The 57,671-nt window shown below is 68.7% G+C and carries 37 protein-coding genes and 2 tRNA genes (1 of these 39 running past the window's edge); 24 read left to right on the plus strand and 15 right to left on the minus strand.

Annotated elements, in window-relative coordinates; genetic code table 11:
* The 3 genes from ACN469_RS09070 to ACN469_RS09080 form a co-directional block, all read left to right on the plus strand.
* On the plus strand, positions 1 to 1,306 hold a 1,306-nt coding region (locus ACN469_RS09070), incomplete at its 5' end, for a DUF418 domain-containing protein (RefSeq protein WP_498766185.1).
* 74 nt (positions 1,307 to 1,380) lie between these two features.
* Positions 1,381 to 2,946 carry a hypothetical protein gene (locus tag ACN469_RS09075; protein ID WP_498766187.1) on the plus strand — a complete coding sequence of 522 codons (1,566 nt, stop codon included), beginning with the start codon at positions 1,381 to 1,383 and terminating at the stop codon, positions 2,944 to 2,946.
* Positions 2,947 to 2,981: 35 nt separating this feature from the next.
* A complete protein-coding gene (locus ACN469_RS09080) occupies positions 2,982 to 3,956 on the plus strand; it encodes a hypothetical protein (RefSeq protein WP_498766189.1) in 975 nt (324 codons plus the stop codon).
* A gap of 59 nt (positions 3,957 to 4,015) precedes the next feature.
* On the opposite strand, the gene ACN469_RS09085 is transcribed toward ACN469_RS09080, so the two are convergent.
* Entirely contained in the window at positions 4,016 to 4,207 is a 192-nt protein-coding gene (locus ACN469_RS09085; RefSeq protein WP_498766191.1) for a hypothetical protein, read from the minus strand.
* Between the two features lie 197 nt (positions 4,208 to 4,404).
* Between ACN469_RS09085 and ACN469_RS09090 the strand changes: the two genes are divergently transcribed.
* From ACN469_RS09090 to ACN469_RS09110, 5 genes are all read left to right on the plus strand, one after another.
* Positions 4,405 to 4,806: a GFA family protein gene (locus ACN469_RS09090; RefSeq protein ID WP_498766193.1), complete on the plus strand. Its 402-nt coding sequence runs from the start codon at positions 4,405 to 4,407 to the stop codon at positions 4,804 to 4,806.
* A gap of 28 nt (positions 4,807 to 4,834) precedes the next feature.
* Entirely contained in the window at positions 4,835 to 5,575 is a 741-nt protein-coding gene (locus ACN469_RS09095) for a class I SAM-dependent methyltransferase (protein WP_498766195.1), read from the plus strand.
* A gap of 172 nt (positions 5,576 to 5,747) precedes the next feature.
* The gene (locus ACN469_RS09100; protein ID WP_498766197.1) at positions 5,748 to 7,508 is read left to right on the plus strand and encodes a M28 family metallopeptidase; all 1,761 of its coding nucleotides are present in this window, start codon (positions 5,748 to 5,750) and stop codon (positions 7,506 to 7,508) included.
* 101 nt (positions 7,509 to 7,609) lie between these two features.
* Positions 7,610 to 8,170, plus strand: coding sequence for a gamma-glutamylcyclotransferase (locus ACN469_RS09105; RefSeq protein WP_498766199.1), 561 nt, complete (start codon positions 7,610 to 7,612; stop codon positions 8,168 to 8,170).
* Between the two features lie 120 nt (positions 8,171 to 8,290).
* Positions 8,291 to 9,670, plus strand: coding sequence for a DNA/RNA non-specific endonuclease (locus ACN469_RS09110; protein WP_498766201.1), 1,380 nt, complete (start codon positions 8,291 to 8,293; stop codon positions 9,668 to 9,670).
* Positions 9,671 to 9,724: 54 nt separating this feature from the next.
* Here ACN469_RS09110 and ACN469_RS09115 read toward each other — a convergent pair whose 3' ends face one another.
* The 5 genes from ACN469_RS09115 to ACN469_RS09135 all read right to left on the minus strand — a co-directional run bounded on the left by ACN469_RS09115 (position 9,725) and on the right by ACN469_RS09135 (position 18,860).
* Positions 9,725 to 10,627, minus strand: coding sequence for a glycosyl hydrolase (locus tag ACN469_RS09115; RefSeq protein ID WP_498766203.1), 903 nt, complete (start codon positions 10,625 to 10,627; stop codon positions 9,725 to 9,727).
* Between the two features lie 38 nt (positions 10,628 to 10,665).
* The gene (gene uvrA, locus ACN469_RS09120) at positions 10,666 to 13,209 is read right to left on the minus strand and encodes an excinuclease ABC subunit UvrA (RefSeq protein ID WP_498766205.1); all 2,544 of its coding nucleotides are present in this window, start codon (positions 13,207 to 13,209) and stop codon (positions 10,666 to 10,668) included.
* 117 nt (positions 13,210 to 13,326) lie between these two features.
* Entirely contained in the window at positions 13,327 to 13,758 is a 432-nt protein-coding gene (locus tag ACN469_RS09125; RefSeq protein ID WP_498766207.1) for a hypothetical protein, read from the minus strand.
* 156 nt (positions 13,759 to 13,914) lie between these two features.
* Positions 13,915 to 16,950, minus strand: coding sequence for an SNF2-related protein (locus tag ACN469_RS09130; RefSeq protein WP_498766209.1), 3,036 nt, complete (start codon positions 16,948 to 16,950; stop codon positions 13,915 to 13,917).
* Between the two features lie 74 nt (positions 16,951 to 17,024).
* Entirely contained in the window at positions 17,025 to 18,860 is a 1,836-nt protein-coding gene (locus ACN469_RS09135) for a fibronectin type III domain-containing protein (protein ID WP_498766211.1), read from the minus strand.
* Positions 18,861 to 19,161: 301 nt separating this feature from the next.
* On the opposite strand from ACN469_RS09135, the gene ACN469_RS09140 reads away from it, so the two are divergent.
* The 6 genes from ACN469_RS09140 to ACN469_RS09165 all read left to right on the plus strand — a co-directional run bounded on the left by ACN469_RS09140 (position 19,162) and on the right by ACN469_RS09165 (position 31,201).
* Positions 19,162 to 19,584, plus strand: coding sequence for a YciI family protein (locus ACN469_RS09140; protein WP_498766213.1), 423 nt, complete (start codon positions 19,162 to 19,164; stop codon positions 19,582 to 19,584).
* Between the two features lie 420 nt (positions 19,585 to 20,004).
* A complete protein-coding gene (locus ACN469_RS09145; protein WP_498766215.1) occupies positions 20,005 to 21,504 on the plus strand; it encodes an SDR family oxidoreductase in 1,500 nt (499 codons plus the stop codon).
* 23 nt (positions 21,505 to 21,527) lie between these two features.
* The gene (locus ACN469_RS09150; protein ID WP_498766217.1) at positions 21,528 to 27,935 is read left to right on the plus strand and encodes an SDR family oxidoreductase; all 6,408 of its coding nucleotides are present in this window, start codon (positions 21,528 to 21,530) and stop codon (positions 27,933 to 27,935) included.
* A 25-nt stretch (positions 27,936 to 27,960) separates the two neighbouring features.
* Positions 27,961 to 29,055: a fatty acid desaturase family protein gene (locus ACN469_RS09155; protein ID WP_498766219.1), complete on the plus strand. Its 1,095-nt coding sequence runs from the start codon at positions 27,961 to 27,963 to the stop codon at positions 29,053 to 29,055.
* Between the two features lie 95 nt (positions 29,056 to 29,150).
* A complete protein-coding gene (locus ACN469_RS09160) occupies positions 29,151 to 30,227 on the plus strand; it encodes an NADH:flavin oxidoreductase (protein ID WP_498766221.1) in 1,077 nt (358 codons plus the stop codon).
* Between the two features lie 170 nt (positions 30,228 to 30,397).
* Positions 30,398 to 31,201, plus strand: a complete 804-nt coding sequence (locus tag ACN469_RS09165) for an outer membrane beta-barrel protein (protein WP_498766223.1) — start codon at positions 30,398 to 30,400, stop codon at positions 31,199 to 31,201.
* 65 nt (positions 31,202 to 31,266) lie between these two features.
* Here ACN469_RS09165 and ACN469_RS09170 read toward each other — a convergent pair whose 3' ends face one another.
* Together ACN469_RS09170 and ACN469_RS09175 are read right to left on the minus strand one after the other, a co-directional pair.
* Complete coding sequence (locus ACN469_RS09170) at positions 31,267 to 32,610, minus strand: alpha/beta hydrolase family protein (RefSeq protein ID WP_498766225.1); 1,344 nt, start codon at positions 32,608 to 32,610, stop codon at positions 31,267 to 31,269.
* 282 nt (positions 32,611 to 32,892) lie between these two features.
* The gene (locus tag ACN469_RS09175) at positions 32,893 to 33,771 is read right to left on the minus strand and encodes an alpha/beta hydrolase family protein (protein WP_498766227.1); all 879 of its coding nucleotides are present in this window, start codon (positions 33,769 to 33,771) and stop codon (positions 32,893 to 32,895) included.
* 304 nt (positions 33,772 to 34,075) lie between these two features.
* Between ACN469_RS09175 and ACN469_RS09180 the strand changes: the two genes are divergently transcribed.
* The 3 genes from ACN469_RS09180 (at position 34,076) to ACN469_RS09190 (ending at position 36,718) form a co-directional block, all read left to right on the plus strand.
* The gene (locus ACN469_RS09180) at positions 34,076 to 34,867 is read left to right on the plus strand and encodes a hypothetical protein (protein WP_498766229.1); all 792 of its coding nucleotides are present in this window, start codon (positions 34,076 to 34,078) and stop codon (positions 34,865 to 34,867) included.
* 40 nt (positions 34,868 to 34,907) lie between these two features.
* Positions 34,908 to 36,308: a hypothetical protein gene (locus ACN469_RS09185; RefSeq protein ID WP_498766231.1), complete on the plus strand. Its 1,401-nt coding sequence runs from the start codon at positions 34,908 to 34,910 to the stop codon at positions 36,306 to 36,308.
* A 164-nt stretch (positions 36,309 to 36,472) separates the two neighbouring features.
* Positions 36,473 to 36,718, plus strand: a complete 246-nt coding sequence (locus ACN469_RS09190) for a hypothetical protein (RefSeq protein WP_498766233.1) — start codon at positions 36,473 to 36,475, stop codon at positions 36,716 to 36,718.
* Positions 36,719 to 36,818: 100 nt separating this feature from the next.
* On the opposite strand, the gene ACN469_RS09195 is transcribed toward ACN469_RS09190, so the two are convergent.
* Positions 36,819 to 37,490, minus strand: coding sequence for a cell wall protein (locus ACN469_RS09195; protein ID WP_498766235.1), 672 nt, complete (start codon positions 37,488 to 37,490; stop codon positions 36,819 to 36,821).
* A 194-nt stretch (positions 37,491 to 37,684) separates the two neighbouring features.
* Here ACN469_RS09195 and ACN469_RS09200 point away from each other — a divergent pair, with 194 nt between their 5' ends.
* Positions 37,685 to 38,242, plus strand: a complete 558-nt coding sequence (locus ACN469_RS09200; protein WP_498766237.1) for a hypothetical protein — start codon at positions 37,685 to 37,687, stop codon at positions 38,240 to 38,242.
* Between the two features lie 78 nt (positions 38,243 to 38,320).
* Here the strand turns inward: ACN469_RS09200 and ACN469_RS09205 are convergent.
* The 6 genes from ACN469_RS09205 to ACN469_RS09230 form a co-directional block, all read right to left on the minus strand.
* Positions 38,321 to 38,397: transfer RNA gene (locus ACN469_RS09205), tRNA-Asp, on the minus strand.
* A 7-nt stretch (positions 38,398 to 38,404) separates the two neighbouring features.
* Positions 38,405 to 38,476, minus strand: a tRNA-Val gene (locus ACN469_RS09210).
* Between the two features lie 141 nt (positions 38,477 to 38,617).
* Entirely contained in the window at positions 38,618 to 42,712 is a 4,095-nt protein-coding gene (locus tag ACN469_RS09215; RefSeq protein WP_498766239.1) for an IPT/TIG domain-containing protein, read from the minus strand.
* Positions 42,713 to 42,751: 39 nt separating this feature from the next.
* Positions 42,752 to 43,600, minus strand: a complete 849-nt coding sequence (locus ACN469_RS09220; protein WP_498766241.1) for a sugar ABC transporter permease — start codon at positions 43,598 to 43,600, stop codon at positions 42,752 to 42,754.
* Positions 43,597 to 45,777: an extracellular solute-binding protein gene (locus ACN469_RS09225; RefSeq protein WP_498766243.1), complete on the minus strand. Its 2,181-nt coding sequence runs from the start codon at positions 45,775 to 45,777 to the stop codon at positions 43,597 to 43,599. The genes ACN469_RS09220 and ACN469_RS09225 overlap by 4 nt, the downstream gene beginning before the upstream one ends.
* Complete coding sequence (locus ACN469_RS09230) at positions 45,774 to 46,862, minus strand: ABC transporter ATP-binding protein (RefSeq protein WP_498766245.1); 1,089 nt, start codon at positions 46,860 to 46,862, stop codon at positions 45,774 to 45,776. Before ACN469_RS09230 ends, ACN469_RS09225 begins: the two co-directional genes overlap by 4 nt.
* A 221-nt stretch (positions 46,863 to 47,083) precedes the next feature.
* On the opposite strand from ACN469_RS09230, the gene ACN469_RS09235 reads away from it, so the two are divergent.
* The 6 genes from ACN469_RS09235 to fadI form a co-directional block, all read left to right on the plus strand.
* A complete protein-coding gene (locus ACN469_RS09235; RefSeq protein WP_498766247.1) occupies positions 47,084 to 49,525 on the plus strand; it encodes a glycogen debranching protein in 2,442 nt (813 codons plus the stop codon).
* 39 nt (positions 49,526 to 49,564) lie between these two features.
* Positions 49,565 to 51,064, plus strand: coding sequence for a hypothetical protein (locus tag ACN469_RS09240; protein WP_498766248.1), 1,500 nt, complete (start codon positions 49,565 to 49,567; stop codon positions 51,062 to 51,064).
* Positions 51,055 to 53,559, plus strand: coding sequence for an alpha-amylase family glycosyl hydrolase (locus tag ACN469_RS09245; protein ID WP_498766250.1), 2,505 nt, complete (start codon positions 51,055 to 51,057; stop codon positions 53,557 to 53,559). The genes ACN469_RS09240 and ACN469_RS09245 overlap by 10 nt, the downstream gene beginning before the upstream one ends.
* A gap of 13 nt (positions 53,560 to 53,572) precedes the next feature.
* Positions 53,573 to 54,619, plus strand: a complete 1,047-nt coding sequence (hemE, locus tag ACN469_RS09250; protein WP_498766252.1) for a uroporphyrinogen decarboxylase — start codon at positions 53,573 to 53,575, stop codon at positions 54,617 to 54,619.
* Between the two features lie 264 nt (positions 54,620 to 54,883).
* Entirely contained in the window at positions 54,884 to 56,383 is a 1,500-nt protein-coding gene (locus ACN469_RS09255) for a hypothetical protein (protein ID WP_498766254.1), read from the plus strand.
* A 207-nt stretch (positions 56,384 to 56,590) separates the two neighbouring features.
* Positions 56,591 to 57,671, plus strand: the 5' portion of a protein-coding gene (gene fadI, locus ACN469_RS09260) for an acetyl-CoA C-acyltransferase FadI (protein ID WP_498766256.1). 221 nt of this gene lie beyond the right edge of the window; only the first 1,081 of its 1,302 coding nucleotides appear in the window; its start codon is at positions 56,591 to 56,593; its stop codon lies off the right edge, out of view.

The raw sequence follows: 57,671 nt of genomic DNA on the forward strand, positions 1-57,671 counted from the left end.
GGACGTCGCCGATGCCCGCCCGGTGGATGCCACCGAGCGGGTGACGCTGCTGGATGCGCTGCGTGGTTTCGCGCTGTGCGGCGTCTTCGTTTCCAACAGCGTGTCCTGGTTCAGCGGCCGGGTGATGATGCCGCGAGAGCAGGCTCAGGCCCTCTCAGCGCCCCTCTTCGAGATGGTGGTCGCGGGCCTCTACCAGTTCTTCGTGAACCAGAAGTTCGTGACGCTGTTCTCGTTCCTCTTCGGGCTGGGCTTCAGCATCCAGCTCGCCCGTGCGGAGGCGCGAGGCTCCTCGATTGTCAGGCTCTACTCGCGGCGCCTGCTGGTGCTGCTGGCGATAGGGATGACCCACCAGTACGCCATCTGGTGCGGTGACATCCTCCACACCTATGCGGTGGTGGGCTTCGGGCTGCTGTTGTTCCGGAACCGCTCGAACACGACGGTGCTCATCTGGGCGGTGGTGTTGATGGCGGTGGTGCCGCTGGCGATTCCGGCCCTGGAGCGCTTCATCCCCATCTGGCTGCACGGCGCGGAGGCCGCGGGAGAGGCGGCGAAGGCGGCCCGGGCCGTGGAGACGGCGTCTCGCACGCGGCTGTTCGAGGCGCTCTCCAGCGACTCGTTCTGGACGACGCTCGTGGGGATGGCCCGCTTCAACAACGAGTCGTTCGTGCGCATCAACCGGCTCGTCTGGATGAGCCTCATCCTGGGGCGGTTCTTGTTCGGCTTGCTCGCGGGCCGCTTCCTGTTGCTCCAGGACCTCGAAGGCAACCGCCATGTGCACCAGCGGCTGCTGTTCTGGGGGTTGTTCCTGGGCGTGATTGGCAACGGGCTGGGGCTGGTCGTCTGGCGGCTGCGCGCGATGGGGATGGGGGACCTCATCGACCGTGACTGGATGATGGTGGTGACCGTGGTCCAGGAGCTGGGCTGCTTGACGCTGGGCGGGGCCTACGTCGCCCTGTTCGCGCTGCTGTCCCGGCGTGGCTGGGTGCAGCGCGTCTTCAGCGTGTTGATGCCCGTGGGCAAGATGGCGCTGTCGAACTACCTGCTGCAGTCGGTGGTGAGCGTCTGGCTCTACAACGGCTGGGGTCTGGGCCTCATCGGGAAGCTCCCTCCGTCGACGAGCATCTTCCTGGCCCTGGGTATCTTCGCGGTGCAGATCGTCCTCAGTCATCTGTGGATGGCCCGCTTCCGCTTCGGTCCCGCCGAGTGGCTGTGGCGCTCGCTTACCTATGGCAAGGCCCAACCCATGCGACTGCCGACGAGCCACGGCGAGGTCGGCGCCGCGACGTCCCCTGGCTCGCTCCCATGAGGGACGCTTACCCGCGAGGCTTTTTCCTGGTGTGGCCGAGAGCTTCCGGCGCGCCCTGACGTGGAGGTTGTTCCATGACGCTGCGAACGCGAGGCGTGGTGTTGCTGCTGTCCGCCGTGGGGCTCGGTGCATGTGGTGGCGCGGAGGAGGGGCCTTCCTCGCCACCGCCCGAGTCGCCTGGAGTCATTGCTTCCGCCGTGGTGCCGCCCTGCACGGGCACCAATGCGTGGGCGACGATGGGACATGATGGACGGCGCTCCTTCACCTCGGATGGCTGTGCGTGGCATCCGCTGCGCAAGCTCTGGGAGTTCGCGCCCACCGCGGGGGCGGGGCGCTCCGTGCAAGGCGTGGAGCGGGCGGTGGCGGACACCGACGGCGTCTATCTGGCGTGGAATTCCAATCCCAACTACGTCGGCTCTGGTGGAAGCCCCGCCCTGGAGAAAATCGCCCCGGCCACGGGCGCCAGCGTGTGGAGCGTCGACCGGCAGCTCAATGACAACCGGGGCCACTGGCCCTCGTTCTTCGCGTACGAAAAGCTCGTCGGCGGCGGTGTCTACGAGGCGCGGGACGGCGTCGTCCGCAATGACGACGGCATCCGGACGTGGAGCAAGCAGTTCGGCGCCAACTACTACTCGGGCGGCACCACGCCCTATGCCGAGTACGAGCAGGCGAACAACGACAGCTGGGGCCAGACGCTGTCGGACGGCACACGCCTGTGGGTCTACAACCAGCTCCACTATCACGGCCCCAAGCTGGGCCTGCGCTCGTTTGACAAGCGCGGCAACACGCTGCTCGAGCTGAACACCTACGGGTACTACGGTGGCACGCGAGTCTTTCCCCAGCACCAGTGGGACACCGCGGAGGACCGGCTGGGCTCCATCGCCACCGACAACGGCTTCATCTACCTGGCCGCCATCTACAACTTCCAGTGCTCCACGAACTGCTCCGCGAGCGAGCCCCGTCCCTTCGCGTCGGGCCTGTTCGGTTGGGATATCGCCACCGGGACACCGCGCTGGCCTCGCGTCGCGCTGGAGCCCGCCAGCAACCTCAGCGTGGCGGGCAATCGCATCTACCTGTTGGAGCGGGACCTGGCCACCGGCACGGTGACCTTCAACATCCGCAATGCCGGTTACAATGGCGCCAGTCTCTTCCGGTCCCCGCCGTTTCCCAGCTCGCAAGTCACGGGATATCAAGCGCCCGTGCTCGTCGCGGGCCGAGCCATCATCGCCGTACAGGAGAGCTCCGGTCCCAATGCCGGCACCGTCCTCTATTCCTTCGACGCCATCTCCGGTGGCACGCCGCTGACGGCGGCGCTTCCGGGGGTCTACGATGTCATCGTCCCGTACTACGGGAGAGACCTCCTGGATTTTTCCACCACGCCCTTCGCGGGCAAGCGCAGCACGTCCATCGCCGCTGCCTCGGGGACGAAGGACGCAGCGAGTGTGAGTGTCCCCACGCTCGTCATCACCTCGCGTACGGGGCTGCACATCGTCGCCGTCTCGACACTCGCTGAGCTGTGGAGCGCCACCAAGCTCTCGTTGGTGGGGACGTCGGAGGGCGGCTCGCTCAGGGACCCTGTCATCGTGAAGGACCGGGTCTATGTGGTGGACCGGAACAAGGTATACGCGCTGGGGCTGTAGCCGAGGCGATGTCGCCCGGCTGGATGAGAGGAAGCATGATGCGACGGTGGGTGTTGCTGGTGTTCTGTGTCTCCACTCGCGTGTGGGCGCAGGACTATCGGGCTTGCAAGGAGCTGTTCGTGTCCCCGCTGGCGGTGAAGGTCGGGACGACGAACCCCGGTGGCTCGTCCTGGGATGAGGGCTCCGCGGTCGACCCTGAACTGTCGGCGATGGCCGTCGACGTCGAAGGTGCTTCACCCATCGTCATTGGCCCGAAGCAGGAGGACACCGGCTCCCTGGTGTGGAACAGCCTCTTCCTCGAAGAGACGCGCTCGGGAGCCTGGCTCCCGGTGGGCGTGGGGGGCTCGCTGAGCCTGCTGCTCACCGACTCGGACGAAGGCATGTCGGACTTCATCGGCGCCTTCGCCGTCACGGTACCGGACTCGCTCGCCAGCACGGGCACGGCGTTCCTCACGGTGCCCTCCAGCGGCGCACAGCAGGTGCCGCTCGCGCTGCGCATCTCCGCGTCCGATGGCAAGCGACCGTGCGCGGGGCTGGAGAAGGTGGGACCGGCCCGCTACGAGTTGCCCTCGCCCTCCTTCACCGCGCGGGTGGATGCGGCCCTGCTGGAGAAACTTCGCGCGGCCCAGCGCTGCAAGGCGGGGAGCACCCAGGCCGAGTGCAAGGCCGAGAGCTACGAGGTGCTCTACACGTCGGATTTGCTCAAGGACACCTGGGTGACCGTGGTGTCTGGCGGGCCGTTCGATGGTGGCTCGGGCAAGGTCTTCGCCGTGGCGTTGGGCATCGAGCCCGCGCGGCGGCAGGTGGCTCACGTGGGACGCTGCGACGCGCTGAAGAAGGCGCCTTCGCTGGGCGATGCGCTGTTCTGTCGGCAGGGCACCAAGGGGACGCTCATCGTCGTGGAGAAGGGCAAGGCCCGGACGCGGCCCGCCACGGCTCGTGAACTGGACGCGTTGAAGGACGAGGCTCCCGCGCCTGCGGCTCCCGCGCCCGAGGCTCCCACGCCTTGAGGCTGTCGCGGCTGGACGAGACGGCCGGAGCGAGAGGCTCCGGTCGTCGTCGCCGGTCGTCAGGCTTGTGGCCTCATCGTGGCGAGCACCGCTCCGATGCCGATGAGCGCGAGGCCTGACAGTCGCTCACGCCACACCATGGCGCGCGGTGAGCTGGAGACGCGTCCTCCGGCGACACCCAGCCATGCGTAGACGGCGAGCACCGGCACTTCCACGACGATGCAGGAGATGCCGTACACGGCGAACTGCAAGCCCGCGTGAGGTCCCGGAATGACGCGGGCGCGGCGTCCGCCCCTGGGGCCACCGCGCCGCTGGAATGGCGACGTTTCGAGGAGTGTCACCCGCGTGGGCTGTGGAGCGCCAGGGCGCAAACCAGGCGTTGCATCAGTCCGCACTCGTGCTCTGCTCCGCCTCCGGATGGGGCCGGGGCTCATGAGGAGCGTCACACGTGAAGAAGACGTACGTCGGAAGCTGCCACTGCGGGGCGGTCCGCTACGAAGCGGACGTCGACCTGAGCCAGGGCACCTACAAGTGCAACTGCTCCATCTGCACCAAGGCGCGGCTGTGGCACGTCGTCATCGGTCCCGAGGACTTCCGCCTCCTGGCCGGTGAGTCCGAGCTCACCGAGTACCAGTTCCACACCAAGCAACTCCATCACCTGTTCTGCAAGCGCTGTGGCGTGCACTCCTTTGGTTGGGGTGACGACACGGACCTGGGGAAGTTCTACACCGTCAAGGTCAACTGCCTCGACGACGTGGACCTCGACGAGCTGCTGCGCTCTCCCCTCACCTACGTCAACGGGCGGGACGGCGACTCCAAGAAGCCGCCGGCCGAGGTCCGTCATCTCTGAACCCGTAGGTACGAACGGAACGATGCCCATGAAGCTCTATGACGAACTGGCCGAGTGGTGGCCCCTGGTCTCTCCCCCGAGCGACTACGCGGAGGAGGCGTCCGAGTACCGCCGCCTGCTGCGTGCGGGCGCGACGGGCCCGTTGGTGACCTTGCTGGAGCTGGGCAGCGGGGGAGGCAACAACGCCAGCTTCCTCAAGCACGACTTCCAGCTCACGCTGGTGGAGCCCTCGGAGGGCATGCGCAAGCACAGCCGCGAGCTCAATCCCGAATGCGAGCACCTGCCCGGTGACATGCGGACCGTGCGCCTGGGTCGCGAGTTCGACGCCGTGTTCATCCATGACGCCGTCGAGTACATGACCACGGAGGCGGACCTGCGCGCGGCGCTGGAGACGGCGGCCCTGCACCTGCGCCCGGGTGGCGTCGTCCTGGTGGCCCCGGATGCGACGCAAGAGAGCTTCGAGCCGGGTTCAATCACGGAAGGGGGCGACGAGCCCGAGGTGCCGGGGCAGGGCTCGCGCTCGCTGCGCTACCTCATGTGGACGTTGCCGAAGAAGCCGGGGAGCGCGACCTCGGAGACCCACTTCGCGATGTTGCTGAAGGAGCGTGACGGCAGCGTCCGCTCCGTCCACGACGTGCACCTGCATGGCCTCTTTTCGAGGGCGACGTGGCTGCGCCTCTTCGACGAGCTGGGGCTTGATGCGCGCCTGGAGACTCGCACCCTGGAGGGGACGCCGTACGACACCTTCGTCGCCGTCAAGCGTCGCTAGCCGTGCCACACCAGGGGGGCGTCCCTGACGCCGGCAGATCCACCGCCGGTGATACATCGCTGAGACAAGGCACTGAAATCACGGGGAAGTGAAACCTTCTCGCAACCTTGTACTCCCTCGGGGCGATAATCCTGAAGCGCGCCGTCCACGCTCTCCATCGGGATCCCCCACCATGGCCTCCAAGATCAGCGACCCGCCTCGTCCTCTACCTACCGCGACGACGCGAACCCCGGCCACGAAGGCTCCCCAGCCCTCGGAGACGGCGAACAAGGTCACGACGCCCGACCTGAAGTGGAACAAGGACCGGTTCGAGCCGGGCAAGGCCCAGCCGCTGCCGCTGCCCAAGCCGCCGACGTCGTCGCAGCCCCTGCCCACGGATCCGAAGCCGCTGCCGCTGCCCAAGCCGCCCTCGCAGCCGCAGCTGCCTACGAACCCGCTGCCCCTGCCGCTGCCGCAGCTCCCGACGCACCCGCAGCTGCCCACGAACCCGCTGCCCCTGCCGCTGCCGCAGCTCCCGACGCACCCCCAGCTGCCCACGAACCCGCTGCCCCTGCCGCTGCCGCAGCTCCCGACGCACCCCCAGCTGCCCACGAACCCGCTGCCCCTGCCGCTGCCGCAGCTCCCGACGGACCCTCAGGTTCCGACGAACCCGCTGCCCTTGCCGCTGCCGCAGCTCCCGACGGACCCTCAGGTCCCGACGAATCCCCTGCCCCTGCCGCTGCCCCAGCTTCCCGGGCCCGGCCCCGTGGAGCCCACCCCCGAGCCGAAGCCCGAGCCGTCCATCACCGACTCGGACCCGATGACGCACATCGCGTACCTCGCCTCGGATGAACTCCAGGGCCGCGACAGCCCGTCGGCGGGGCTCGACGCTGCCTCCGCGTACGTGCAGGCGCATGTCGAGAAGTACGGCCTCGTGGGCCCCAACAGCAACAACCCGGAGAACCCCTTCCAGCAGAAGTTCGACGTGTTCTCCTTCGCCGGCAAGCCGGAGGCCTCGGCCACGGGTGACGCCCACGCGCATGACCACGCGGAGCACAAGCAGTTCGGCCACCAGCTCTTCCAGGAGGGGTTCTACCTGGAGGATGGGATGCCCCGCGAGACGCTCGAGATGCTCAACAAGAAGTACGAGAGCACGATGAAGGCGGAGGGACAGCCCCTCACGCCCGCGCGTGGCGGTGAGCTGCGAAGCGTGGAGGAGCTGCGCGCGCTGGCCACGGAGTCCGGCCAGGCGGTGAACACGATGGCGCTGCTGCCCGGCACCGGGCCAAACAAGAACGAGGTCATCGTGGTGATGGCCCACCTGGACCACGTGGGCACGGACCGTCGCGGCAACATCCACAACGGCGCGGACGACAACGCGTCCGGCAGCGCGGTGCTGATGGCGGCGGTGCCGGAGCTGGCCGAGGCGCAGAAGCGCGGCGAGCTGGACCGTTCCATCCTCTTCATCTGGACGGGTGCCGAGGAGAAGGGCCTGGTCGGCTCGCAGTACTTCGTCGACCACCCGATTCCGGGGCTGAGCACGGAGCAGATCTCCGGCGTCGTCAACGTGGACATGGTGGGCCGCTGGGACGACCAGCGCCTGTCCGTCGTGGACACCGACCGCAGGGGCCAGGCGAACTACTTCCGTGACGTGGTGGACCAGGCCAACGCACAGCTCCCGGACCCGTTCGACCGCATCAACCGCGACATCAACGTGTACCGGGACCGCCAGGACGGCGCCGTCTTCGGCCGCAAGGGCGAGGACGTCCTCTTCCTCTTCGAGGGCCTGTCCAACCCCAAGGGCGGCGGCGACCTCATCCCCGAGTACCACGAGCCCGGAGACGACATCGACCTCATCATCCGCGACAACGGCGGCGAGAAGCCGCGCCGGGTCAAGGACCTGATGGTCAACGTCATCGAGCTGGCCGCCAACCGGACCACCGCCAAGGAGTAACGTCCGCTCGGACGTGAAGCCGCTGGCCCCCGCGTCCTCGGAGGCCAGCGCGCACCCCCAGGGGCTTGTCCCCAGGTCATCGCCCGTCGAGACTCGATGCCATGTCCGCAGGTACTCCATCGCCGCGTCCGTGGTTCGCCTTCTCCGTCGACCTGTCCCCCGCGACGGCGCGTGAGCGCCTGCCGGGCCTGCCCTCCGCGCCCACACTGCCGGAAGGGGAGCTGGCCGAGGCACTCGACGTGGACGTCGTCTACGACGTGCCCTCGCTGGCCTGGGGCGGCAAGGTGGCCCGGCTGGTGGATGCCCCGGGCAAGTCCCTCCCCGGACTGCTGCGGCGCGTGTCAGCGGAGACGTGGGACGCCGTGAGCCGGCTGGAATCGGTGCTCGCCGAGGCCACCACGTCCCGGACCGTCAAGGTGCGCACGGCCACCGGCACCGTGCTCTCCGCCCATGCCTTCACCGCGCCGGCCCGTAGTGGCCCTCCCGCCCAGGGCCCCGTCAGCGAGGCCTTCCTCGTCACCGTGGCCCTGGCGGCCGAACGGGCGGGCCTCCCGGCGGACTACGTGGAGCGCCTCCAGGCCGAGGCCCACATCGTGGGAACGCTCCAACAGGCGAAGGCGGACGCACGCTCTGTCCCAGGCTCCCCCGCGAAGAAGCCGTGATCTCCACTTTCTGGAAAAAATGCAGGGCGATGACGCAACCCGGTGTCGCTCGCGACCGACCATAGCTCTACCAGGGCCTCATTCCGTTCCTCTCCTGGGCGGCCCAAGGATGCCTTCCGCATGACGACGCTGCGACCCACTGCTCGTGCCAGCACCCCGCCCACCGCCACCACGGTGGCCACGGCGGACGCCGCGTCCACCAACGTCGTGACGCCGAAGGGGGGCAGCTGGAACCGCTCCACCGCTCGCGAGGTCCCCATCGCCGAGCTCCAGGCCAAGTTCGGTTGGACCGAGCAGAGCTGGGAGACCGGGCTGCTGAAGGCGGCGGACGCGGCGGGCACCAAGACGCGCGGGGGCAACGGCCAGGTGTCCGCGGCCGAAATCCAGGCCTACCTCTCGGCGCCCACGGACGGCCGCTACCTCACCTCCACGGCGCTCCAGCAGGGCCGAGCCGCGGTGGACGCGAAGCTCGCCAAGGGCGGCGGCGCGCCCGTGGACGTGGATGCCTTCGACTCCAAGTGGCAGGACGGGCTGGCGAAGCGCGCCGACCTCCTGGGCGGCAACAGCGACGGCAAGGTCAGCCAGGATGAGCTGGCGGCCTACATCCAGAAGTCCAAGGCCAACCAGGTGGACGACACGCGGTGGGTGCCGGACCAGCAGATGGCCACCTTCCAGAGCCGCGTCGCGGAGGCCGCTGGAGAGGCGGACCCGCTGCGTCCCACGGGCGGCGAGGGCAAGGGGATGGAGCTGGTGAAGCAGTACTCGCGACTGCTGCTGGATGAGGGGAAGAACATCCCCACCTTCGTGAGCTACCTGCTGACCGCCGCCGACATCAAGGAGACGCCGGCCGAGGTGAACCGCACGAAGAGCACCTTCGTGAGGGACCCGGTGTTGGGCGCCAACGGCGTCTCGGAGTCCGACTACAACCACACGGGCTTCGACCGTGGGCACATGAAGGCCGCCGACGACTCTCCCAACCAGGAGGCGATGAACGAGAGTCACCAGATGACCAACATCGCCCCCCAGTACGGCAACCACAACCAGCAGGTGTGGAAGACGCTGGAGCGGGCCGTGACGGACCTGGTGAAGGAGTCCGGTGGCAAGGCGCACATCCTGACCGGCAACCTGTTCCTGGGCGCGGACGGCAAGCCGCTGCCTCCGGAGTCGGTGGAGACGATGGGCGCCAAGGACCGCAAGATCGCCGTGCCCACGCACAACTTCAAGACGGTGCTGCTGGAGCTGCCCAACGGCAACGTGACGATGTTCGCGTACATGGTGCCCAACGTGAAGGACGGGCCCTCGAAGAAGGACGCCATCGTCCCGCTGCTGGAGTCCTCGCGCGTGCCGGTGGACCAGCTCGAGAAGCTGTTGGGGCAGGACCTATACGCGCAGCTCCCCAAGAGCGTGCAGGAGAAGCTGGAGAAGGACACGTCGGCCCCCGGTGCCTTCCAGCTCCAGGGCAGCAAGTACGAGTCCGTCACGCTGCTCACGAAGCGGTAGTCCCTCCCGAGCACCGGGCCCTCTCCCACGGGCCCGGTGGCGCGCTGTCCGCCCTCAGGGCGTGGGCAGCGAGATGTAGTGCTTGCCCAGCTCGTTCAGGACGCCGGGCGCGCCCAGGAGGCTCGCGAAGCACGGGTCATTGGTCCACCGTCCGGTGAACCACGCGTAGCGGAACACGTCCGCCCGGCGCTCGCAGACGGCCACCATCTCCGTCATCTGCGCCTTCGCCTTGGCGACCGAGTCGATCTGCGCGCCGTCCTGCTGCTGGTGGCAGTTGGCGAACTCGGTGACCCAGAACGGCTTGCCGTATTTGGTGAGGCGGTTGAGCTGGCCGTCGAGTCCGTAGTCGTACCAGTGGAACGCCAGGTAATCGATGCGCGGCTCGCGGTTGCCGTTCTCCGCGCGGTAGGTGGCGAAGAAGGCATCCAGCCAGACCACCGGGTCCGAGTACCCCGACACCGTGCCCCAGTTCATCGCCGGGCCCACCAGCTTCACGCCCGTGTTGGCGGCGACGCTCTCGTACCGGGGCCACAGCCGCGCGGCGGCCTGCGGCGACATGTTCGCCTGATCTCGCAGGTTCGGCTCGTTGAGCAGCAGCAGGTATTCGATGTGGGGATTGTCCCGGAGCATCGTCTCGATGCGCGCGGCGTCGAAGTCGCCGTTCCAGAGCATGGGGATGAAGTCCATGCCGTAGCGGGTGCGGAAGTCCGTCGGCACGTTGGCATGGGGACGGGGGCTCCAGTTGTACCACCAGCTCACGCCCGGAGAGACGGCCGCCAGGTCCTCGGGCGTCGCCAGGTCGAAGGCGATGCCGCGCTTGGCGCTCTTGATGAGCGGAGGCGTCTGGGTGCCCGCGTCGTCGCCATTGGAGGGACGCCCGGGCTTGATGGGGTCCGCCGGGTCGCAACCCAGGAGCAGGAACAACGCGATGGAGAATGGTGCGAGCCAGCGTCTCATGTGCCGTCACCTCCGCCCGCGAGGGCGCGTGGAGACGGTCATCCTAGTGCGAGGAATGGAGCGGTGCGGCTCTTCGATGAGGCGGCGACCTGCGCGGGTGTACCCGCCGCGACGATGTGGCCGCCTTCGTCCCCGGCGCCAGGCCCCAGGTCGATGACCCAGTCGCTCGCGGCGACGACGCGCATGTCGTGCTCCACGAGGATGACGGTGTTGCCCGCCTCCACCAGTCCGTCGAGCTGCGCCATCAGCTTGTCCACGTCCGAGGGGTGCAGGCCCGTGGTGGGCTCATCCAGGACATAGAGCGAGTGGCCGCGCTGCGTGCGTTGAAGCTCCGTGGCCAGCTTGATGCGCTGGGCCTCGCCGCCGGACAGCTCCGTCGCGGGTTGTCCCAGGCGCAGGTAGCCCAGGCCCACCTCGCGCAGGACGCCGAGGGCGCGGTGGACGTGGGGCTCCTCGGTGAAGAACGCATGGGCCGCGTCCACCGTCATGCCCAGCACGTCGGCGATGTTCTTTCCCCGGTAGCGAATCTCCAGCGTCTTCGCGTTGTAGCGGGCGCCGTGGCAGGTGGGGCAGGGCGCGTAGACGCTGGGCAGGAACAAGAGCTCCACGCTCACGAAGCCCTCGCCCTCGCACGTCTCGCAGCGGCCCTTGGCCACGTTGAAGGAGAAGCGCCCGGCGTCGTACTTGCGCGTTCTGGCGGCCGGCGTCGCGGCGAAGAGCTTTCGGACATGGTCGAACAGGCCCGTGTACGTCGCCAGGTTGGAGCGCGGCGTGCGGCCGATGGGCTTCTGGTCCACCCGCACCATCCGGTGGATGCCCTCCAGTCCCTCGGTGATTCGGCCACCGGTAGTCAGCACTTCGGAGCGCTCCAGCGGCTCGCCTTCCTCCTCTTCCTCGGGAGGCTCGTGGCCCAGGTGCGCGGCCACCAGCTCCACCAGCACCTGGCTCACCAGGCTCGACTTGCCGGAGCCGGAGATGCCCGTCACGGTGGTGAAGACGCCCAGCGGAAAGTCGGCGCTCAGTCCCCGCAGGTTGTTGCGGGAGACGCCTCGCAGGCGCAGCCATCCCTTTGGAGTGCGCGGGGGGCGCGGGCGCGAAGGCTCAGCGCCGAAGAGATAGAGCCGCGTCTGGGACGCCTCCACTCCCTGAAGTCCGTCGAGCGGACCGCTGTAGAGGACCTGACCCCCTTGTTCTCCCGCGGCCGGGCCCACGTCGATGACCCAGTCCGCGTGGCGGATGACGTCCACCTCGTGCTCCACCACGAACAGCGAGTTGCCGGAGCCCTTCAGCGAGTCGAGCGCCCTGAGCAGCGCCTGGGTGTCGGCGGGATGCAGGCCCGCGGAGGGCTCGTCCAGCACGTACACCACACCGAACAGGTTGGAGCGCACCTGGGTGGCCAGCCGGAGCCGCTGCAGCTCACCCGGAGAGAGCGTGGGCGTGGCGCGCTCCAGTGACAGATAGCCGAGGCCCAGCTCCAGCAGGACGTGCAGCCGCTCCACCAGGTCCTTGGCGATGCGCTCCGTGACGAGCGCCTTCTCGGGGTGCTCTCGCGTGAGCTTCTTCAGCGGGGACGCCGTCCCTTCCGCGTAGGGCTGGAGCAGGGTGGCGACGCGCTTGAGCGGCAGGCGTGACAGCTCTCCGTAGTCCAGTCCCGCGAAGGTGACGGAGAGGGACTCGGGGCGCAGCCGCTTGCCGTGGCAGACGCGGCACTCGCCGCTCTCCAGGTAGCGCGACACGCGCTTCTTGATGAGCGGGCTCTGCGTCGTGGCGAAGGTCTGCAGCACGTAGCGCCTCGCGCCGGTGAACGTGCCCATGTAGCTGGGGGCCGTCTTGCGCTTGAGGGCCTGTCGTGTCTCGGCCGGGGTGAAGCCCGCGTACACGGGGACGGTGGGCTGCTCGTCCGTGAAGAGAATCCAGTCGCGGTCCTTCTTGGGCAAATCCCGCCAGGGCGTGTCCACGTCGTAGCCAAGCGACACCAGGATGTCGCGCAGGTTCTGTCCGTGCCACGCGGGCGGCCATCCGGCGACGGCCCGCTCCCGGATGGTGAGCGAGTCATCTGGCACCAGGGTCCGCTCCGTCACCTCGTAGACGCGACCGAGGCCGTGACAGTTGGGACACGCGCCCGCTGGCGTGTTGGGTGAGAAGGCGTCGGAGTCGAGGTGGGGTTGGTTCGGCGGATAGGTGCCGGCGCGCGAGTACAAGAGGCGCAGGGAGTTCGACAGCGTCGTCACGCTGCCCACCGACGAGCGCGTCGTGGGGGCACCCCGGTGTTGCTGGAGCGCGACGGCGGGGGGGAGACCCTCAATCGAGTCCACCTCGGGGATGCCTGCCTGGTCGATGAGGCGCCGAGCGTACGGGGCCACGGATTCGAAGTAGCGGCGCTGGGCCTCCGCGTAGAGCGTCCCGAAGGCCAGGGAGGACTTGCCCGAGCCGGAGACTCCCGTGAAGACGACCAGGGCGTCGCGGGGCAGGTCCACGTCCACGTGCTTCAGGTTGTGCTCCCGGGCGCCACGGACGCGGACGAAGCCTGCTCGCGTGTCGCTGGAGCTACCTGTGACGTGGAGACGGCGGGGTCGGCTCATGAGGGACGCTCCTCCGGGCGTCCTACCGAATCTGATGCCGGAAGGCGTGGAGGAACAGGCTCCGACCGACGGAGCGTGTGTTCGAGGCCGTGGGGTTGCCCGCCAGGAGCACCCGCCCTACGCGGTCCGAGGGCGGCGGCCCGCGCCCAGGAACCCTCCCACGGCCCACCGGAAGAGCATGGCGACCAACGCCAGGGCTCCCGAGGCCAGCGCCGCACAGGTAGGGATGAACATGAAGGTGATGATCACGTAGGGGTCCCTGCTCACCGTTCCCCAGGCGTGGATCTGGGCGGCCAGGGCCAGCACGGGCGCGCTGATGGCACCCGTCCAGAGGCCCCACTTCACGGAGGGCGTCCTGGGCGCCAGGTCGGCGACGATGACTCCCACGCCGACAAGGAGGACCAGCGGGATGACGGTGAGGGGGATGACGCTGAACGCGTCATGTCCATTGACGCGGACGTCGATGAGGCGCTTCGCCACTGCCCCGACAAGCGGATGGACGATGACTCCGAGGATTGTGGCGGCGACCATGGCTTGGAGCGATTTCATGTGGCCTCCTTCTTCCTACGTGTGCCGCACACCGTACGGGGTCCCCATGAGTTCCGGTGGGAACTAATCAGACGCTCATCAATCACTCAGGGTTATCAATGGAGTCACGGTTCTGGGGCTCGGTGCGGCGACAGCTCCTGGGTGAGCCGCGAGCCGTCAGTCGAGCAACTGCATCAGGTCCGCGCGGGTGATGGCGGCGCCCCCCGAGGCACCTCCACCGAGCGCCGACTCGAACAGCGCGCGCTTCTTGTCCTGGAGCGTGAGGATCTTCTCCTCCACCGTGCCCTGGGACACCAGCCGGTACACCATGACGGGGCGCTGCTGACCGATGCGATGCGCGCGGTCCGCGGCCTGGTTCTCCACGGAGGGGTTCCACCACGGGTCCACCAGGAACACGTGGTCCGCCGCCGTGAGATTCAACCCCGTGGCGCCCGCCTTCAGCGAGATGAGCATCACCGGCGGGCCCTTCGGGTCCTGGAAGGTCTCCGCCACGGCGCCGCGATTGGACGTGCTTCCGTCCAGGCGGATGAAGCCGATGTCGGCCTCCTTCAGCGCCGGCTCGATGAGGTCCAGCATGGACGTCCACTGCGAGAAGACGAGCGCCTTGTGTCCGTCCTCCACCGCGGTGCTGAGCGCCTCCAGGAGCGCCTGGACCTTGGACGACGTCTTCGCGTGCTGCCCCGGGACGAGCGCGGGATGGCACGCGGCCTGACGCAGCCGCAGCAGGGCCTCCAGCGCCTTGAGCACGCTGCCGCCCGCCTCGAGCTGGGACACCACCTCTTCGCGGGTGGCGGAGTACACCGCGTCGTAGACGGCGCGCTCGTGCTCGCTGAGCGTGACGTGACGCACGGACTCCGTGCGCGGCGGAAGCTCAGGGGCCACGTCCCGCTTGAGCCTGCGCAGCACGAAGGGACGGATGCGCGCGCGCAGTCGCTCGGCGGCGCCCTTGTGGTTGTCACCGACGGGCCGTGCCCAGCGCTCCTCGAACTCCTTGCGCCCGCCGAGCAGCCCCTGGTTGGTGAAGTGCATCAGGCTCCACAGCTCCTCGAGCCGGTTCTCGATGGGCGTGCCGCTGAGCGCCAGGCGGAACGTCGCCTCCAGCCCGTATGCCGCGCGCGCCACCTGGCTGTCGGGGTTCTTGATGGCCTGGGCCTCGTCGAGCACCACCATGTCCCACGTCTTCGCGCCGAGCACCTCCGCGTCCAGCCGCATCAGCGCGTAGGTGGTGAGCGTCACGTCGGCCGTCTCGTCCAGGGAGCGTCCGGGGCCGTGGTACACGGACACCTTCAGCGAGGGACGGAAGCGCTTCACCTCCGCGTGCCAGTTGGGGAGCACGCTGGTGGGCGCGACGACGAGCGTGCCCTTGCCCACCATGCAGATGGTCTGCAGCGTCTTGCCCAGCCCCATGTCGTCCGCGAGCACGCCGCCCAGGCCTGCCTGACGCAAGAAGGTGAGCCAGCTCACGCCCTGGAGCTGGTACGGCCGCAGCGTCGCCGTGAGGTCCGCCGGGAGCCGTGGGTCGGGGAGCTTCTCGAAGCCTTGCACCAGGGGCGCCAGCCGCTCCAGGCCGGGCGGAGACGGATGCTCCAGCGCCTCGCACAAGTCCGTGAGCTGGGGGATGGCGTGGTTGGCGAGCCGCCCATCCGAGCCGCGCGCCGCCAAGAGGTCCGTCACGCGCTGGCCATGTGACTTCAGCCACGCGGTGGGCAGCGGCGCCCAGCCACCGCCCTGCAGGGGCACCAGGCCGAGCCCTTCTTCCCACGCCTTCATCACCGCGCCCGCGTCCACCGTGCGCGGCGCATCAGGTCCCGCGCCCTCCACCTGGAAGTCGAACGAGAAGTCGACGCGCGGGGCCCCCGCCTCGGTGGTCCCCGCCTTCACGTCGAGCATGGGGCGCAGCTTCACGTCGGGACTGACGAAGCGCGCCGCGTCCCCGGTGAGTCCGCCACGCCAGCGCCGCAGCTTGTCGGCGAGCTGCAAGGCCTCCTGGCCCTGCACCGTCACCCGACGACCGGGGACCATGTTCAGCTCGTCGCGCAGGCCGTGGATGAGCTGCTGCTCCGCGGGCTCGTTGCGCACGGGCACCGCGCCCGTGAGGTACACCATGCGCCCGTTGTCGATGCGCACCGTGGGCGGTGAGCCGTACACGAGGGTGGGCAGCACGGAGAGCCCCGTGCCCAACGGGTCCAGCTCCAGCGAGATGCGCGGCTTGAGCGTGCGGTCGATGCGCGGGAGGCGCTGACTCTTCACGTCCACGGGCAGGCGACGGGCCATCTCCGGCAGCACCTTGCCGGTGAGGTCTCCCATCTGGTCGGGCGAGAAGACTCGCTCCTGGGGCAGGTTCTCCAGCCGCGAGCCGGTGAGCGACTGCTCGCCCATGCGGAAGAGGATGCCACCGCCCACCGCCACGCCGGGGCTGACGACTTCGGTGGCGCGCGGGTCCCTGTCCACCTTCAGCACCGTCTGTTCGCCCCGGTCCTCCACGGTGACGCGAGGCAGGAGCAGCTCGCTGGATATCGAGACCAGGTTTCCGTCGAAGAGCACCGTGCGCGCGGGCTCCAGCGCGCGCAGCAGCGCCTCCAGGCGCTCCGGTGGCAGCGCGCCGCGCGTGGGCTTCGCGAGCAGCGCGTCGGCCACACGGTCGCAAGGCTCCACCTGGATGCGGGCGGCCTCCACCGGGTTCGTCAGCAGCGAGGAGAGGCTGCGCGCCAGCAGTCGCGCCGTGTTGTCGGGCCGGACCACCAGGCGCTCGAGCTGGAGACCTCCGTCCACGCGCTTGAAGCGGTACACCATCCGCTCCGGCTTCGGCGCGGCGCCGGGACGCGGGGCGGACGGAGCCGCCGGGCGAGCGGGCGCGGAGACGGGCGGACGGGCGGGTGGACGCGCGGGCGCGGCGGGGCGGGCCGGCGCGGCCTTCTGCGAGGAGTGGTGGAGGAAGAGGGCGGCGGCCACCACGTGCTCGCACGGGTCCACCTTGCCCTTGCAGTCGCACTCCCAGATTTCGTCCTCGGGATAGAGGACGGTCGTCACCGGCGCGGGGCGGCCGGTGGCGCGCACGCGCAGCACCGTCTCCTCTTCACCGACGGACTGCACCGAGACGGCGCCGGCACGAGCGAGGCCCATGCCGACGGACCAGGTCTCCTGGCGCGCTTCCTCCTGGATGGCTTCGAGCAGGTCGGCGGTCGCGGACATACGAGGACCGCCTCCCTAGCTCCGTTGGAAGGCCCGGCGCAATGTTCGCCTGCGCCGGGCCTGTAGGGGCGTGGCTACGGGTAGGTGTCCAGGTACGCGCGGTGGCTGTTGGAGAACTCGAAGTTGGTGAACTTGTCCCAGTTGATGGACCAGGTCATCAGGCCCTTGAAGCCGGGGTAGCCCGCGGTGTTGCGCAGGACGTAGGTTCCACCGAAGGACTGGCCCTTGATGAGGTAGTCGAGCGCCTTGTGCACGTTGGCCGGCGTGGTGTACCCGCCACCCGCCGCCTGCGGCGAAGAGGGCAGGCCGATGAGAATCTGGTCCGGCCGGAGCGCGGGGAACTGCGCGCTGGCGTTGCCGCCCACGGGGAAGCCGCGCAGCAACATCTCCGCCATGGCGACGTGGAAGTCCGGCGTGCTCTGCGCGTAGGCCCGGCCGTCGAGAGCAGTGACGGTCCCGGTGTTGTAGTGCTGCACGTGGAGGTACGTGAGCCTGTCGCGCAGCGAGTAGATGACGGGCAGGTACGCACCCCAGGGGCCGCCGTAGGCCGCCATGCCACCCTGCACATAGGCCGTCTCCGGCGCCATGGTCAGGATGAAGCCGGAGCCATTCTGATTGAGCAGCTGGCGGGTGGCCTGGATGAGGTTCGTGATTCGCGGCGTGGTGGGGTTGCGGAAGTCCGTGTCGCCGCCATTGAGCGACAGCGAGCTGCCCTCCAGGTCCAGGTCGAACCCATCGAAGCCATAGGTGGTGATGAGGCCCTGCATGGTGGTGACGAAGTTCTGCCGGGCGGCGGCGTCATCCAGGTGCACCGTGCCGTTGGCTCCGCCGATGGAGATGAGCACCTTGCGCCCCTGGCTCTTGAGCAGGGCGACGTCCGCCTTGAAGTCCGCGACGCTGGAGTTGTACGGCGTGAAGGCCATGTTGCCGGAGCCGGCGCCGCCCACGGGCTCGGCGAACGCGACCTGGATGACGTTGAACTTCGCGGAGATGTCGCGCAGCCGGATGTTCGTCGAGCCGTTGTCGAAGTTGTGCCAGTAGCCGACCAGGAGCTTGTTGCCCACCGGCTGCGTCCCCGTCGTCGTCGCGGAGATGCTGTTGCTCGCGGAGGAGCGGTTGCCCGCGGCGTCGCGCGCCTTCACGGTGAACGTGTACGTCGTGTTCGCGGCCAGCCCCGTCACCGTGACGCTGGTGGCGCCGGAGGTAGTGGTGGACGAGGACGCTCCACCATTGACGAAGACCTCGTAGCCGGTGACGCCCACGTTGTCGGTGGACGCGCCCCAGGACAGCGACACGCTGCTGGCGCTCACGCCGGTGGAGGCGAGGTTGGCGGGAGTGGAGGGCGCCACCGTGTCGGTCGCCGGGCGGGGCGACGTCGTCACGCTGTGCGCGGTGCTCGCGGCGGAGCGGTTGCCCGCGGCATCACGCGCCTTCACGGTGAAGGTGTAGGTGGTGTTCTCCGAGAGGCCCGTCACGGTGACGCTGGTGGCCCCGGACGTGGACGCCGACGCGTTGGCGCCTCCATTGGTGAAGACCTCGTAGCCGGTGACGCCCACGTTGTCCGTGGACGCGCCCCAGGACAGCGACACGCTGTCGAAGGTCTTCGCGGTGGAGGTGAGCGAAGCGGGCGTGGAGGGGACTTGGGTGTCGGGCTGCGGATTCCCCGTACGCTCCAGCCACAAGGCCAGGACGTTGGGCGGCTCCCAGCCCACGAGGGAAAAATGGGACTGACGGCAGTCGTAGGCCTTGCCTCCATAGGAGGCGATGTCACCCACGGTGTACTGCGTGTTGGGGGCCCAGGCCCCCCGGTCCGCCGCGAGCGCGGACGTGGGAAGCAGGGTGCTGAGCAGGGTGACGAAGGCCACCAGGGCGGCGAGTGCCGCTCGGGGGAGGTGTCCTGGAAGCTGCATGGCGTCTGCCTTTCGGCTGGGGGAAAACCGAAGAGAGCGGACCGCCCCATTTTTCGGGTCATTCCTTCTTTTCGTTTTTCCCCCTCGCCCCAGGACCGGGCGAGCGACCCGCTCCATGCTTTCTGGCGCCGCACGCCCCATTTTTCCGAGGAAGGGCGAGGACGGCCTGTCATTTCGCGGGTTTGACGGCGGCGTTCAGAAAATTAAAAGGCCATGTCGATCTCCCGCGAGTCTGTTCGACGAAGAAGTAGAGCCCGGGACAACGGGCACGTACGAGCCCAGGAACCTGAAGGAGAACGACATGCGATTCATGGTGCTGGTCAAGGCGACGAAGGACTCGGAATCGGGAGCCCCGCCGGATGAGAAGCTGATGGCCGAGATGGGGAAGTTCAACGAGGAGCTGGTGAAGGCGGGCGTCATCCTCGCGGGCGAGGGACTCCACCCCAGCTCCAAGGGCGTGCGGGTGCGCTTCTCCGGCACGAGCCGGACGGTGATTGACGGCCCCTTCGCGGAGACGAAGGAGTTGGTGGCCGGCTTCTGGCTGTGGCAGGTGAAGTCGAAGGAAGAGGCCATCGAGTGGGTGAAGCGCTGCCCCAACCCGATGCCCGGCGAGTCGGAGATCGAAATCCGCCAGGTCTTCGAGATGGAGGACTTCGGCGCCGAGTTCACGCCCGAGCTGCGTGCGCAGGAAGAGCGTCTGCGTGAGCAGATTTCCAAGAACTAGGCGCCCCGGCCCTCACCCACACCCCCGCTGAACACACGCGACCCCTGCATGGGGTCCGTGTGAAAAACCATCCCCGGTGCGCACGGCTTCACGCCGTGTCGCCGTGGGGTTTATCGCGAGAGCCCCTGGTTCACGCGATGTCTGTATTTGATGACCACCCGGCGCACCGCACAGGGCCTTGCTTGCCCATGGCGGAGGCGCGCCTGGATGAGCCCCTTGTGTGTCTATGCCGCGGGCCGGCTCATTCCCGAAAACGTTCGTTCGTTGCCCTGCGCATGTGTGGGTTATTCCCGTGCGTGTTGGTTTTTGTCTGTCTTTTTGTGTCGTTCGAGACAGGTCGCGAGGCAATGTCAGACCCCTGATGCACAACGCACGTGGCTCATTCATCTCCATGCGGTTCATGAATTGTGAGGCTTCAGAATGTCCCCGTCATTCCAGCAGGGCACCCGTTCGCTTGCACAGGTCCTGGAGCAGATTCGTCGTTGCGCGGCGAGCGTCACGCGGTATCCGCTCGATATCCTCACGGCGGAGGCCCACCTCGAGGACGAGCTGGGCATCGACTCGGTGAAGCTCGCCGAGATTGCCGCCGTCGTCGCGAGGGAGTTCAACCTCCCAGCCGACCGGCTACCCCGCGGCGCGAAGGCGCGCACGCTGGGCGCCATCTCCGAGCGCGTGGCGGAGCTGCTGGCGGAAGCGGCGCCTGCTCCCGTCGCGGCGCCCGTGGTCTCTCCCGCTCCCGAGCAGGCTCCTGTCGCCAGCCCGCGCGAGGTGTCTGCCTCGCCCGTGGCGTCGTCGGACATCGAGGCGCAGGTGCGCTCCGTGTTCGCGCGCGTCACGCGTTATCCCCTGGAGCTGCTGACGCTGGAGGCGGACCTGGAGGACGAGCTTGGCATCGACTCCGTCAAGCAGGCGGAGGTGATGGCGGTGCTCGCCAAGGAGCTGGGGCTGGAGGTGGGGCCGAAGCCCTCCCAGCGGCTGCGGACGCTCTCCGCGCTGTGCGAGGCGATTCGCGCGTCGCGAGGAGTGGTGAGCACGCCGCGACGTGAGGAGGAGCAGCCCGCGCGGGCCGCGCCGCCGCCCGTCGTGGCTCGGCTTCCCTTCGAGGGGAAGGTCGCGCTCGTCACGGGCTCGGGCAAGGGCATTGGCAAGGTCATCGCCATGCGGCTGGCCAGCGCGGGAGCGACGGTGGTGGTGAATTCGTTCCATTCCCGAGACGACGGGGAGCGGACGGCCCAGGAGATTGTCGCGGCGGGGGGCAAGGCGCTGCACCTGTGGGGCTCCGTCGCGCAGGAGGAGCACCTGGAGCGACTGTTCGCCACCATCGCCGAGCAGCTCGGTGGGTTGGACTTCCTGGTGTGCAACGCGTCCAACGGCCTGATTGGGCCGTTCGACCGGATTTCGCCGCGCGACTGGGACAAGGCGTTCCGCACCTGCGTCACCGGCACCTACGAGTGCGCGATGCGGGCACGTCCGCTGATGGCGAGACGGGGCGGTGGGGCCATCGTCACGATGTCCACGTCGATGTCCCAGCGGTACATGCACGACCTGGGTTGCCAAGGTGTGGTGAAGGCCGGAGTCGAGTCCCTCACGCGCTACCTGGCCACGGAGCTGGCGCCCGAGGGCATTCGCACCAACTGCGTATCGGCCGGGCCGGTGCACGGAGAGCTGCTGGGGATGTTCCCCAACGCTCCTGGCCGCGTCTCGCGCTGGGAGGCGGCCACGCCTGGTGGGCAGCTCTGCACGGCGGATGACGTGGCGGACGTGACGGAGCTGTTGCTGGGGCCGAAGACGCAGCGGGTGAACGGCGCCATCTGGGTGGTGGACGGCGGACTCTCCGGCACGGTGGATGGCCTGTTGCCTGTCGGCCGACAGCCTTCCAACGGACACGACGTTCGGGCGCTGCTCGCCCTGGACTCCTGAACACCTTCGACGAGGAGAACGCCATGGGTTACTTCGCTGTCCCGTACGTCATCCACTTCGATGACACGATGGCCTACGGGAGCCATCACTTCCTCACCAACTTCAAGTTCCAGTGCGCGGGTCGCGAGCACCTGCTCTTCGGGCCCCACTTCTTCGAGGTGCCGGAGTTCCGTCGCGACTTCGACCGCGTGCTCCTGCTCACCTATGAGGGGTACTCGCGCAACCTCGCTCCCGCGAACCTGGGTGACAGGCTGGTGGTGCTGACGTCGTTCGAGGAGCGGGGCGAGGTGTCGGTCCGCTTCTGCTTCCGGACGTTGAAGCAGGACGGCACGCCCGTGGCCTGCGGCTACCAGACGGTGCTCTGCGCGGACAAGGAGACTGGCGCCCTCTGCCCGTTCCCTGACTCGTTCCGTCCGTGCTTCGAGTCCCTGGCCGGCATGTTCGAGCCCCCCGCGACGCTGAGCTTCCGTGAGCGCGCGCTCAAGGGGGGCGCCGCGATGTCGGAGCTGTTCTCGGAGAGTGTCCGGGGGCTGGCGAAGCAGCTCCTCTCGGACCCGGCCACGTTGGGCTCGGCCCGCCTGGTGGAGGTGGCGACGCCCGCGCGCACCGCACCGAAGGATGCGCCCCTCTTGGGGCTGCCCGCGGGTGCCACCTCCTTCTTGTTCGCGGGACAGGGCTCGTTCGAGCCTGGGTTGTTCGCGCGACTGAAGCTCCTTCAGCCGGAGCTGCGCGACGACCTCGCGGCGGTCGAGGACGTGGCACGGCGGTACGGGTTTGATGCGGGGCCCTTGCTCGCGGCCCGGGATGCGGACGAGGTGCGGCGGGCGCTGGAGCAGGCGCCCCGGTTGGACCAGCTCGGCATCTTCCTGTCGGGAGTGCTCGGAGCGCGGTGGCTGATGCGCGAGGGAAGGGCCGCCGACATCTTCGTGGGGCACAGCTTCGGGGAGATCGCCGCGATGACGGCGGCCGGGGCGTTGGACTTGCGCGGGGGCGCGGAGGTGGTGTGCCTGCGAAGCCAGGCGCTCCAGACGGTGTCGGACGACCTGGGCACGCTCGCCGCTGTTGCGCTGGGTGAGGCGGAGACGTCGCGGGCCATCGCGGACAGTGGTGCGACGGGGCTGGTCATCGCGGGCCGCAATCACGCGAAGCAGACCGTGGTGGCGGGAGCGCGTGCGGAGCTGGAGCGGCTCCGCTCCCAACTGGAGCAGCGGGGACAGGGCTTCACCTTCGTGGCCAGCCGGTATCCGTTCCACCATCCAGGACTGAGGAGCGCGGCGGAGGCGTTTCGCGCCGCGCTCGCACGTGTCGAGATGCGGCCACCCCGGGGGCCCATCTACTCGCCCATCGAGCGCAGGGTGTACACGGGGGCGCCGGGCGAGTTGGCGGACGCGCTCGCGTCGCACCTGGTTCACCCCTTCGACTTCCAGGGCGCGGTGGAGTGGTTGTCACGCTCGGGTTGCGCCCGCTTCCTGGACTGCGGAACAGAGGGGCGACTGGCGCGCATCGTTCAGCGCATCCTCCCGTCGACCGCCGTCACCGAGGTGAGCGCCATCGCTGGGATGTTGCCCTCGGCGCCAGCCTCCGTGGAACAGGCACCTGGTGAAGTGGAGGAGGAAGCGTCGGCGATTGCCATCGTCTCGCTCGGGTGTCTGTTCCCGGGTGGTGCGTCGGACCCCGAGGCCTACTGGCGGAACATCCGTCAGGGCGTGAGTGGCATCGTCGACCCCGGTGCGAGCGAGCCTTCCCTGGTCACCGACTTCGTGGGACCCACGGGGACGCCGGACCGGGCCTACACGCTCCTGACGGGCGCGGTGCGAGACGCGGACCTGAGGGCTCCGCGAGGCGTCGACCCGGTGCGCTTCCAGCGATACGTCCGCGAGCAGAAGCTCCTCGCCATCGCGCTCGCACAGGGGATGGCGGGGCTGGAGGGAATCGCCGCGCGCTCACCCTCGCGCATCCAGTGTCTGCTCGGCTCCACGGCGGAAGGGTCGTCCGAGTACGACGCGGCGCTCAGCCTGGAAGCGGGAGAGGCGCTCCTTCGCGCGAAGGGGATGCACGCGGCCGACCTCGCCTTGCTGTCACAAGCGGCGCGCTCGGTGATGGGCGTGGAGGCCCGGTCCTCCGAGCTGGCGCCACATCCCACGCTTCAGGCGGTGGTGACGGATGTGGTCGGACGGGGCGTCTCCACGGTGTTGCTCGATGCCGCGTGCGCGTCCTCGCTCTATGCCATCGCGCTGGGGATGAAGTCGCTCCAGCAGGGCAGGGCGGACCTGGTGCTGGCCGGAGGAGTCTTCTCGCCGGGTCCTGGCAACAGTTGTCTCTTCTCCCAGTTCAACGGGCTCTCGGCGACCGGGAGTCGTCCGTTCGACGAGCGGGCGGATGGAGTCATCTTCGGAGAGGGCGCGGGTGTCGTGGGGCTGATGCGTCTCTCGGACGCGCTCTCCCAGGGGCTTCCGGTGCGCGCCATCGTCCGGGGCACGGGGCTCTCCAGTGACGGTCGCAGCAGCTCGGCGAACGTCCCGCGCGTCGAGGGACAAGTGGCGGCGATGACGGCGTGCTACGCGGCGGCCGACATCGACCCGGCCACCATCCAGTACCTGGAGGCGCACGGCACGGCCACTCCGGCGGGAGATGCCACCGAGCTGAAGTCGATTGCGAAGGTCTTCGGCGGCAAGCGCCAGGGCATCCAACTCGCGAGTGTGAAGGCGCTGATTGGCCATGTGGGCTGGGCGGCGGGCGCGGCCTCGGTCATCAAGCTGTGCAAGGCCCTGGAGCACCGGCTCATTCCGCGACAGGCGAACTTCGAGAGACCCGGCGCGGAGCTGCGCGCGCTGGGCCCCGACTTCGAGGTGAGCCTGCGCGAGCAGCCCTGGCCCGAGAATGGCGAGCACCCGCGCCGTGCCGCCACGAACGGCTTCGGCTTCGGGGGAACCAACGCGCACCTGGTGCTCGAGGAGTATCGGGGTGGGCGTGTCGCGCCGCGTGCCTCGGTGCGCACGGCTCCTGGAAGTGAGCTGGTGGTGGTGGCCGCCGAAGGTGTGTTCCCGGACTCAAGAGGCCTGCCGACTGTCGGTGTGCCGTCCGAAGTGGGCGCACGCTTCGACGCCGCGGCCTTCAGGCTGCCGTCGTCACTGCGGCTGTTGCCGGACATCGCCGAGGACATGGACCTGACGCAGGGGCTCGCGCTCACCGCTGCCAGTGCGCTCGTCCAGAAGCTGGCGGGCTTCGAGGGGCTGCGTGCGGGAACGGCCCTCGTGCTTGGGCTTGAAGGGAAGACCCGTCGAGGGGTGGAGGCCATCCAGCGCGTGCTGGCCGCGTCCACGCGTCGCAAGCTGAGGGAGCGTGTCCTGAGGGCGCCGGAGCAGGCGGCCCTGCTGCCGCTGGCGGAGCGCTTCCATGACGTGGTGCGGGGGGCGCTGCGTCCATCCGGGCCCTACACGTTGCAAGGGATGATGGCGAACGTCACGCCGGGGCGAGTAGCGGGAGCGCTGGACGTGAAGGGCCCCAACTTCGTGGTCGATGCAGGAGGGGCTTCACTGGCCGCCGCGCTGAAGGCCGCGCGAGGCGTGTTGGAGACGGGCTTCGAGCTGGTGCTCGTGGGCGGGGCGCATGTGCTTCGCCCGGGAGCCGTCGCGAGTGAGGCCCAGTCCGAAGAGGGGCTGATGCTGCTGGCGGTCACCACCGCCGAGAAGGCCGCGCGGCGAGGCTTGAAGGTGCTGTGCCGCCTCCAGATGTCGGAGGTCACGGACTCGCGAGTTGGGTCCAGTCACGCGTTGCCTCCGCATTCGGCGCGAGAAAGCCTGGAGGTCCTGCGAGCGGTGCAGGCCGCCGCCGAAGGACGCCCCGCCACGCTGTGCTTCCATCCGGAAGCCGCGAGTGGCACCCGGTTGGAGCTTCAGCTCCAGCCTCGGCAGGGGACCGAGGTAATTGCCTCCTTGAACCCTCGTCGCACGGATTTGAAGGAGGTCGTCGCCGAGGACTCGGCAAGTGGCTTCGACCACAGTGAGCCCATTGGCTATTACTCGCCCGTGCTCGTCGAGCAGCCGGCTCGGGCGATGCGGCCCATGAAGCGCGAGGCGCGTCGAGTCCTCTTCATCGCGGAGGGCGAGGCGCTGGCACACGAGCTGGAGCCCCAAGCACGCCGACTGTTCGGACCTGACTTCCTCGTGCTCTTCGCGGGCGAATCCAAAGCAGCGGGACAGGTTCGCGGCATTGACCTGACCCGCGAGGAGACTGCCGACGCGGCGCTGGAGGCGCTGGGCTTCTCGCCCCAGCTCATCCTCTCTGTCAGTCGAGTCGAGCCGGACGCACGAGAGGCCGAGGTGGTCTCCGACACGGCGCTGCGCCACGAGGCGCTGGAGTTGCTCTTCCTCGCCGCTCGCCGCTCCTACGAGCAGCTCCTCTCCGGAGAAGTCACGCTGGCGAGCCTGTGCGTGGGAGGTGTGGGCCCCCGGCGCGTCCTGCATCCGATGACCGGTCTGTTCGCCGGCATGCTCAAGTCCATCGCTCGCGAAGTCCCGGCGCGAAACGTTCGCGCCATCGCGACCTCACAGCGCAGCCTTCCGGACGCTCTGGAGCAGGCCCTGGTCGAGCTGGGCTCGGAAGAAGAGGGCACTGGCTCGGTCGAGGTCTGCTTCGACGCGGAGACCCGGTGTGTCCGTCGACTCCGTCCTACCGCTGCTCCTGCAACTGGTGCATCCACGCTCGATTCCAGCTCCGTGGTGCTGCTGACAGGAGGCGGGCGAGGTGTCACGGCGGTGCTCGCTGGGGCGCTCCTGAAGCGGTATGGATGCACGGTGGTGCTCCTGGGGCGCAGCGACCCGGAAGCCGCGCCGGAGCGGGTGCTTCACGCCTCGGAGGACCAGCTCCCCACGGTGGAGCGGGACTTCTACGCCTCGGAGCTGGCGGCGAAGCCGGGCACGCGGATGCCCGAGCTGCGAGCGCGCTTCGAGCGACACCTCGCGGTCCGCGAGCTGCGGTCCACATTGGTGGGGCTCGCGAGGTTGCCAGGGCGCATGGTCTACCGCGTCGCGGATGTCACGAGTCCGGGAGACGTGGCGCGGGTGATGGACGAGCTCACCCGAGAGCACGGGCGCCTGGACCTGGTGGTCCACGGGGCGGGCACGCAGACGTCCAAGAAGCTGAACCGGCGGCGTCTCGCGGAGCTGCGCACGAACCTGGACACGAAGCTGCTCGGGCTCCGCAACCTGCACGCGGCCTGCGCGAGTCGCTTCGAGAGACCTGTGCCTTTCCATGTCCTCACGTCCGCGTTCAGCTTCATCGGCAACGACGGGCAGGCGGACTACGGCGCGGCGAACGAGGCGCTGGACCGCTTGTGCGCCTGGGTCAGCGACGCGAATCCACGGGCACCCTGGTGCAGCGTGGGGTGGCTGGCCTGGGATGGAATCGGAATGACCCGAGGCTCCGAGTACCGCGTGCTCGGTGCCAGCCGGAAGCTGCGCGGAATTCGCGCGGAGGAAGGGGAGGCGCTGTTCCTCCAGCTCCTCGAAGGCCCCCTGCGCGAGTCCATCCACGTGCAGCTCACGGAGAGCGAGCGTTCCTACTACGGGCTGGAGCTGCTGCCCGCGGAGCCCCCAGCGGCGACGGTGAGGGACCTCATGGTCGATGCCGCGAGCGTGCCCTGTCTGGAGGACCACCTCGTCCGTGGCACGCCCACGCTGCCCGGGGCCTGGGCATTGGACTTGATGCTGCGGGCCGCGCTGGGAGACGGGCGACCAGAGCTGCGCACCGTCACCATCGAGGACGTGCGGTTCTCCCGCTTCATTCGCGTGAAGCCCGGGGGACGTCAGGCCCTGCGTGCCGAGTGCAGCCAGCTCACCGACGAGCCGGGCCGTCATTGCGTGCGGGTGAAGCTGCTGGGCGACATCGTCCATGCCTCCGGCGTGGTGCTCGAACGAGACCTCGTCTTCGCGGAGGCCCGCTTCACGCTGTCGGCCCAGCCGCCCAAGGGCACGCCGGGGCTCGATGCGGCGACGCCCTCGGGACGTGGCCTGTCCGCGGAGGACCCCCACTGCGCACAGGGAGGCCCCATCGAGCTGAGGAAGATGTTCGACTGCCTGGAGGACATCCGCCTGGAGCGCTCGGCGCGCTTCGCGAGCGTGGGGCTGCCAGCGCGGCGGGAACACGCGGGGGCCACCGTGCCCGCGCTCGTCCTGGACGCGGCGCTGCGACTGAGCGCGATGCACGTGGATGGAGTGTCGAGCGCCGTCTTCGCGCCCATCCAATTCGAACGAGCCACCTTCGACCGAGGACTGGTGGGCGAGACGGATGCACCGCTGCGGCTGTCATTGAAGGCGCTGAGTCCCCGGCTGGACGGGGACATCCTCCAGTGCGGCACCGTCGCGGCGGTCGACGAGGCGGGACGGCTGCGAATGCTGCTCGAGGGCGGCCTCGCGCGTCCCATGGCTTGAACCCTCTCTCCATCGGGTGAACACAATGAACTCCACCGCACTGTCGACGGCGTCCCTGCCCATCGATGACCCGAAGCCGCTCCGCGCGGAGCTGCGTCGGGTGATGCCTCCCGAGTCCTTCGCGCCGCAGCCCCATCGGGGTGTCATCGCGCTGGCGCTGGTGCCAGTGATGATGGGCCTGATGGGGTTGCTGGGCTGGGGAGGCTTGCCCTGGTGGCTCTGTCTGCCGCTCTCGTTCCTGCTCGGTCAGATGGTCACCACCGTGGGGCTGGCCGCGCACGAAGCGCTGCACCACGCGGTCTTCCGCAGCCGGCGATGGGAGGACGTCTTGGGATGGGCGGGCTTCGCCCCGTTCCTCGTCACGCCGGGCAACTGGCGGGCCTGGCATGTCCAGGCGCACCACAGCGCCGCGAACATCCACCAGAGGGACCCGGACATCCTCCCGCGCCAGCAGGACCTGGGCACCCAGCGGTTCGCGCGACTGTTCCATGCGATTTCACCGGGCTCGGGCACCTGGGTCAGCTACATCAGCTTCGGCCTGTTCTTCACTGCGCAGGGCCAGGCGTTCCTGTGGCACCACATCCGCCAGCCCCAGCTCCGGCACGTGCGCATGAACCTCGTGAAGGAGCGCGTCCTCACGGTGCTGGTGACGGCGGGCTGGTTCACGCTGGGCTTCGCCATGGGACCCAGGGGCGCGCTCTTCGCGCTCGTCATTCCCCTGCTCGTCGCCAATGTCACGCTGATGATCTACATCGCCACCAATCACTGGCTCCTGCCGGCGTCCGAGGACAGCGACAACCCCTTCGTGAACACCGCGAGCGTGGAGACCCACCCGCTGATGAACTGGGCCCACCTCAACTTCAGCTATCACCAGGAGCACCACATCTTCCCGGCCATGAGCCCTCGCTTCGCGCCGCTGCTGCGGCAACGGCTGCGAGAGCTCAAGCCGGAGGTGTCCGCCGTCTTCCCCCATGTCCACGCCCTGCGCACGCTGTACTCGCGCCCGGCGCTGTACTCACCCACGGACGGCACCGTGCTGGTGGGCAGGGACGGCACGCCCGCGGTGAGCACGGAGGAGCTGCGCAGGCGGCTGGACGCCCCCAGGCAGGCCATGTCGTAGGCTGGGCGAAAATCGGGCATGGGCGCGCGACGCCCATGCCCTCGCGGCATCCGAGGGCCCAGCCCCTCTGGCCCCTTCGCGGGAGATGCACCCACATGGCAGGACTCTTCGACCCCCTGGCGCTCCGTGAGAATGTCGTCGCGCGAAACCGCATCTGGCTCGCGCCGCTCACGAACCAGCAAAGTCATGCGGACGGCACGCTGTCCGATGACGAACTCCACTTCCTCGCACTGCGCGCGGATGGGGGCTTCGGGTTGGTGGAGACCTGCGCGACGCATGTGGAGCAGGACGGCAAGGCGTGGCCGGGCGAGCTGGGTGTGCACGACGACGCGATGCTGCCGGGCCTGCGCAGGCTGGCCGCGCGAATCCACCAGGGCGGCGCGCTCCTGTCCGCGCAGCTCTTCCATGGCGGCCTGCGGGCAGACCCCGCCGTCAGCGGCCTGGAGCGCTGGAGCGCGAGCGCGCACACCGAAGAGGCGGACCGGTGCCGGGAGGGGACGGAGGAGGACATCCAGGGAGCTATCGACGCCTTCGCGAGCGCGGCGCGCCGCTGCGCGCAGGCGGGCTTCGACGGTGTGGAGCTCCACGGCGCGCACGGCTACCTGCTGTCGCAATTCCTGAGCACCACCTACAACCGTCGCGAGGACCGCTGGGGCGGCTCGCTGGAGAATCGCTCACGGCTCATCCGCGAGACGCTGGCCGCCGTCCGGCGCGCGGCGCCCGAGCTGGTCCTCGCCGTGCGCCTGTCCCCCGAGGACTTCGGGCAGGCCAAGGGCCTGGACCTGGACGAGACGATTGAAGTCGCGCGGATGCTCGCCCAGGAGGGGATGGACGTCCTCCACCTGTCCCTGTGGCGCTCGGCCCTCAACACCCACAAGCGCCCCCAGGAGCACGCGACGACGCTGTTCCGCGCGGCGGTGCCTTCACGGGTCAAGATTGTCGTGGCGGGCAACATCTGGACGAAGGAGGACGCCGAGGCACAACTGGCGCTCGGCGCGGATGCGGTGGCCCTGGGCCGCTCCGCCATCGCCAACCACGACTGGCCCGAGCGCGTCCGCCGAGGTGACGCCATCCAGCGCGCCCCCATCCCCGCGGAGGTGCTGCGAAGGGAGGGCGCGTCAGCGGGCTTCGTCGAATACCTGCGTGCCTGGAAGAATTACGTCGTCCCGTGAGGGCGGCGCCAGCGGGGGGCCAGCCCTGGGGGACCCCGGGTCTCCGGAACCCCTGCTTTTTGTCCCATTGGGACTTTAAATATGCGACGAGGGCGTGCGTCCTAACGGGCGTCCGACACCTTGACGGTGTGCGGCTCAGCACCTCACCTTCTTCTTTCAGGACTTTCGTCATGAAAAGCCGCACCCAGCTCATGCTGTGCTCGATGTCCTTCGCTCTTGCCGCCACTCCCGCCCTGGCCGGTGACACCTACCGCCTGCAGGATGACAGCACCCAGGAGGGCTACTCCAACGAAGGCTATGCCAGCGAGGAGGCCACGGAGGAGAAGGGCGGCGGCAAGGGATTCGCGCTGGGCCTGAGCGTGGGTTACGGCGCTCCGTACGGCGAGCTGGGCTCGGTTGACGCGGACGACGACGAGTCCAACCCGGTGAGTGACCTGGTCACGGGCGTCATCCCGATTCAGCTGGAGGCCGGTTACTTCTTCAACCCCAACGTGTACCTGGGCGCGACCTTCCAGTACGGCATCGCGAGCCTCAATACCGACGAGGCCGATTGCGATGACGCGGCCGGCGTCAGCGTGAGCTGCAGCGCGAGCCAGCTCCGCCTGGGCGTCAACCTGGCCTATCACTTCAACGTCACGCCCAAGATCGACCCCTGGGTGAGCGTGGGTGTCGGCTATGAGTTCCTCAACCAGTCCGTCAAGGCCGAGCAGGACGGCGAGTCCATCACCGCCAAGGCCTCCGTGAAGGGCTTCGAGTTCATCGCCGCCCAGGTGGGGCTCGACTACCGCATCTCCCCGAAGTTCTCGGTGGGTCCGTTCGCGACCGTCACCGCGGGCCAGTACTCCACCGCCACGGTGTCCCTCGAGTCGAGCGTGGAACTCCCCGGCGGGGACCTCGAGGAGTCCGAGGACCTGGAGTCGAAGAAGATCCACGGCTTCATCTACGGCGGCATCCGCGCGCAGTACCGCTTCTAGTCGTCAGGCGTGAGACGTCGGGCCAGGACTCACCGGCCCGACGTTCCGCTGTCTGGGACGCGGCCTCAGATGTACTCGTCGAGCCAGTCGAACATGCGGTGATTGGCGACGGCCTGAGCGCCCTCCTGGCAGTGCAAGAGTCCGGTGTCCTGCTCCGTGAAGAGCAGGTAGTCCTTGGGGCACGTCAGCGCGTCGTAGAGCTGCTTCGCCTGGGCCCCCGAGTACGCCTCCGCGGTGCCGTCCATGACGAGCGTGCGGCAGCGGATGCGGTGGACGACGGGCTCGTTGGTGAACTCCCGCAGCTTGAAGAGCAGATCCGACGGTGAGCTGGCGCCGTGCTTGGACATGGCGTCGCGCATGTACCAGCGGTACAGGAACACCTGCGACATGAGCTCGTAGAGGGCCGCGTCGAACGCCGCCGGGTCCGTGTCGAGCAGCTTCATGATGTCGGGGAAGTAGCCGTTGAAGTTGTCGAACTGCGACTTGCCCCAGTCGAGCACGCCCGGGTTGGGGATGAGAATCTTGAGGCGCCGCTCGAACGCCGCCGCGCGCGGCACCAGCGCTCCGCCCATGCTCCAGCCCAGCAGCGCCAGCCTCCGCGAGTCCACGCCGGCGATGCGCACGGCGAAGTTGACGACGGGCGTGATGACCTTCTCCCAGTCGGGCCGGAACGTCAGGTGTTGCTCCCGGACGGACATGCCCTGGCCCGGCGCATGGACGATGAGGCAGTGGTAGCCCCGCTCCAGGGCGGCATCAATCACATACTTGGACTCCTCCGGCCACGCGTCGCGGCCCTGCTGGAAGATGAGCAGCGGCGCCTGCCCGCGCGTGTCGGGGGCGCGGAAGAAGTAGCCGGGCAGGGTGGTGTTCTCGTAGGGAATCCGCACGGGCGTCGCCGGAATCTTGAGCAGCCTCAAGGCCTTGTCGTAGGCGTCCACCGCCTTGCGCCCCGTGGCCAGCACGCTGGGGTGGCTCGGCTCCGGGTGGTGGATCAGCGCGGCGCGGTAGTAATTGGCCGCGCGCAGGTAGGCGTTGCCCGCGCTGCGGGAGTGGCGGCGGGCAAGGCTCGAGTCCCCCATGGCCCGGAGGCGGTCCGCCGTGCTGACCCACTCGGTGGGCCAGCTCCACTCGTCCTCGGGGTGGATACGGCTCGCGGTGTCCAGCACCTCGCCGATATCCGCCTGGGCGCTGTACGTCGCGGCCAGGAAGTGCAGGAGCTGGTTCTCCATGATGGGGTCCGACAGCAATCCCAGCTCATACCAGGGCCGCGAGGGCTCCTGGGCGCCAGGTGACGGCGCCGCTCCAGGTGACGTCGCGGCGAGCGAGGCGGGGGCGCGCAGGAGCGCGAGACCTCCGGTGAGCCCCAGGCCCGCGTGGAGCAGGGAACGGCGATTCAGGTTGAAACCCATGGTGTGCTGCCTCCGGATGAGGGATTGGAGGCTTGAACACCGGGCTCTTTTAATTCTGTCATCGCGACCCGAAATCACAGACGCGAGGGCGCCGAGGTGTTCAACAGCACATGCGGCGGCGGGAAGGTCACGGAGTTTCCCGTGCCTTCCTTGGGTTCTTCAGGGTGTGTTACTCAGGCGATTGAATCGTGCGATTCGTTTGTGCGATTGTCAAGGAGGCCCGCTCACTTCCGCCGCGCGCGCCAGCCCCCTTGAGTCCAGGAGGCTGGCGCCTGGGGTGGCTTACGGCGTGGTGAACTGGGTGAGCCAGTTCAGGTTGGTGCGCAGGGACCAGGGCGCGGTGCCGGTGCGCCAAGTCGAGTCGAGGAGCAGCCCGGTGCAGCCGCCCGAGCGCATGTAGCAGTGGTCCGCGTTGAGGTCCCCGAGCTGGATGTCCTTGATGATGTACCAGCCGCTGTTGTTGCTCTGGAAGCAGGACGTCGCCAGGGGGCAGGACTGGCCCGTCGTCTCCGTGTTTTGAGCGCGGACGGAGGACTCGGTGGGGCCGACGAAGATGTCCTGCTCTCCGTTGATGATGCGCAGGCGGTTGCTCGGCAGCGCGCGGTTGCCATTGGCCACGCAGGAGCTCAGGTTGTAGATGGAGTACTGGACGCCCGCGCCCAGGCCGTAGGCTGCCTGGACTCGCGAGTCATGGTTCTTGGCGAGGATGGCCATGATGGAGCCCTGGCTGAAGCCCGCTACGACGATGCCCTTGGAGCAGTCCGCCTTGGCGCGAGCGCACAGCGTGCCCACGGCGCTGGTGGCCCGGCTGCCGTCATAGATGCACTTGGACCGTGTGGTCATGCTGGAGCAGGTGCCGAACGTCGCGTTGTCGTACTCCACGGTGGCGGCGACATAGCCGCGCGCCGCCATCTCCTCCACCGCGGCCAGGGCCGAGGAGTGCTGGTACGGCTCCGTGGTGCCCACCGTGTAGATGAACACGGGGTACTTGCCCGAGGCCGACGGCTCCTGGCCGCGCAGATTGTACGTGGAGGAGCACGACGACGTGCCGCCGCCACGGTACGTCGCCGTGAAGCTGCTCAAGGACTGCGCTCCTGCGGAGGTCGTCCAGGCCAGGGTCAGGAGCAATCCAAGACGGAAGGTCAGCTCTGTCTGCTTCATGACTTCTCCTCGTGGGTAACGTGGGACTTCATGTCCGGGGCTTCGGGCACCCGGACCGACGTGAGCCGTCGCTGCATTCACAGGCGGCTCCGTTCTCACGATTAAGCCCCCGAGGATGTCTTCTCGTCTATCTGATTTTTCTGACTGTTATGTTTTTCCTCGTTTTGTTCCGCGCCGCGAAACATGACTGTCTTTGTTTCGCGGAGCGGAATGTCATTCGCGATGTTTCGGCTTCAGTGAGGAGGGGCTCCGACGCGCCGCGTTGTGTGCTGTCCGGAGTTCTACCCTGGGTTAGGTTGGCTCCATGGTTCCCGAAACGCATCAGCGCTTCCTGGATGCGGCCCTGGCCGCCTGGTCTTCCGACCCGCGGCTCGTGGGGGTGGCCGCCGGGGGAAGTCTCCTGACGGGCCGGATGGATGCCTTCTCCGACCTGGACCTGGTCCTCGTCTGTCGTGACGACGCCCGTGAGGAGGTCCAGCAGGGGCGCCAGGACCTCGCGCGGCGAGCCGGCCCGCTCCTCCAGGGGTTCACCGGAGAGCACGTGGGGGAGCCTCGCCTGCTCATCTGTCTGTATGGGCCGCCGTTGCTCCATGTGGACCTGAAGTTCGTGTCGCTCTCGGAGCTGGGCTCGCGCATCGAGGACCCGAAGGTGCTCTGGGAGCGGGAGGGGGCCCTGACGCGTCGTCTGTCCCAGACGGAGGCCAGGCCGCTTCCCGCCCTGGCGCCGCAGGGGGTGGAGGACCGTTTCTGGGTCTGGATCCACTACGGAGCGGACAAGGTCCGGCGCGGAGAGCTGCTCGAGTGCATCGACCTGCTGACGTTCCTGCGGGGGCAGGTGTTGGCGCCACTGGCGGGCGCGGCGGAAGGACAGGTCATCCGAGGTGTGCGTCGGGTGGAGCAGGACCTGTCGAAGTGGGCGCCTGCCCTCGCGGCCACCGTGGCCCGCGCGGACGCGGTCGACTGCGGGCGGGCCCTTCATGCCGCGGTGTCTCTCTATGAGCAGGTCCGGGACTCGGCGGGAGCCGTCCGGCGCTCCCCCGCGGAGCAGGCCGTTCGTGAGTATCTCTCGGCTTGTTTCCCGCAACGCGAGCCATAGCCTGTTCGGAGGCTGGGAGGCATGTTAGACGCGGCGCCTCATGGCTCCTGTTTTTCTGTCTCTGTCGTTGTGGCTCACCCTGGGGCAGGCCTCCGAGTCTCCTCCGGTGGAGCAGCCTTTCCAGGCGCGTCTGTCCTTTCTCGCGGGTGACGAGGATGTCGACACCGCGGGCTCGTTCACTCAGTGGAATGCGGCGCTCGATGCGCACACTTCCGAGCTGACCTCGGGGCTGCGTGCCGAGGCGGCGCTGTCGTTCTTCATCGGGTCGAACGGCACCGGTCGAGGTGTCACCTTCGGGGACAATGGCAGTGCCATCCGGCTGCGCTACCGGCCATCCCACTGGGCGGCTGAAGAAGGCCTGGCGCTGGGTGTCTACCCGCTGAGCTCCGTCCGGCTGTACCTGGGCTCGTCCTACCCCGTGACGTGGGCGCGGGAGGTCTTCCCGCGCCGCATCGGAGGGGAGCCGGCGCTGGAGCTGCGGCTCGCGCGGCGACAGTGGGGCGCGTTCGCGGCGCTGAAGTCCGCCATCATCAGCGGGCTGCTGGCGGAGGAGTCGCGCCACTACGCGGTGCTCGCGGGTGGGTTCGTGGACGTGTTGTCCCAGCTCCGACTGGAGCTGTCGGGCACGTACTCGAGCCTGGGGGCGAACCCCTCCGCGGCGAGCATCGATGTGGACCTGCCTATGCACATGCGCGGGGCCTCCGTGCGCGCCCTGTGGCACCAGGGGCCGCCCATCGGCCGCAACGTGGACCTGTCGCTCTATCGGAGCGACCCGGCATTCTTCGACAGGTCCTTCACGGCCGAGCCTTATGCCTCGGGCTTCGCCGCCTCGGTGTCGCTGGAAGGCAGCCTGGCCTCTCAGGACCTCCTGGTCACCGAGGCCACGACGAGCCCACGCCTCATCACCCAGCAGGCCCGGGCCGCCGCGCTGGAGGTGCGGGTGCGGAAGGATTTCCTGCGGCTGTTCGGGCTTGCGTACTACCGGACCCCGAGCTTCATCCAACTGGGCGTTCCCGGGTTTCCACCGAGCGTGGCTTTCGCGCCCGACGCGGCCCCTCGGGCGGAGGTCTCCGGCTCGTTGGGAGCCGACTACCACTTTGCGCGCTGGGGGCTCACGCCGGGCTTGCTCGCCCGGCTCACGCTGCCAGCGTCCTTCATGGCGCCGGTCTTTGGCTCTCCCAGTCTGCCCCAGGTACTGGTGCTCCGGGGACCCAATCAACTGACGATGCTTCCGGTGGATGCGGAGCGCAAGGCGGTGCTGACCTTGAAGGCCACGGCGCGCTGGGACCTGGGCACGGTGGCCGGCGTCGTGGCGGAGGTCGCCTACGTGAATGACCCCAACAAGACGGAGTTCGTCGAGGATGACACTGGCGTGGCGAGGCCTGTCTTCAAGTCCGCGAGCACCTATGGCGCGACGGTGATGCTCCAGGCTCGATACTGAGCGGAGTGCAATCAATTGCGCGGTGTTCTGGAAATCCAGACGAGGCGGACGCCGCGCTCTCGGTTCGTGAGAAGCAATTTCCAGGAGGTGATACGTGGGCCATGTGAAAGTGTTTCACTCGGGTTCCGTGGCCTGGGTATGTGCTCCATGGTCCTCTGTGAGACATGCGTACTCTTCTGTGCATGCTCATCGCGGTTCCCCTGTTGGCGGGTTGTGGTGGTGACGACGCCGACTCGTGTGGTGATAACGCGTCGCCCGAGACGTACAAGTCGGCCAGGCGGGTGACGTGTTCCGGCACCAGCGAAGCGGACGTGGCCTGTTGTGGCTACTCGAGCGACACGTGCTCGTACACGCTGTGCCGCAAGAGCGTCTGTGGTGAATGGACCGAGGAGTCCTGGTCCTGCCGCTGAGCTGGGGGGCTCTCGGGCGGAACCCGCTTCAAGCTCGGGGGATGTGATTGGGTTCATCCAGGGGAGAGGTCACTCCTGGATGAACCCCGCGCTCCACTCTTCAGTTGCGACGCTTGGTCGCGAGGAACTCCGCGGCCCAACGCTTCACCGTGTCCGCCGCATCGGCACCCTCGACCGGGCGGAGGGTGGGGATGATGGACGGCGCGGACGGGCCTTCTTCACCCTGGGGACCCACGGACTGCGTCTGGCCCTTCTTGCGGACCCACACGCGGGGGCCCGCCGGAGCGGGAACCGCGGTGCGCGCGGGCGTCTCCGCCGAGCTCTCCGAGCGACGACGGCGAGACAGGATGACATCCGGAATGGAGTGGGGCGCGGCGTGCTCGACCCAGGCGGCGTGGAGCCGACCGGTGGCCACCATCTGCCGACGCTTCTGGTAGTGCGCCGAGCAATAGCCGAGCGTGCGGACGGGCTGTCGACATCCGATGACAGCACAGGCCACGGGCTGCTCGACGACGGCCTGGGCCACGGGCTCCGGCTGCTGCGGCGCGGGGGCCGCCTTCCTCTGCACGGGGGGCGCGGAGTAGGGCTGGCCGCTCAGCCGCTCGGACAGACGGCGCATGGCCGTCATCAGCGGGGCGAACGACTCCTGCACGGCGCCGTGCACGATGGCCTGGAAGGCCTCATCCAGTGACGGCGTCGCCGAGGAAGCGCCGCGCGCGGGAAGAGAGCGAGGGGTTCGGGGGGAGGGGGTGACGCGACGGGCTCTGGGCATGTAACGCTTGGCGTAGCACGGCTCAGGTGGTTCGACCATCCGTGAATCTGACTCCTTTGGGCAGGGGGACACTTGCTCCAAAGCCTCTCCAGGAGACAGGCGCTGCCTGCGTGATTGTAAATCGCGAAGAGCACCTCTCCTCCGCATGTCGAGTAGAAGTGGTTCGTCGCGCCACGCCTGGAGAGGACGAGCCCATGTCTCCCCACTCGCCGTCGCACGACGTGTTGCGCTGCACGAGCCCGAGGGGGGCTCGGCATGCCTTGTTCGCGTATCCCGACGATGACGCCCTGCGCTCATGGATGGGAGGTCGTCGCTTCGGACCTTCGTTGCCGCCGGTGTCCGCGCAGTTGGAGGTCCGGATTCAGCGCGTGGGGGTGTTGCCGGAGCTCACGGATGACGGCCTGCCGTTGATGACTCCGCGGCTGCGGCAGGCGTTCGACGAGGCGGGGGTGGTCAACCTCGATTGCTACCCGGCCGTCGTAGTCAACAGGCAGGCGCGGCGCTGGGACTACGTGGCGTTCAACATCGTGGGCCGCATCGCCGCGGCGGACCCCGCCAGGTCCGTTCTCCATCCGTCGATTCCCTGGGTGGACCGGCTGGTGCTCGTGGAGGACGCCCTGCGCGAGCTGTCGGTGTGCCGGCTGGCCGAGTCGCCCGACGTCATCCTCATCAGGGCCGACATCAAGGCCCACGTCGAAGCGAGCGGCATCTCCACACTCAGCTTCATCGCACCTGGCAACTGGGTGGGCTGAGCGCTTCGTTGGGAGTGCGAATGCGAGGGCCTGAAAAAGCGAAAGCCCCCAAGTCTTTTGGACTTGGGGGCCTTCTTTTGGCGAGGAGTACGGGACTTGAACCCGTGGCCTCCGGCGTGACAGGCCGGCGTTCTAACCAACTGAACTAACTCCCCACAACCTTGGGCGGAACAGGGATTGAACCTGTGACCCTCGCCTTGTAAGGGCGACGCTCTGCCGCTGAGCTATCCGCCCGCAGGCGTGTTCCGCGTTGCGACGAGCGGGCTTTTATAAGTGGCTCACTCCACTGTCAAGCACCTGTTGCGAAGACCCAGGATCTTCCGTCACCGGCCGCGCGGAGCGTGAAAACGCTCGTGCGGCCGGTGACTTAGGAGCCTAGGGGACAGGCGCGACGTCCACCGTGCCCAGGGAGTCCGGGGCCACGCCGTTGGACGAGCCGCCCGGCAGGTCCTGTGGCTGCCAGTCGCCGTAGCAGTAAGGTCCGGTGCCCACCCGGAAGCGCCACAGGTAGCCGTGGTTCAGGGCGGCGTTCGCCGGGAGGTCGGCCCGGTACTCGTCGTCGTTGTTGGTGTCGCTCTGCACCACGCCGGCGACCCAGGTCCATGCGGGGCTGACGCCCGGGTCCTGCGTCTTGGGGCCGTGGCCCAGCTCGGCTGAGAGGGTGGTGGCCGGGGGAGGGGCGTTGGTGACGCCGTCCTCGTAGATGAACCCGTACATGGTCCGGGCACCGCCCAGGTCGCTGAGCTTCAGCGGCCACTGGAGTCGGCAGTAGTCGATGCCGGCGTGGTTGCCCACCGTGAGGGCGTGCTGCTGGCCCTGGGTGTAGCCCCCCACGTCGCTGCCGTCCTTGTCGCAGTAGGTCCACGTGGAGCCGTCCGTGGTGTAGCGCAGGCTCACGGCTCGACTCGCCGTGTAGGCCGGACGCAGCTCCGTGGTGAACTCGTCCGTGTCCGCCTCACCCGAGGCCTCGCCCAAGTACGTCGCCGGCTTCCAGGTGAACGACGCCGGGGTGGTGGAGGCGTCCACGTCCGCGTTGCCCAGGCCGACCTGCACCTGGAGCCCCGTGCCCGCGCCGGGCCCGTTGGTGACGCCGGGGATGCGCACGCGGCCCGTCACGGTGACAGCGTCGCCGCTGCCCACCGTCGTCCCGCTCACGCTCTGCAGCCGGCAGACGCCCGTGGCCGCCGCCTGCACCGTCAACGTGCCCGCGTCCGCGATGTCGAAGCCGTCATCCGTCCCGTCCGCGTCGCAGTACACGTAGGGGCCGGTGCCCAGCTTCACGCGGTAGGCGAACTGGAAGCTGCCCGCCGTGCCCGGGTTGGGCAGGGTGGCCCGGTACTCGTCATTCTGGGTGTTGCCCGTGTCGGCGCCATGCGTCGCCGCCACCCACTGCCAGCCGCCACCCGTGTGGGCGCTGCCGGTCGGCCCGTAGCCCAGCTCCGCGACGATGCCCGCACCGGCGCCCGCGCCCGGCGTCACGCCCGCCTCGTGCACCTGCACCGCGATGACCTTCGAGGCCGCCTCGCCAATGGCGTAGGCCTCGACAGGGGGCGCGGCTTGCGTCTCACCGCCCAGTCGGCACCAGTCCACCTGCGGCGGCACCACGGCGGCCACCGTCAGGACCGACGCCTGCGCCGGCTGGTAGCCGTTGGCGCTGCCGTCCCGGTCGCAATAGGCCCAGGCTCCGGTCTGATACCGGAAGCGCACGGCCACCGCGTAGGTGCCCTCCGTCGAGGGCGCCGTCAGCGACGTCTCGTAGGAGTCCTGCGCCCCGCTGTCCGTCTCGCCCGCGAAGCTCGCGGCCGTCCAGCTCCAGCCCGTCCCCACCACCGGGTCGGAGTTCTCCGGGCCATACCCCACTTCCGAGGTGATTCCCGCGCCCGCCGCGCCGCTCGTGACGTCCGTCACCGTCGTCACCAGCGCCTTGCCGTGCACCACCTGCGTGGCGCCGCCCGGCGTCGCACTCAGCGTGGCCGGGCCCACCAACTGGCACGTGTCCACGCCCACGGCCTTCACCTCCAGGCCACCGGCCTGGTCGAGCGAGAAGCCGTTGCCGAGCCCGTCCGCGTCGCAGTAGCGGTACGTGCCGCCATTCACGTTGAAGCGGATGGCGAACTTGTAGCGGCCCACCGTGCCCGGGTTGGGCAGGGCGGCCTTCCACTCGTCGTTGTTTCCGCCGCCCGACTCGCGGTTGAAGCTCGTCCCCGTGGAGGTCCACTGCCAGCTCGCGGCGTCCGGAGCGGCTGCCTCGGGGCCGTAGCCCACCTGGCCCTGGATGCCCGTGCCTCCGCCCGTGCCCGGCGTGACGCCCTCCATGTAGACCTGGGCGTAGATCTCCTTCGTCGCCTGGCCCACGCGGTACACCTCGCTGGGCGCCGCCTCGGTGGCCTCACCGCCGAGCTTGCACCAGTTGATGGAGATGTCCTGGGCCGCGCTCACGTTGAGCGTGCCCATCTTCGTGGTGTCGAAGCCCGTGGGCCCGCCGCTGTTGCCGTCCGAGTCGCACAGCAGATACGCGCCGTCGTTCACCTTGAAGCGGTAGGCGAACCGGTAGCTGCCCAGCGTGCCCGGGTTGGGCAGCGTGGCCTCGAACTGGTCGTTGTTGCCCAGCTCGTTCGTGTACGCGGCCGTCGTCGCCCAGTTCCACTGCGCCGACGTGGCCGGATTCTCCGCCGCCGGACCCCAACCGAGCTGGCCCACCAGCCCCGTGCCCGCGCCCGCGCCGCTCGTCACGCCCTGCACGAACACCTGCGCCACCACCTTGCGGTTGGCCACCGCGTCCGTGGCGTACGTCACCGTCTCCGGCGTCGCATTCCCATCCGGCCCCAGCTTGCAGTAGCCGATGACCTTGGGGACCACGATCTCACCCGCGACGGTGAGCTGGCCCAGCTGCGCCAGCTCGAACTCCTGGCCACCGTCATCCACGCCGTTGCCGTCGCAGACGCGCAAGGGGCCGCCGTTGGCGCTGAAGCGCACCGCGTACCGGTAGTCGCCGTTCAGGCCCGGGTTGGGCAGCGTGCCCTTCCACTCGTCGTTGACGTCGAAGTTGTCCTTGTTCCAGGCCAGCGGCGTGGCCCAGTTCCACAGCGGAGAGGTGCGCGGGTCCTCACCCGCGGGACCCCAACCGAGCTGGCCGGCCAGGCCCGGGCCCGCGCCCACCTTGTCCGTCACGCCCGGCAGGTTGACCTGGGCGAAGACCGTCTTGAACCCCGACGTCTGCGTGGTCTGGTAGTTGATGACCTCGGGGGCCTTCTGGTCCTCGCCAATCTTGCACCAGCTGACTTGCGGCTTCGGCGCCTCGGTGCCCACGGTGAGCGTGCCCAGCTTCGCCAGGCTGAAGGCCAGCTCGCCCTCGGCGCTGTCGTTGACGCCGTCCGCGTCGCACACGCGCCACGCGTTCTCACTGATGCTGAAGCGGAAGGCGAGCTTGTACGTGCCCACCGTGCCCGGGTTGGGCAGGTCCGCTTCCCACTCGTCGTTGTTGCCGTGCTCGGCCTTGTAGACGGCGGGGACCCACGTCCACGCGGCGGAGTCGCGAGGGTCCGAGTCCACCGGCCCCATGCCCAGCTGCGCCACCAGCCCCGAGCCCGCGCCAGCGCCCTGGGTGATGCCCGCCGCGTACACCTGGCCGGCCACCTTGAGCAGCGTCGTGTCGGTGGGGCGGTAGAACAGCTCCGGGCTGGCGCGGTTCCCGTCCGGTCCCAGCTTGCAGTAGTCCACGCGCGGCCGGGTGATGAACACGCGGCGCAGCATGTCCTCCGACAGGCCGTTGGCGATGCCGTCGCCGTCCGCCATCACCCACGTCTTCCCTCCGTCGATGGAGAAGCGGATGGTGATGACCCACTCGCGGCTCTCGCCGCCAATGGCCGGCTGCAAGAGGACGTTGCCCTTGTAGATGTCCGCCTCGCCGCTGTCGGAGTCGCCCTCGTACGTGGCCTCCTCCCAGGTGTAGCTGTCCGCGATGAGCAGCTCTCCGCTCGCCGGTGCGAAGCCCACCTGCGCGCGCACCCCGCCGCCCTGGCCCACGCCTCGGGTGAGGCCGGCCACGGTGATGGCGCCGCGCACGAGCACGCCCACCGGCTGCCCGCCGCTCACCGCGTCGGTGTTGCCGTTGATGATTTCGGCCTGGTCGATGTTCGCCGTCGGAGGGCCTTCGTAGTTGAAGCCCTTCACCAGCACGCCGTAGGCGCCGTCCGGATTGACGACCCGCACGTCCACCTGCGCGGTGCTCGCCGTGGGCGAGTAGCCGTAGATGCGGAAGGAGTTGACCACGACGACGCGCAGGGCCTCCTGGTTGCCCAGGTAGAGCTTCGCGCCCTGCTCGAAGCCGGAGCCATAGACGTTGATGAGCGTGTTGCCCGCGATGGGGCCACCGGCGGGGGTGATTTCCCTCACGGTGGGCGGGATGGCCGAAGGGGGCAGGCCGCCGTCCGGGTCATCACCACAGGCAGCGAGGAGCAACGACAACACGAGAAGAAGGGACCTCGGACAACGCGACGACATCGGCCATCACCCCTTGACGCCGCCGGCGGTCAACCCGCCGACGAGGTGCTTCTGGAGAGCGAAGAACAACGCCATGACCGGCGCGGAGACAATCAACGCGCAGGCGGCGAACTTGCCCCATTCCACCTTGTACTCGCCCACGTACCGCTGGAGGGCGACGGGCAGGGTGAAGCGGGTCGGGTCATTGATCAGCGTGGCGGCGAGGACGAACTCGTTCCACGCCGTCATGAAGGAGAAGAGCGCCGTCACGGCCAGCGCGGGGCGGGCCAGCGGCAAGACCACCTTGATGAACACCTGGAAGGGCGAGGCTCCGTCCATCACCGCCGCCTCCTCCAACTCGCGCGGCAGCGTGTCGAAGTAGCCCTTCAGCATCCAGATGCAGAAGGGCAGGGCGGTGGTGGCGTACACCAGCACCAGCCCGGTGAGGCTGTCGAGCAGCCGCAGCTTCTGGAGGATGCCGTAGATGGGTACCAGCATCAGCGTCGCCGGGAACATCTGGGTGACGAGCAGGGCCTGCATGCCGCCCTCCTTGCCCGGGAACTTGAAGCGCGAGAGCGCATACGCCGCGGTCACCGCGAGCGTCAGCCCCACCACCGTCGTGGCGCCGGAGACGATGAAGCTCGCCAGCACCTGCCGGCCGAACACCCAGCGGCCCTGTGCATCCGAGCTGAGCAGCACCTCCCGGAAGTGGTCGAACGTCACCGCGTCCGGGAACGGGTTGGCGGTGAGCGCCATGCTGTCCGATGGCGATAGCGCCATCTTCACCACCCACAGCACCGGGTAGAGCGTCACCATGCACATCAGGCTGAGCCCCATGTGGATGACGGCCATCTTCAAACCCGAGGGCTTCTTCATGACGCCTCCTCCGGCTTCATCAGGCGCCGGGTGAAGACCGACCAGCCCATCAGCACCACGAAGATGAGGACCGAGTACGCCGCCGCGAAGCCGTACTGCTCATTGCGCTGGAAGGCCCAGCGGAAGGCCTCCGACACCAGGATGTCCGTGGCGCCGCCCGGCTCGCCTCCGGACACCAGGTAGATGATGTTGAACATGTTGAACGTCCACACGCTGCCCAGGATGACGGCGGGCAGCATCGCGGGCTTGAGCAGGGGCAGCGTGATTCGCCGGAACTGCGTCCACTTGCTGGCCCCGTCCACCTCCGCGGCCTCGTACAGCTCCGGGGGGATGGACTGCAGCGCGCCCAGCGCCACCACCATCATGAACGGGAAGCCCAGCCACGTGTTGGTGGCCACGTTGGCGGCGAAGGCCGTGGAGAAGCGGGTGAACCAGCTCACCGGCTCCAGGTCCAGCGCCACGAGCAGGCCGTTGATGGCGCCGAACTGCCGGTGGAACATGCCCTTCCACATCAGCGCGGTGATGTAGTTGGGCACCGCCCACGGGATGATGAGCAGCACCCGATACACGCCGCGCATCTTGAGCAGCGGGTCCTTCAGGATGAGCGCCAGCCCCAGGCCGATGCTCACGTGCAGCACCACGTTGACCACCGCCCACAAGAGCGTCACCGCGAGCGTGAAGTAGAACGAGAGCGGCTCGGTGATGCTGTAGCCACGGCTGGCGAGGATGTCGACGAAGTTGGCCAGGCCCACGAACGTGTACTGCCCCGCGTCGTGGTGGAACAGCGACAGCGTCAGGCCCACGGCGAAGGGGATGAACACCAGCACCAGCAGGCCCGCCGCCGCGGGCGCGACATACGCCACCGCGCGCGAGACATCCGGATAGCGCTGACGGAACGTCTGGCTCTGCGCCGGCCGCCGCAGCACCCACGCGGTGCCTCCACCCAGGGCCATCACCCCCGCGAGCGTCAGCCAGGGCATGGGGCTGGCTTCGGGCGGACGCTCCCGGTGCAGGGCCCGGTAGCGACGGTCCGCGAGCGCGCCCGCGTCCTCGGGCCGGGTTCCGCCCTGGAGCACCGCGCGCAGCGTCAGCTTCATGGGCTCCCACACCCGCGCCATCTCCAGCGTGTTGGGCATGGGCGTGGCGTCCCGCGCCGCCTCGCGGAAGGACGAGATGAGCGTGTCGTCCTTCACCTCCTGGAGCTGGTAGGCGGCCACGTTCGCCGGAATCTGCCGGCCCACCGTGGTGAGCACCCGCGACGCCTCGCCCAGCGACAGGAAGCGCGCCAGCTCGTGCGCTCGTGCGGCCTGCTCCGTGCGCGAGGAGACGAAGGCCGCCTCCACGCCGAGGAAGGGCTTCATCGGCGTGCCCGTCTCGCTCACCGTGGGCAGCGCCACCACGCGGTACTGCACGGACGGCGCGATTTCTCCCGCGAACCAGGGGCCGCTGATGGTCATCGCCACGCGGCCGTCGTTGAAGAGCGTCTTCACCAGCGCCCCCGACACCTCCTGGGGCATCATCCGCTCGTCCTGGAGCTTCTTCACGAACGCCAGCGAGCGCGCCATCCCCGGCGTGTCGAAGCTCGCGCGGCCCGTGGCGTCGAAGAGCGGCCCGTCGAAGCCGAAGAGGAACGGCGCGTGGAAGTAGAAGTCCCCGCTCTCGTAGGCCAGCCCGAAGCGCCCCTCCGCCGGGTTCGACAGGGTGGGCAACAGCGCCAGCAGCTCCGCCGTGTTGGTGGGCGGGCGCGGCACCAGCTTCGTATTCACATAGAGCGCCAGCGACTTGAGCGACATCGGATAGCCGTACACCTGGCCATCCACCTCCAGCGCCTCCACCGTGTTGGCGAAGTAGTCGTCGCGCACGAGGACACCCGTCGTGGGCGCCAGCAGGTTCTGGCCCTGGAAGTTGCGCAGCCGCTCGTGATTGAAGATGAAGACGTCGGGGCCCGCGCCGTGGGGAATGGCGTTGGTCAGCTTGGCCGCGTAGGCGTCATAGGGCAGGGCGAGCATGTCCACCCTCACGCCCGTCTTCTCGGTGAACAGCGTCGTCGCCTGAAGGAGCGCCGACTCCTCTCCACCTCGGTACGCGTGCCACAGCTTGAGGGGCGCGGGCTGGGCTTCCGCCGCGCGCGCACTCCACGCGGTGGCGAGCAGCACCAGCGCCAGCAGCCTGCTCAAGACGCCACCTCCAGCGACTCGCGCTCCACGGGATGGCGCAGGGCCACCGAGCCGTCTTCGGTGAACACATGCAGCGCGTCCGCCATGGGCGCCAGAAACACCTTGTCGCCCACCGATACCTGGGTGCCCTTGTCGAAGCGCGCGGCCACCGAGCCTGCTTCTGTATTGACGAAGGCGTACCCGTCGAACCCCAGCCGCTCCACCGCGTCCACCGTGCCCGTCAGGGGCCCCAGCGCCGCCACGCGCAGGTCCTGGGGACGCAGGCCCACCAGGACGTTGGACGCGCCCGGGGCGAGGTCCGACGGGGAGAGCAGGGTGAAGCCCTTGCCCACCAGGTTCGCCCCATCGCGACGGGCCTCGAGGAAGTTCATGGCGGGCGAGCCGAGGAAGCCCGCGACGAAGCGGTTCGCCGGTCGGTTGTACAGCTCCAGCGGGGGACCCACCTGCTGCAACACGCCCGCGTTGAAGACGGCCACCCGGGTGGCCAGCGTCATCGCCTCCACCTGGTCATGGGTGACGTAGATCATCGTCGCGCCCAGCCGGCGGTGCAGCCGCGCCAGCTCCCCGCGCATCTGCACCCGCAGGGCCGTGTCCAGGTTGGACAGGGGCTCGTCGAAGAGGAAGACCTTCGGCCGCCGGACGATGGCTCGCCCCATGGCCACGCGCTGACGTTGACCGCCCGACAACGCCTTGGGCTTGCGCTCCAGCAGGTGGCCCAGCTCCAGCATCGCCGCGACTTCGTCCACCCGGGAGGCAATCTCCGCCGCGGGGAACTTCCGCAGCGTCAGGCCGAAGGCCAGGTTCTCCCGCACCGTCATGTGGGGATAGAGCGCGTACGACTGGAACACCATGGCCACGTCGCGATCACGCGGGGGCACGTCGTTGACCCGCGCCCCGCCGATGCGCACCTCGCCCGCGTCCACCTGCTCCAGCCCCGCGATGAGCCGCAGCAGCGTCGTCTTCCCACAGCCCGAGGGCCCCACCATGACCAGGAACTCGCCCTGTCCCACCTGAAGGTCCACGCCCTTCACGATGAGGTTCGGGCCAAACGACTTCTTGATTCCGTTCAGGGTGACTTCGGACAAGACACACTCGGAAAATGAGGGGAGGAACGGCGCGGCACATTACCCGCAGCCTCACAATTTCCTCAAACCTGCCCGGTTGGGCGCAGTGCGTTATTCTCGCCCTGGCCCATCCGGAAGTTTCCGGGTCCCGTAGAGTGACAACGGGGGTGGCCGCCTTGTCAGCCCCGGAAGGCGCTTGTTATGGAAGCTGACATCCGGTTCGTCGAGGTCTACCCCACCGTATGAGCACTCCCCGTTGGTCCCTCCCGAGGGGCGCGACCCTGGTCGCTTTTCTGTTCGCCGTCGGTTGCAGCGAGAGCGACTACGTCCGGCTCTACCACAGCGAGGCCCGCGCCCCGAGCTACTCCGTCGAGGACGTCGAGGCGATGAAGCACATGGGGGCGACGTTCACCGACCAGGGGGTCAACTTCGCCCTCTACTCGGAGAACGCGACGCGGCTGGAGCTGCTCCTGTTCGATGATCCGGAGAGCAACCGGCCTTCGCGCACGTACCCGCTGACGCGCTACGGGGATGTGTGGAACGTCTACGTGGAGGGCGTGGGCCTGGGGCAGCACTATGGCTTCAGGGCCTGGGGGCCCAACTGGGAGTTCGACGAGCGCTGGTTCCCCGGCACCATCCACGGCTTCCGCGCGGACGCGGACGTGGACGGCAACCGCTTCAACCCGAACAAGCTCTTGACGGACCCCTACTCGAAGGCGCTGCACCGGGACCACGACTGGAGCAAGGGCAGCACCGCCAGTGGCCCGGCGCGCACGGAGGTGACGTACGCGGCCTCGGCCAAGAGCGTCCTCGTCCAGAGCACCTACCAGTGGGGCGAGGCGGAGCGGCAGTGGCGGGACAACCGTCAGAACGAGCAGTGGAAGGGCCACAAGTGGCAGGACCTCATCGTCTACGAGGTCCACGCCAAGGGCTTCACCGCGGACCCCGCCAGCGGCGTGCGCTTCCCCGGCACCTACCGGGGCCTGGGCGAGAAGGCCGACTACTTCAAGGACCTGGGCATCACCGCCGTGGAGCTGCTCCCCATCCACGAGAAGCCGCTGGACGGCGGGTACTGGGGCTACCAGACCATCAACTTCTTCGCGCCCGAGCTGTCCTACGCCGCCTTCAAGCGGCCGAACGAGGTCATCGACGAGTTCAAGTGGATGGTGGAGGAGCTGCACAAGCGCGACATCGAGGTCATCGTCGACGTCGTCTACAACCACACCGGCGAGGGCGGCCTCTGGCGCGAGAAGCTGGAGTCGGACGACGTGCTGCCCGGCGAGCCGCTGGACTCGTTGGACCCGGCGGAAGTGGCGGGCGTGTACTCGTTCCGCGGCATCGACAATCAGGCGTACTACGGCCTGACCGGGGACCGGCGGATGTACTGGAACAACACGGGCGTGGGCAACCAGACGCGGCCCAACCACCGGCCCATGCGCAAGCTCATCATCGACAGCCTGCGCTTCTACACCGAGGAGCTGCACGTCGACGGCTTCCGCTTCGACCTGGCGCCCATCCTTGGCGAGAGGGACCAGGACTACAACCGCTGGGACGACCCGAAGAACACGGTGCTTCAAGAGATTGTCGATGACCCGGTGCTCCAGAAGTACAACACGCGCATCATCGCGGAGCCCTGGAGCGCGGGCGGCTGGTACTGCATGCCCATGGGCGAGTTCCCCAACTCCCTCACCCAGCCCGGCAACGGCTGGTACGAGTGGAATGGCCGCTTCCGCGACTGGTGGCGTGCGTTCATCAACCGCGACGACTGGAAGCTCAACTCCAACGAGGGCTCGCTGTGCGGCAGGCCGGGCTCGGCGGACGGCGCCTTCCTGATGTACGGCAGCAAGGAGTGGTACTCGCGCAATGGCCGCCGCCCGTATCACTCGATGAACTTCATCACCGTGCACGACGGCTTCACCATGTACGACCTGTTCGCGTACGAGGCGAAGCAGAACAAGTGCGGTCCCCTCAACCCGGTGTGCTGTGACACGCCGAACAGCCCCTTCTGCGACAAGGTGAGCGGCGAGGACCACAACCGCTCTCGCAACTGGGGCCCGGTGGGTGACGCGCGCGGGGAGAGCATGCGCCGGCAGATGATGCGCAACGCCTTCATGGCGATGATGATCAGCCACGGCACGCCCATGATTCTGGGCGGCGACGAGTGGATGCGCACGCAGCTGGGCAACAACAACGCCTACTCCACGCGCGCTGACAACGCCTTCAACTGGTACCAGTGGGGCGCGTATCTGGCGCGCGACGAGCGGCACCGGATGTACGAGTTCGTCAAGGCGGCCATCCGCCTGCGCAAGGAGCACTCCTACGCCTTCGCGCCGCCGGACTACGAGAAGGGCTCGCCCCTGGTGTGGAAGAGCGCCCAGAACACCGAGGAGGTGGCCTGGGACACCAAGCAGCTGATGATGCACTACCCGGACACGTCCCACGGTCCGGAGCTGGTGGTGCTCATCAACATGGAGCCTCGCGCGGTGGAGTTCACCCTGCCGCCCGGACGCCAGTGGAAGCGGCTCATCGACACGCAGGCCTACTTCGACAGCCCCGAGTATCTGTCCGCCACGGGCCTGGAGTCCCGTGTCACGGGCAACTCCTGGCTGGACGCGCCGTCCCTGGTGACGGGGACGACCTACGGGGTGCCCGAGCGCACCATCGTCGTCCTGCGCGCGGAGTAGGGGCAGGCAGGCGAGGTGCGCTATAAGCAGGGCCCGTCCATGCGAGTCCTGCCAGCGCGCCTCGGCGCCCTCCTGCTGCTCCTCATCCCGCTCGTCACCCTGGCCGACGCATCGAGAGATCGCTTCGGCGCCGCGGGCTACTTTCGCATCATGACCCGCCCGGACTTCTCGGGCGGCTCCGGCCAGCTCGGTTACTACTGGCTGTACGGCCGGCTCCTCAACGAGAGCCCCTACGGCGAGCTGAACCTGAGACTGGACGTGCTCCAGTCCGCCCCGGGCACGGACGAGGCGTGGGCGGAGGTGCACACGCGCTTCTCCGGCACGTCCTTCCGCTCGGCGGACCCGGGCAACGGCTCCTTCGTCAACTTCCGCGCGGACTACCTGTTCGTGCGCGCCGGCAACATCCTGCTCGACCGGGTGACGTGGCAGCTGGGCACGCTCGAGGACCGCTGGAACGACTTGCACATCTACGACCAGCGGCCGGCGACGCTGCTCTGGGACACGGTGGGCCTGTCCGGTACGTATCAGGCGGACCGCTACGACGTGCTGCTGGCGGTGGGTGACAGCGGCTACACGCTGCGTCCCCAGAAGTACAACACGGTGCTCACCGGCGCCGCGTCCTTCCGCTACCGGCTGATTCCGGGGCACCTGGAGCTGGGCGTGCGCGGGCAGCTCGGCTACGAGCCGAAGGTGCGTGGCAATCGCAACGCGCTCTACAACTCGCCCAACACGAACTACGAGGACTACGTGCGGCGCGAGGTGGTGCAGCGCTTCTTCGAGGCGAACCCGGGCCTGGAGGACTACGTGGTGCCCAACCTGTCGCCGCGCAGCGCGCTGTCCTACCGGGCCATGGGCTACGTGGGCTTCGGCAACCTGGGGCCGCTGGTCTGGGACAACCTCTACCTCACCTTCGAGCGCAAGCACCCCGACCAGGCCTACACGGAGCGCTACCGGAACCAGGACTGGAACGTCTTCGTCGCGGACCAGACGGACGAGCGCTACGAGGCGGCGCTGGGCAACGAGGCGTACATCAAGCTCATCCCCGACAAGCTGGAGGCCCTGTGGGGTGTCTGGGTGGGGTACGCGTACAACAAGGACAACGCCATCAAGCCCGGCGACGACGACCGCTTCATCGCGTCCACGGTGCTGCGGCTCCAGTACTTCCTCACCGAGCGCGTGCATCTCCTCCTGGAGACGAGCATCGCCACGGAGCGCAGCCAGAACGGCAACCTGTATCGCAACCACGTGGACTCGGTGTTCACCAACACCGGGGGCGTGCCGGACTCGCGCGGCCTGGAGTACGGCGACAGCGACACGCGCAACACGTGGCAGGGAAAAGTCGGTGTCGTGCTCACGCCGACGGGCCGCGGCATCTACGCGCGCCCCAGCCTGCGGCTGCTGTACGGCCTGCAGAACTCCTCGCAGCACGCGGCGTTCGGCAATTCGTTCGTGGACAGCCTGGACCAGTACAACACGTACATCGGCCCCGAGCGCCACTGGCACTCGGTGGTCGCCATCGAGGCCGAAGGATGGTTCTGAGACAGCGGTGGATGGTCGTTCTCTTCCTGGCGCTCGCGGCGTCGGGCTGCCTGAAGCGGCAGGGGCCGCCGGTGCTGGCGCCCGAGGGCACGGTGGTGGCGGTGGCCTATATCCGGGACGACGCGCAGCGACGCGGCACCGTGGCGCAGGTCCCCGAGGGCGTCCGGCAGCGCATCCAGGAGGCCCTGGCCAAGCGCAACCTCACGGTGCAGGAGGTGCCCTACGAGCGGTACGCCACCGAGTTCGCGAAGGTGTCGGACTCGCAGCGCCGCTTCGCGATGCTCAAGCAGCAGGCCCCCGAGGCCCCGCTGCTGCTCCTGGTGGAGACGCGGGTGTCGTTCTTCGGCCAGGTGGGAGGGCGCTTCTCCTGGGACGTGTACGTGAAGACGACGGCGAACCGCGCCTCGTCCAAGCTGGAGCCGACCAGCGACTTGCAGGACTACGGCGCCGCGCTCCAGTTCGACCAGCAGCGCGAGGATGACGCGCAGAACGAGGTCTCCCGCCAGATTTCGGGGCAGGCCGCCGCGCTGTTCGACTCGTTCCTCGCCTCGCCCATGCTGGTGCCGAACACGGACGGTGGCCCTGGGGTGGTGCCTGGACTGGACGCGCCGGCCGGCGAGGGAATCGAGCCGGGCAAGAGCACGCCGACGGAGCTGCCTCCGCCCGGGCCCGAGGCTCCGCCCGTGCCGCCCCCCGCGCACAAGCCGTACCGGGGCCTGTGGATGCCGCCGGACGGCGACGCCATCTACTTCGTGATGGTGGACCGCTTCTCCAACGGAGACGCGCGCAATGACGGGGCGGTGGATGCGAAGGACGCGCAGGCCTTTCACGGCGGAGACCTGCGGGGTGTCATCGACCGACTGGACGGGCTGAAGTCGCTCGGTGTCCGCACGGTGTGGCTTTCACCCGTCTTCCAGATGCGGACGGAGAAGTTCTACGGCTACGGCGCCTTCCACGGGTACTGGGTAGAGGACTTCGGCCAGGTGGAGCCGCGCTTCGGTGACGCGGCCCTGCTGACGCGGTTGTCGGACGAGCTGCGGCGCCGGGACATGCGGCTGGTGCTGGACGTGGTGCTCAACCACGTGGGCCCGGAGACGCGGCTCACGCGCGAGAAGCCCGAGTGGTTCCACGGCCTGGGTCCCATCGAGAACTGGAGTGACTCGCGCGAGCTGGTGATGCGCGACGTGCACGGGCTGCCGGACCTCGCGGTGGAGCAGGAGGAGGTCTATGCGCACCTGCTGTCGAAGTCGCTGAAGTGGGTGGACGCGGTGAAGCCCGCGGGCTTCCGACTGGATGCCGTCAAGCACCTGCCGATGGACTTCTGGGCCCGCTACAACGACGACGTGCGCGCGCACGCGGGCAACGACTTCCTCCTCCTGGGTGAGCTGCTGGACGGCGACCCGGTGCTGCTGGCGCGAGTGATGAAGGAAGGGCGCTTCGGGACCATGTTCGACTTCCCGCTGGCCTTCGCGCTGGTGGACGTCTTCTGTCGGAGCCGCTCGCCGGCGCACCTGGGCGCGGTCCTCTTCAACGACAGGCTGAACCCGGCCCCCGGCTCGCTGGTGACGCTGCTGGACAACCACGACTTGCCCCGCGTCATGAGCGAGTGCGGTGGGGACGTGGAGAAGGTGAAGCGCGCGCTGGCGGTGCAGCTCACGGCGCGGGGTGTACCGGCGCTGACGTATGGCATCGAGGAAGGGCTCACGGGCGCGAAGGAGCCGGAGAACCGGGGCGACATGCGCTTCACGCCGGACCACCCGCTGCGTGCGTGGATTGGTCGGCTCTTGGAACTACGGCGGGGCAGCGGGGCCCTCCAGCGTGGCGAGACACTGGTGCTCGCCGCCCGGGAGGACCTCTTCGCCTACGCCCGCGTGACGCCCGACGAGGCCGTGTTCATCGCCATCAACTCCGGGACGAAGCCCCGGGACGTGTTCCTCCCCAGCGAACTGGGCGAGGACGGCCAGGCCACGGACCCGCTGACGGGCTTCCAGGGCATGCTGGGCCGGTACGCCGAGTCCGCGTACTTCCACGTCTCGACGCCTCCCGGAGAGGTGACGCTGCGCCGGCTGAAGCCCCGCGCGCCGGGTGGCTTCGCCGCGCTCGCCCGGAAGGCGCGGGCGTGGTGGCGTGGTGAGGGTGAGCGTCGCACGGTGGTGCTCGCGACGGGGGAGGCCTCCGTGCGCGTGGTGGGCGGCGGGCCGGAGCTGGGCGGGTGGAAGGCCGAGCGCTCGCTGCGCCCGGAGGCGGGCGCCGTGACACTGTCGCTGCCCGTGGGGGGCCTCTTCGAGTACAAGCTCGTCCGGGACGACGGCCCGGGGAAGTTCGCCTGGGAAGGCGGACCCAACCGGCTGCTCTACGTTCCCGAGTCGGACGCGTCCGGCGTCGACAGCCAGGGTCCCCTCCGTGTGGAGGTGGCCTGGGAGCAGCGCCCCGTCGTCGCGGTACCGTCCGCCCTCGTCAGCCCTTCCTATTTCCGCTCCCGACCGGAGCCCTGACCCAGAGCTCGAAGTGAACGACCGACTCCTCCGCGCCGCCCGCCGCCAGCCCACCGACACCACTCCGGTCTGGCTCATGCGTCAGGCTGGCCGCTACCTGCCCGAGTACCGGGCCATCCGCGGCAACATCGCCTTCCTGGACCTCTGCAAGCACCCGGACCTGGCCGCCGAAGTGACGGTGCAGCCGGTGACCCGGCTGGGCGTGGACGCGGCCATCATCTTCTCCGACATCCTGATTCCCGTGGAGGCGATGGGAATCACGCTGGAGCTGGGTGACAAGGGCCCGCACTTCCCGCAGCCCGTGCGCACCGCGGCGGACATCGACAAGCTGGGCGTGCCGGACCCGGTGGAGGGCACGGGCTTCGTGGCGGAGGCCATCCGCCGCACGCGCAAGGCGCTCAACGACTCCGTGCCTGTCATCGGCTTCGCGGGCGCGCCCTTCACGCTGGCCGCGTACATGGTGGAGGGCGGCGGCTCCAAGAGCTACATCCTCATCAAGCGTCTGATGTTCGAGCAGCCGGAGCTGGCGCACCGCCTGTTCGGCAAGCTCACCGACACGCTCATCCCCTACCTCAAGATGCAGGTGGAGGCGGGCGCGAGCATCGTCCAGATTTTCGACTCATGGGGTGGCGAGCTGTCGCCGTGGGACTACGAGCGCTTCTGCATGCCCTACCTGACGCGCATGGTGTCCGAGCTGAAGGCCACCGGCGTGCCCGTCATCGTCTTCGGCGTGGGCATGTCCACGCACCTGCCGCTGCTCAAGCGCACGGGCGCGGACGTGGTGGGCCTGGACTGGACGATGCCCATGGACGAAGGCCGGCGCGTGCTGGGGCCGGACGTTTCAGTCCAGGGCAATCTGGACCCGCTGCACCTGTTCCTTCCGCGTGAGGAATTGGACGGACGCGTCAAAGACATCCTCCTGCGCGCGGGCCCCGTGGGGCACATCTTCAACCTGGGCCACGGCATCCTCCCGCCCTCGGACCCCGAGGCCGCGAAGTTCGCCGTGGAGGCCGTGCACCGCCACGGTGTCGCGCTCCGTCAGGGAACGCTGACGCCGTAAAGCTCCAGGGTCGCTGCGCGCCCGTCTGGGCATGCGCGCGGCCTGTCGTAACCTTTCACGCCACACGGAGCCCGACTCTTGTGGCGTGAAAGGTCTCTGCGCCAGGGATTGAGCGCCGCGTCATGCCCGCAATGTCTTTGTTTGGTTTTGGGCACGAGCATTGCTCCGTCGCCGGCCCGCAGCCCGCCATTCATTCCCTCTTCTCGACCCTGACCTCTTCGACCCGGACCGGTGCGGCTGAACCCGCGGCACCACGAGGAGCGTATGCAACATCGTCACTCACACCCCCGAACCACCTTCAGCTCTGCCATCACCTTGTTGGCCCTGGCCGCCTTCACCTGGGGTGGCACCGCCCAGGCGCAGACCTTCACCCACGGCATCGCCGACAACTTCGCCGCGCCCACCGAGCCGGTGTCGCCCAGCGCCGGCATGCTCAACTACATCGCGGCGAACTACGGCTTCCCCGGCTCGCGTGCGTTCGACGACCTGAGCTTCGACCGGTGGTTCGCCACCACCTTCACCAACCTGCGCCGCAACGGCCCCATCTGTGGGGCCACCCTGCGCATGACGGTGCGCAACCAGGGCGGCAATGACTCCATGGGCCTGATGTTCATGGGGCCGGCCGGCACGCCGCTCGCCGCCGGGTGGGGCGACTCCCTGGTGAACCTGGGCGTAGCCCTGAACACCACGGGCACCATCAACCTCAACCTGGCGGCGCTGCCGGGCGCGGTCAACCTCATCCCGACGCTCAACGCCCAGGGCTTCGTGGACGTCATCGTCCAGGACGACTCGGGCGTGGACTCCGTCACGCTCATCGTCACCCAGTGCCGCGTGGACGTGTACTCGAAGGACAACACCAGCGACTTCGGCAACTCGCCGACGGTGGACCCCATCTGGGTCAGCCCCGACATTCGCGTCTGTCAGAACCCCGGCTGCGTGGGCCACCAGAACCCCGAGTTCGGCCAGCCGAACTACGTCTACGTGACGCTGCGCAACAACGGTCCGCTGGCGCCCGTGGGCAACCCGGCGAGCGGCACGCTGATTGTCTACTACACCGGCTCCGGTGGCGCGGCCATGTGGCCCATGGACTGGGCGACCATCGGCTCCACCGCCGTCAGCATCCCCGCGGGGGCCACGCAGGAGTTCATGGTGCCCTGGACGGGTGTGCCGGCGCCGGGCCACTACTGCCTGCTGACGCGGTGGGTGTCGGCGCAGGACCCGATGACGCTGGTGGAGCTGAACCCCTCCAACACGCTCAACAACACGCGCTGGAACAACAACCTGGCGTGGAAGAACGTGAACGTCGTCAACCTGACGCAGTTCGCGCCCTCGAGCGAGTACGACTTCCGCCTGCGCAACCTGCTGCGTGACGCCCAGGGCCAGGCCGCCCTGGAGGTTCGCATCCCCGACCGCACCGGTGGCCCGTCCTTCCTGGAGCGCGGCCAGCTCATCCTCACGCTGCCCCAGGAGCTGTGGGCCCGCTGGCAGCGTCAGGGCACGGGCTTCGAGGTGGTGGGCGAGCGCCAGGTGCGCATCGTCAACCCGAACGGTGCGCGGCTGGAGGGCCTGATGCTGGACCCGAACGGCGCTCACCATGTCGGCGTGCGCTTCGCCATCCAGGCGACCACGACCGAGCAGGGCAAGTTCGCGGTGGACTTGGTCCAGCACTCGGCCAGCGAGGAGAACCCGACCAAGGTCGAAGAGGCGGGTGGCGTTCGCTTCGACATCACCGTGGGTCAGCAGGCGGACACCAACGCGAAGTAGTCGTGCGCGGGGCCTGACCCCGTGAGCAGCAAGACGAGGGGGTGGAGGTGCCCGTCACGGGCCCTTCGCCCCCTCGCTCCATTGCGGGCCAGGCGTGCCTCGGGACAAATGCTCGCGGATTGACTCTTGAGTCAATCGCGGGTTGACGCGGCGCATCACCGTCCGTTAGATGCGCTTCACTCGTCGTCTCGGGAGGGTGAGGCACACATGGCAAGCGAGAAGCGCAACGGTCACCGCAGGGTGGCCATCGTCCGCGGCCTGCGGACCCCATTCGTCAAGGCGGGCACCGTCTTCGCCGGGCTCACCGCGCTGGATTTGGGCCGCATGGTGGTCCAGGAGCTGGTGCAGCGCTCGGACCTGGACCCGAACCTCATCGACCAGTTGGTGTTCGGCACGGTGATTCCGTCGCTGACGGCGCCGTCCATCGCCCGCGAAGTCGTGATTGCCGCGGGCCTGCCGATGAAGATTGAGGCGGCGACGGTGACGAAGGCCTGCGCGACGTCCATCCAGGCGATGACGACGGCGGCCAACTCGATTGCGGTGGGCGAGGTGGAGGTGGCCATCGCCGGTGGCACCGAGGCGATGTCGGACGCGCCCGTGTTCACCAGCCGGCCCCTGGCGCACGCGCTGGCGGCGGCCTCCAAGGGGCGCTCGCTGCCGGAGAAGCTCAGGCCCTTCCAGAAGCTCAAGGCGACAGATTTGGTGCCGGTGCCGCCCGCCATCGCCGAGTACTCCACGGGCCTGTCCATGGGCGAGAGCGCGGAGAAGATGGCCAAGGAGAACGGCATCTCCCGCGACGAGCAGGACCGGATTGCCCTGGCGTCGCACAAGAACGCGGCGGCGGCGTGGAAGGACGGCCGGTTCGACAACGAGGTGATGCACGTGTCGGTGCCGCCCCGGTACGAGCAGACGGCGACGCGCGACAACATCATCCGCGAGGACTCCACGCTGGAGGCGCTGGGCAAGCTCAAGCCGGTGTTCGACCGCAAGTACGGCACCGTCACCGCGGGCAACGCGTCGCCGCTCACGGATGGCGCCGCGGCGCTGCTGTTGATGAGCGAGGAGCGCGCCCGCGCGCTGGGGTACGAGCCCTTGGGGTACCTGCGCTCGCACGCCTACGCGGCCACGGACCCGGGGGACCAACTGCTCCAGGGGCCGGTGTACGCGGTGCCCACGGCGCTCAAGCGCGCGGGGCTGAAGCTGGCGGACATCGACCTCGTCGAGATGCACGAGGCCTTCGCCGCGCAGGTGGGCAGCAACCTCCAGGCGCTCGCGTCCAAGTCGTTCG

Source organism: Corallococcus terminator, from assembly GCF_049194865.1.
GTDB classification, from domain to species: domain Bacteria; phylum Myxococcota; class Myxococcia; order Myxococcales; family Myxococcaceae; genus Myxococcus; species Myxococcus terminator_A.

Bases quoted from the DNA above. Each gene is read 5' to 3' on its own strand.
- ACN469_RS09075 (WP_498766187.1), top strand. From the start codon at position 1,381: ATGACGCTGCGAACGCGAGGCGTGGTGTTGCTGCTGTCCGCCGTGGGG.
- ACN469_RS09080 (WP_498766189.1), top strand. From the start codon at position 2,982: ATGATGCGACGGTGGGTGTTGCTGGTGTTCTGTGTCTCCACTCGCGTG.
- ACN469_RS09095 (WP_498766195.1), top strand. From the start codon at position 4,835: ATGAAGCTCTATGACGAACTGGCCGAGTGGTGGCCCCTGGTCTCTCCC.
- ACN469_RS09100 (WP_498766197.1), top strand. From the start codon at position 5,748: ATGGCCTCCAAGATCAGCGACCCGCCTCGTCCTCTACCTACCGCGACG.
- ACN469_RS09105 (WP_498766199.1), top strand. From the start codon at position 7,610: ATGTCCGCAGGTACTCCATCGCCGCGTCCGTGGTTCGCCTTCTCCGTC.
- ACN469_RS09110 (WP_498766201.1), top strand. From the start codon at position 8,291: ATGACGACGCTGCGACCCACTGCTCGTGCCAGCACCCCGCCCACCGCC.
- ACN469_RS09115 (WP_498766203.1), bottom strand. From the start codon at position 10,627: ATGAGACGCTGGCTCGCACCATTCTCCATCGCGTTGTTCCTGCTCCTG.
- uvrA (WP_498766205.1), bottom strand. From the start codon at position 13,209: ATGAGCCGACCCCGCCGTCTCCACGTCACAGGTAGCTCCAGCGACACG.
- ACN469_RS09125 (WP_498766207.1), bottom strand. From the start codon at position 13,758: ATGAAATCGCTCCAAGCCATGGTCGCCGCCACAATCCTCGGAGTCATC.
- ACN469_RS09130 (WP_498766209.1), bottom strand. From the start codon at position 16,950: ATGTCCGCGACCGCCGACCTGCTCGAAGCCATCCAGGAGGAAGCGCGC.
- ACN469_RS09135 (WP_498766211.1), bottom strand. From the start codon at position 18,860: ATGCAGCTTCCAGGACACCTCCCCCGAGCGGCACTCGCCGCCCTGGTG.
- ACN469_RS09140 (WP_498766213.1), top strand. From the start codon at position 19,162: ATGCGATTCATGGTGCTGGTCAAGGCGACGAAGGACTCGGAATCGGGA.
- ACN469_RS09145 (WP_498766215.1), top strand. From the start codon at position 20,005: ATGTCCCCGTCATTCCAGCAGGGCACCCGTTCGCTTGCACAGGTCCTG.
- ACN469_RS09150 (WP_498766217.1), top strand. From the start codon at position 21,528: ATGGGTTACTTCGCTGTCCCGTACGTCATCCACTTCGATGACACGATG.
- ACN469_RS09155 (WP_498766219.1), top strand. From the start codon at position 27,961: ATGAACTCCACCGCACTGTCGACGGCGTCCCTGCCCATCGATGACCCG.
- ACN469_RS09160 (WP_498766221.1), top strand. From the start codon at position 29,151: ATGGCAGGACTCTTCGACCCCCTGGCGCTCCGTGAGAATGTCGTCGCG.
- ACN469_RS09165 (WP_498766223.1), top strand. From the start codon at position 30,398: ATGAAAAGCCGCACCCAGCTCATGCTGTGCTCGATGTCCTTCGCTCTT.
- ACN469_RS09170 (WP_498766225.1), bottom strand. From the start codon at position 32,610: ATGGGTTTCAACCTGAATCGCCGTTCCCTGCTCCACGCGGGCCTGGGG.
- ACN469_RS09175 (WP_498766227.1), bottom strand. From the start codon at position 33,771: ATGAAGCAGACAGAGCTGACCTTCCGTCTTGGATTGCTCCTGACCCTG.
- ACN469_RS09180 (WP_498766229.1), top strand. From the start codon at position 34,076: ATGGTTCCCGAAACGCATCAGCGCTTCCTGGATGCGGCCCTGGCCGCC.
- ACN469_RS09185 (WP_498766231.1), top strand. From the start codon at position 34,908: ATGGCTCCTGTTTTTCTGTCTCTGTCGTTGTGGCTCACCCTGGGGCAG.
- ACN469_RS09190 (WP_498766233.1), top strand. From the start codon at position 36,473: ATGCGTACTCTTCTGTGCATGCTCATCGCGGTTCCCCTGTTGGCGGGT.
- ACN469_RS09195 (WP_498766235.1), bottom strand. From the start codon at position 37,490: ATGCCCAGAGCCCGTCGCGTCACCCCCTCCCCCCGAACCCCTCGCTCT.
- ACN469_RS09200 (WP_498766237.1), top strand. From the start codon at position 37,685: ATGTCTCCCCACTCGCCGTCGCACGACGTGTTGCGCTGCACGAGCCCG.
- ACN469_RS09220 (WP_498766241.1), bottom strand. From the start codon at position 43,600: ATGAAGAAGCCCTCGGGTTTGAAGATGGCCGTCATCCACATGGGGCTC.
- ACN469_RS09235 (WP_498766247.1), top strand. From the start codon at position 47,084: ATGAGCACTCCCCGTTGGTCCCTCCCGAGGGGCGCGACCCTGGTCGCT.
- ACN469_RS09240 (WP_498766248.1), top strand. From the start codon at position 49,565: ATGCGAGTCCTGCCAGCGCGCCTCGGCGCCCTCCTGCTGCTCCTCATC.
- ACN469_RS09245 (WP_498766250.1), top strand. From the start codon at position 51,055: ATGGTTCTGAGACAGCGGTGGATGGTCGTTCTCTTCCTGGCGCTCGCG.
- ACN469_RS09255 (WP_498766254.1), top strand. From the start codon at position 54,884: ATGCAACATCGTCACTCACACCCCCGAACCACCTTCAGCTCTGCCATC.